Here is a 55076-nt window from a genome sequence, read left to right as displayed (position 1 = left end):
TGGCCCCCGGTGGCGGTGCCAGCGTGAAAAGCTTCGTCGAAGCGCTCAGCGCCATCGGCTACGCCGCTGCGCCGTCGCTGGCGGTTATGAAGCGGGGCTAAGCGCTCCCCAGCAGGCTCTCAAACAGCGCCAGACCATCCGTGCCGCCATGCCCAGCGTCCACGGCGCGTTCCGGGTGGGGCATCATGCCCATGACATTGCCCTGCTCATTGGTGATGCCGGCGATGTCGCGGGCCGAGCCATTGGGGTTCTTGCCATAGCGGAACACCACCTGGCCTTCGCCCTCGATCCGGTCGAGCGTTTCGGGGTCGGCGAAGTAATTGCCATCATGATGGGCGATGGGGACCAGAAGCCGGGCGCCGGCCTCATAGCGCGAGGTGAATTGCGTATTGGCGTTCTCGACCGTGAGCGGCGCTTTCTCGCAGACGAATTTCAGCCCGGCATTGCGCATCAGCGCGCCCGGCAGGAGACCGCTCTCGGTGAGGATCTGGAAGCCGTTGCACACGCCCAGGACCGGCGCGCCGGTCGCGGCATGGGCGACGATGGCCGGCATGATGGCCGAGCGCGAGGCCATCGAGCCGCAGCGCAGATAATCGCCATAGGAAAACCCGCCCGGCACCATCACGAACTGGGTGCCCTCGGGCAATTCGCTCTCCTGGTGCCAGACCATGGCCGGCTTTTGACCCGTGACATGTTCGATCGCGTCGTGGGCATCACGATCACAATTGGAGCCCGGGAAGACGATGACGGCGGATTTCATGATGCCGGCCTCTCCTACGCCAGTTCGATCGAGTAGCTCTCGATCACCGGGTTGGAGAGGAGTTTGGCGCACATCTCATCGACGCGCTTGCGGGCGGATTCGACGTCATCGCCGGTCAGGTCCAGCTCGATCAGCTTGCCCTGGCGGACGGCTTCGACCTCGTCATACCCCATATTGTGCAGGGCGCCGGCAACGGCGGCGCCCTGGGGGTCCAGAACGCCGGGTTTCAGATAGACGTGGATTTTCGCTTTCACGGGCTCGACTCGCTTGTGCTGGTCACGACATTTCGCCCCTGCATAAAGCGGAGTCGTCGCGCGCGCAATTCGTGGGGCGTACGGATTCAGCAGGGCCGGTCTGTCGACCTTCTTTCTGCCCCCGCAAAGCAGGGGAAGTGGCCCGACGCGCGAGCGGCGGGACGAAGGGGGCCGAGCGCAGCGAGGAGGGCGGTGTTGTTGTCTTGTCAGCCAGCGGGCCTCAGCCGGTTTTCGAGGTCAAGGGCGCCGCAGGCGCCGCTTCGCGGTTACACCCTTGAGCTCGAAAACCGGCTGAGGCTTAGTCCCGGCAAGACATCAATGGACGAGTTTGCGCTGGCGCGCGCTTTGCCCAATTCACCCTCACCATTTTCCCGGCCGGAGCCCTGCAAAAGCGGGGTGGAGAGCCGGGATCTACGCGACCATCCGGCAAATGATGAGTCTCCGGTTGGTCCCGGATGGCGCTGCGCGCCTCCGGGAAAAATGGATAGGTTTGCGCGGAATGTTACTTCCCCACCTCGCCTTGTCTGGGCGAGGATCTACTTCGCCGCGTCGCCCTTGCCGACATCGCCATTGGCGGCGCCTTGGCCGCTTTCCTTCATGATGCCGAGACGGCGAGCGACTTCGGCATAGGCTTCCGTGACATTGCCCATGTCGCGGCGGAAGCGGTCCTTGTCCATTTTCTCGTTGGTTTCGAGATCCCACAGGCGGCAGCTGTCCGGGCTGATCTCGTCGGCGAGGACCGTGCGCACCATGTCGCCTTCGTAATGGCGACCGAATTCCAGCTTGAAGTCGACCAGGCGGATGCCGGCGCCGGTGAACAGGCCGCACAGGAAGTCGTTGACCCGCAGGGTCATCGCCATCATGTCGTCGATCTCCTGATGGGTCGCCCAGTTGAAGGCGGTGATGTGCTCTTCCGAGATCATCGGATCGCCCAGCTCGTCCTTCTTGTAGTAGAATTCGACGATGGAGCGCGGCAATTGCTCGCCCTCGGGCACGCCGAGACGGGTGCTGATCGAACCGGCGGCGACATTGCGGCAGACCACTTCCAGCGGAATGATCTCGACTTGGCGGACCAATTGTTCGCGCATGTTCAGGCGTTTGAGGAAATGGGTCGGAATGCCGATCCGGCCGAGACCGAGCATGATGTGCTCGGAGATCCGGTTGTTGAGAACACCCTTGCCCTCGAGTGTCGCGTGCTTCTGGTTGTTGAAGGCGGTCGCGTCGTCCTTGAAATACTGGACGATGGTGCCGGGCTCGGGGCCCTCATAGAGGATCTTGGCCTTGCCTTCGTAAATCATCTTGCGACGGGACATGGTGGGCGCTCCAGAGGCGGACCCGGCAGCCCCCAGCGGACGCCCGGCCATGAAAAAGCACGACGCGGCCCGAATCGAAGACCGGACCGCGTATCGGAGGCTGAAAATATCCCTCGCGGCCCTGTGGTGCAATCTCTTGTCGCGGTGCGGCATGAAGCCTGCGCGAGCTTCAGCGCAAAGATTGATTTGGCCGGGCGGCCAAGCTACTCAACAGGCAACACAACCGTCCATCAGGACCGTCTTCAGGGAGAGACCCATGTCGGGCATCGACGATCGCGAAAAAGGCTTCGAGAACAAGTACGCCCACGATCAGGAGATCGAGTTCAAGGCGACGGCCCGCCGCAACAAGCTGTTGGGCCTGTGGGCGGCCGAGCTGCTGGGGCTCGATGGTCCGGAATCGGAAGCCTATGCCAAGGCGGTGATCGCGTCCGATTTCGAGGAAGCCGGCGATGACGATGTCTTCCGCAAGGTGCGCGGTGATTTTGACGCCAAGGGCGTTGAGGTGTCCGACCATCTGCTGCGCAAGCAGATGGACGATCTCCTGGTCACCGCCCGCGAACAGATCCGCTCGCAGGGCTGATCTTTCGCTTGAACGTGACAGGAAAAGCCCCGGTCCTGCCGGGGCTTTTTGTTTGCGCCCTCAGACCCCCTCTGTCTCCAGCCGCTCGACCACGCGCAGCCAGCGGTCCAGGGCTTCGCGGATCTGGTCGCGGCCGTAATCCATCGTGATCATTTCGAAGACCTGGCCCGTTTCGCGGTCGATCAGCAGCATGAAGCCGGTCGAGCCGGCCGCCTCGCTGTAAATGTCCGTCAGGCCCTCAGCCTCGGCGAGTTCGCGCAGGCTTTCGCGCCGACCCAGCGTGAAGTCGAACTTCACCCAGCCGATGGCGGCGTCCTCATAGTCAGCGCGCACATCCTCGACGCGCGGCTCGATGATGCGGCAGGCCGAACACCAGGAGGAGCGGAACATGACGGCGGCCAGGCGCGGCCGCTCGGCGACCGCTTCGGTCACTTCGGCCTCCGCCGTTCCGTCCCATCCGGAGCGGAAGAAATTCGGCGCCATGAAGACGGCGAGGGCGGCAATGAGGATCAGGCTGAGGCGCATGGCGAACTACTCCGCTGCATCCGGCTTGACCAGGCCGGGTAGGCCGTCGATCGAGACCGCGTTCGAAACATAGCGCCGCTCCGACCATTCCTCGTCGGACTGGTGGGCATTGGCGCGGATCAGCTGGTCGCGTTCGCCAGCATAATCGTAAAAGGGCACACCCCAGCCGCAACTGTCCTGAATGCGGTCGATCTTCGCGGTGAAAATGGTACGCGCCTTGGGGAAGTCCGGGAAGAGGGCGAGCTTGTCGGCAAAACCCGGCTCATCAAAGGAGACCGCTTCGGCCTGGCCGTAGAGTCGCAGAATGTTGGCGGCGCCGTCAAAGGCGCAGAACATGAAGGTGATGCGGCCATTCTGGCGCACATGCGCCAGTGTCTCGATCCCCGATCCGCCGAGATCGAGATAGGCGACCTCATTGGGTCCCAGAATGCGGAAACTGTCATAGCCCTTGGGCGATAGGTTCACATGCCCGCCGTCTCCGGACGGGGCCGTGGCGACGAAGAACAGCTTCTGCTTCTCGATGAAGGCGCGGATGCGATCGTCGATATGGGGGTGAGTCTTGGCCATGGGGGGAGATTAGGCGCGCGCGGGCTGCCGGGCTACCGCGGCGAGCTCGATTTCACGGAGTTTTGTGTTCGCGGACGTGACGCCCCCTTGGCGCGAACCTGTCCATAGACTGCTTGCCGAGATGTCGCCGTATCCGGTTATCCAGGTCAAGGGCGCCGCAGGCGCCGCTTCGCGGTTGCACCCTTGAGCTGGATAACCGGATACGGCCTGCTGGCTGACAAGTGATCTATGGATCGTTGCGCGCCGTTGCGCGCGTTCTCAAAACTCCCGCGGGCGGAGTAGCGAGGCCCTCAGTCCCCGAACACCCGGCTAAAAATCGTGTCGACATGCTTCATGTGATAGGCCTCGTCGAAACAGGCCTCGATCTGGGCGTCTGTCATCAGGGCAGTGACGCCCTCATCGGCTTTCAGGTGATCGACCAGCATGCCGCCCTCATCCCAGGTTTTCATGCCATTGCGCTGGACCAGGCGATAGCTGTCCTCGCGGGAGGCACCGGCCTGGGTCAGGGCCAGAAGCACGCGCTGGGAATTGTGGATGCCGCCATAGGCCTGAAGGTTTTCCAGGCAGCGATCCTCATGCACGATCAGCTTTTCGATCATGCCGGCGGTGCGGTGCAGGGCGAAGTCGAGATGGACATTGGCGTCGGGGCCGATGCCGCGCTCGACGGAGGAGTGCGAGATATCGCGCTCATGCCAGAGGGCAATATTCTCCATCGCCGGCACCACGGCCGAGCGCACCAGGCGGGCCTGGCCGGTGAGGTTTTCGGTGAGGATCGGATTGCGCTTGTGCGGCATGGCCGACGAGCCCTTCTGGCCCGGCGAGAAATATTCCTGCGCCTCGCGCACTTCCGAACGCTGCAAATGGCGCACCTCGATAGCGATATTCTCGATCGCCGAGGCAATGAGGCCCAGCACGGCGAAATAATTGGCATGGCGGTCACGCGGGATGACCTGGGTCGAGACCGGCTCGACGGTGAGCCCCATCTGCTTGGCGACATGCTCTTCCACCGCCGGATCGATATTGGCAAAAGTGCCGATGGCGCCGGAAATGGCGCAAGTGGCGATCTCGTCACGCGCCGCGACCAGGCGGGCGCGATTGCGGTCAAACTCGGCATAAAAGCGCGCCAATTTCAGACCCATCGTGGTCGGCTCGGCATGGATGCCGTGCGAGCGACCGATGCAGGCGGTGAATTTGTGTTCCATGGCCCGCGTCTTCAGCGCCACCAGCACCCGGTCCATGCCCTCCAGCAGGAGGTCGGCGGACTGTTTCATCTGCGCGGCGAGGCAAGTGTCCAGCACGTCCGAAGAGGTCAGCCCCTGATGGACGAAACGGCTCTCCTCGCCGACATGCTCGGCCAGGTGGGTCAGGAAGGCGATGACATCATGCTTCACCTCGGCCTCGATCTCATTGATCCGGTCGACATCAAACTCGACATCCTTGGCCTTCCACACCGCCTCGACCGCCGATTGCGGCACCACACCCAGCTCCGCCAGCTTCTCCGTCGCGTGCGCCTCGATCAGATACCAGATCTTGTACTTGTTCTGGTCCGACCAGATGGCAGCCATTTCAGGACGGGTATAGCGGGGGATCATGAGCGGGCTCCGCGCGGTGTGAGACAGAAGCGCGGGGGATGCGATGGAATGGCGGAGAGGTCAAGGGGAGGGTGGGCTGAACGCGCGCTACCGGCCCACCTCATAGTCGAGAACTTCTGTCGTCACGCCGGCGTTTGCGTACCAGTAGGGCGTCTCGGTCTCGTCGAGCGCGGCGTATTCGGCCTTGGTATAAGTCAGGATTGAGCGCGGACGGTGCAGGATTGAGCGCGCCAGTTGCCCGCCCGCGTAAAACAAGACCCGGAAGACCTGATAGGCCACTTCGCGCGGGCTGAACGCCGGGCCTGGATGGACCAAGCGATAGCGATTGACGTATTGGCCAAGCGTCTGCTTGCGACGTGCGATGTGCCAGCCGGTATAAATCAGCCAGGCGACGGGGCCGAGCGGCTCCACGAAGTGGCGCGGCAGGCCGAGCCAGTCCGGGTCAAACGGGTGGCCAAGCTGCATCTCGTTGAGCGTCAGCAAGAGCAACTGCGCGGGCAGGGCGATGGCCAGTTGCGCAGCGGCGTAATCGACCATGCCGGCCCGGAACCGCTGTTCGGGCAGGATAGCCTTGTGGCGTGCCGAGGTCGGCAGCGCCGGTTCGCAGAGTAGCACGATCGCCGGGCCGAGTAGCAGCGCGATCGCGTTCAGGCTCTCGCTCAAGCCATCCGGGACGGCCAGGTCCCGGCGCAGCGCCAGAATGAAGTCGCCATACTTGCCGCCGCCCTCGATCCAAGTTGCGTGCAGGATGATTTCGAGACCGACCGGCACAAGCCAGAGCGCGATCAGGGCCCAGCCCAGGACGTAACGGTTGACGTGCAATCTTCGCATGCGCCTATCTTGGCCTGCAAAACCCCGCCTTGGCGAGAGGGTTTGACCGTGCGTCTGTCCGGGCGCGCCCGAGCACCGCCTCTCCCCGACCGGGGAGAGGAATCAAAGGTGAGGGGCGCGCTGCGGCAGCTGCGCAACTAAAATTTGTCCCAATCTACATTCGACAGACCGATGATCTCCCTCGGTCGTTCGGCCACACACGGAAATGAAGCGCTCACAACGTCTGGGCGGAGCTTTCGCTGCCGCAGTTTGCGGGTGGGCTCTTTCCCGATGTGCACGATGCTTCCGGAGGTAAAATTTCGCCTCCAACAGGGGCTGACTCAATTGCATGCTGGCCGAGCCATGGCCACCACTCAAAGTGGCTACCAAGGAAGAAAAGCGACCAAATCGCTCCTTGAACAAGAAAAGTTACCGCCCACCAGTTCCACCGATCAAATTGTCTCGTTTTGTTTCGTGGCGTTGGCGGAAGTTCCAACATTCGAGAGACAGCGCCCTTCTGTTGAATTTGTTCAAAGACGACGGTTCGGGCAGCCACATCCCATTTTTTCCACGCTACAGCGTTCTCAGATTCTTCTACCCAAACTGCTCTCAAGGTGTTGAATGAACAGTAGAGCGATGCAGCGTAAAATATGAGCGCTGATGCGATTAACAGTCGTTGTGTATCGGCAGCGGTGTCGAACTGCCCGACAAGCAGAGCTATCCCACCTGCTGCACCTGCAACCAAGTATCGCCCTTGTTCTTTCTTGGCGTTAGCCGACTCTGACTCGTGCTTGTGCGACTGGGTGATCGCGTAGTCCGCAATCTCACGCTCGAACGATGATGGCTCAGTCATGCAACTAAGTTTCCATTTTTGAATCCGTCAAAATTTCGCATTTCAGACGCGTCTGTTTGTTGTCACGCAAGCATTTAAATCACATCGCCGCCCAATCCACATCCCCGTGCCGATCCAGCATCACGGCCCCGTCCGGCATCGCGTATTTCAGGCCCGAGCCGCAATTGAACAACACGCATTCGGCGTCGCGCGCCAGCAGCCCGTCGCCCATCGCCTTTTCCATGGCGGCCAGCGTCGCCGCGCCCTCGGGACAGAGCAACAGCCCGTCCTCGCGGGCGCAGCGTGTCCGCGCCGTTTCGATCGCGTCTTCCGACACAGCGAGCGCAGCCCCACCGCTCTCGCGCACGGCGTCCAGGATCAGAAAATCACCGATCGCCTTGGGGACGCGGATGCCCATGGCGGCGGTCTGGGCGTCGAGCCATTCTTCGGCGTGTCTCGCGCCGTCCTCAAAGGCCTTGACAATCGGCGCGCAGCCTTCGGCCTGGACGGCGAACATTTTCGGGCGCTCCGGGCCGATCCAGCCGAGTTCTTCCATCTCGTCGAAGGCTTTCCACATGCCGATCAGGCCGGTGCCGCCGCCGGTCGGGTAGAAGATCGCATCGGGCACCCGCCAGCCGAGTTGGGCGGCGAGTTCCAGGCCCATCGTCTTCTTGCCCTCGATCCGGAAGGGCTCCTTGAGGGTGGAGACATCAAACCAGCCCATCTTCTCCTTGCCGGCCCCGACGAGGGCGCCGCAATGATGGATGAAGCCGTTGACCTTGAAGACGCGGGCGCCCTGCAGCGCCATCTCGCGCAGATTGGCTTCCGGCGTGTCCTCCGGCGCAAAGCACCAGCTCTCCATGCCCATGCGGCTGGCATAGGCCGACAGGGCGGCGCCGGCATTGCCATTGGTCGGCATGGCGAGGCGTTTGAGGTCGTATTGATGGGCCATGGCGACGGCGAGGGCGAGGCCGCGCGCCTTGAATGAGCCGGTCGGCAGGCGGCCCTCATCCTTGACCCAGACCTTACCCGTCGCGCCGGATGCCTTGCCGGTGGCCGGCACATCGATCAGCGGCGTATCGATTTCGCCGAGGGCGCAGACATGAGCGTCGCCCGCCACCGGCAGAAGCTCGCGCCATTTCCAGAATCCGCCACCGCGCGCCCAGATCGCGCCGCGATCATTTTCCGCCTTCATTTTCTCAAGGTCATAGCGCGCCAGAAGCGGCTTGCCGGCCTTGGAGAGATTGTGCGGCTGGTCGGCCTCGTATCGCTCACCCGTCTCGGAGCATTCCAGATGGGTGAAATAGTTGGCGGGGGCTTGCATCTTGCTCCGGTCCTCTTGCGTCCGACCGGCCAGAGGCTAGGCGACAGGCGCGCCGCGTCCAGCCTGTTTTCCATCTGTGCGGCCGGGCAAAGCAGCGATAGGTTGGCCCATGAGCTCGATCTACGAACTGCCCCTGCTGGACGGCCCGCTGGATATTGTTTGCCCGCATTGTGGCGGGCGCGCAGTGTTCTCGACCTCGCATAGCAAGCCCTTGCCGGTGAGTTTGCGCACCGCAACGGGCGAAATTCTGCCCGATAATTGGGACGGGCAGGTGCGGTGCAGTGCGTGCGGGCATGCGGCCAAGCATGCGCTCGACTGGCCGTCGGACGCCTGGTTCAAGCTGGACCATCGTGGTGAAACCTTGTGGGCCAAGGACGCCGCCATGCTGGCGGAAATTCGCCGTTTCATCGCTGCCGGGGCGGAGCGTCAGGCGATCAAGAAGACCAGCAGTCATGCCCGCTATCTGGTCCGCATCCCGGCGATCTTCCTCAAAGCGAGTGATCGCGAGGCCCTGCTCCGCAAGATTGACCGGCTGTGCTAGCCCGACCAGCCCTTGCGCCCTATGCTTCGGCAACAAGCGAAGGAGAACAAGATGGCGAAAATCATTGGTGTCGGCGGCATCTTCTTTCACAGCCCCGATCCGGCGGCGCTGATGGCCTGGTATCAGGACAAGCTGGGCCTTGAGATCAATGATTATGGCGGCGCCGACTTCCTGCATGCCGACAGCGGCAAGGCCTTTCCGCAGGGCGCGCGGACGATCTTCTCCGGCTTCAAAACCGGGACGGATTATTTCAAACCGTCCGACAAGCCTTTCATGATCAATCTCATGATCGATGACATGGACGGCATGCTGGCGCGCTTGGCCGAGAAGGGCGTTGCGCTGGAAGGCGAGCCCCAGGATTTCGACTATGGTCGCTTTGCCTGGGTGATGGATCCGAACGGGACCAAGATCGAGCTCTGGCAGCCGATTGAACCGGCGGGGTAGGGTCGGCGTCTCGGGAGTTTTCCCCAACGCGCGCCGCACAATTTTCCCGGACGCGCAGAGCGCGATCCGGGATCGACGTTGGGCATATCGCTGCAGGACGGGCGCAAAGGCTGGTGTCGGGTTCGGTTAGCCCCGGATCTTCGCCCGGCTTTCGCCGGGCTGCGTCCGGGGGAAATGCACCTGTCGTGTAAGGAGGGGCAATTCCGGTGCCCCGCCTCTCCATTGTTTGCTGATAAGCAATCTTAAGGGTTATTGCGACCCGTGGCTCGCTCTTTCCGGGCCACATATGACGCCACCCGGGTTATGGCTGAGGTCCTACATCAACCCCAACGTCTTGAAGCTCGCCGTATTCTCCCGGCCGATCACCAGGTGGTCATGCACCGCGATTTCAAACGGTTTGCAAATCTCCATCAGCGTGCGGGTCATCTCGATATCGGCCTGGCTGGGCGTGGCGTCGCCGGAGGGGTGGTTGTGCACCAGGATGATGGCCGAGGCCTCGTGGGCGAGGGCGGCCTTGACCACTTCGCGGGGATAGACCGGCGCATGATCGATCGTACCTTCGCCCAGGACCTGGTCGGCGATCAGCTTGTTCTTGCGGTCGAGGAATAGAACGCGGAACTGTTCCGTCGTGGCGTGCTGCATGGCGGTGCGGCAATAGGCGACCAGGGCTGACCAGGAGGTGATGACCGGTCGCCCGATGGCCTGTTCGCGGGCCAGGCGTTCGGCCAGCGGCTGGATGAGTTTGAGGTCGGCGGCGACCCGCTCGGAGACGCCCTTGATGGCGGTCAGCTCGCGGACCTCGGCGCCAGCGACGCCGCCCAGATCACCGAAGCGGGCGATCAGGTCCTTGGCGATGGGTTTGGTGTCGCGGCGCGGGATGCAGCGGAACAGGTAGAGCTCAAGCAATTCATAATCGTGAAGCGCTAATCCACCCGCTGAGGTTAGCTTTTCACGCAGCCGGTCCCGATGACCTGTATGTGATGCCAGGTCGGTCATGGTCTAGCGGTTGGAATAGGGGGGCTTGTCGAGGCCCTTGGGCGATTTTGTGAAGATCTCGACGCCGTCGGCGGTGACGCCGCAGGAGTGCTCGAACTGGGCCGAGAGTGACTTGTCACGGGTGACGGCGGTCCAGCCATCGGACAGGACTTTCACATCCGGCCGACCGAGATTGAGCATGGGTTCGACGGTGAAGAACATGCCCTGTTTCAGCTCGGGGCCTTCGCCATGTTCGCCGAAATGCAGGACATTCGGGCTGTCATGGAAATTCTGGCCGAGGCCGTGACCGCAGAAATCACGGACGATGGAGCAGCGGCGCTCCTCGGCATAATCTTGGATGATGGCGCCGATCGTGCCCAGGGTGACGCCCGGCTTGATCGCATTGATACCGGCCATCATCGCTTCATAGGTCGTGTCGACCAGCAGCTCGGCCTTCCGGCGCGGTTCGCCGATCGTGTACATGCGACTGGTATCGCCATGCCAGCCATCGACCACGACCGTCACATCGATATTGACGATATCGCCCGCCTTGAGCGGCTTGGGTCCGGGAATGCCATGGCAGACGACATGGTTCACCGAGGTGCACAACGAGTGCCGATAGCCGCGATAGAAGAGCGTCGCCGGCACGGAGCCATGATCAAAGGCGTATTCACGCGCCAGCTTGTCGAGCCAGCCGGTGGTATTGCCGGGACGGGCGTGCTCGACCAGCATGTCGAGGATTTCAGCCGCCAGGCGACCGGCCTTGCGCATGCCTTCGAACGCCTCCGGTCCATGCAGCTTGATGCGGCCATCGCGCGGGCTGGCGCTGTCTGTATCGGTCACGGTCTCGTAGGCAGTCGTCAAGTCGGTACTCCTTCAACACCCGCTTATAAACAGAGCGCGCGCCGTTTGGAACGGCGCGCGCCTGCATTTCTCAGCGTTTGGCTTGGAGTCTATTCGGCGTCGTCGCCGAACAGATTGCCGAAGAAGCTGTCATCATTCCAGGCCGGACGCTCGTCGCTGTCAGCGATTTCGCGGGCGATCATGTAGTTGATATTGGCAAATTTGGCGCCTTGCTCGAACAGGACTTCCAGCTCGCCATCCAACTGGTCGGTCTGGCGGTGGTAGTGGGTGTTGAGAAAGCCCATGAAGCCTTCACCCTCATCCCAACGCGGATCCGGCGAGGAGAAGCCGGTCATCAGGAACAGCGCCGGCACGCCTTCGCGCACGAAATTATAGTGGTCCGAGCGCACGAAGAGCGATTGTTCCGGCAGCGGGTCTTCGCTCACTTCAATACCCATGCGGGCAGCGGCGCGGGTGGCGATCGGTCCGAGATTGGAGTGGTTCGAGCCGAAGGCGATCACGTCGGCGAAGTCGTAGACGATGACCGGCATGTCGAGATTGACATTGGCGACGATCTGTTCGGCCGGAACCGTCGGGTTGCGGGCAAAATGCTCGGAACCCAGAAGGCCTTTTTCTTCCGCCGTCAGGGCAACAAACAGCACTGACCGGCGCGGCGCCCCCTCTTCGAGGAAGGTCCGGGCCGTCTCCAGCATGATCGACACGCCCGAAGCATTGTCGACCGCACCATTGCAGATCTGGTCGCTATCATCGGTGGTGTTGCAGGCACCGCCCGAGCGCATGTGATCGGTGACTGAACCGATATGGTCCAGGTGGGCAGTGAGTACCAGGAACTCATCTGCCAGCTCCGGGTCGGAGCCACGGATCATGCCGACGACATTCGGGGCATCGAAAGGCTCGGACAGGGTGCGTTGCTGGATGGTGACCGAATGCGGCAGGGCGAAACGCGGATAGCTCGGCTCTTCCGCCGACATGGCGGTGCGAACATCTTCCAGGCTCATTTCCGCGCCCTCAAACAGGCGGGCGCCGAGTTCGGCCGTGACATTGGCTGTGGCGGCCACACTGTCATAGCCGGACGGGCCGGTGGCGGTGGTCAGGCGGACCGCCGGACCATTGCCGAAACGCTCAGCGTAACCGGCCAGTTGTTCCGGTGTCCAGCTGGTCAGCGAGATCATGCCGATCGCACCGTGCGCGGCGGCGACATTGCGCTTGGTGGTCCCGGAATTGTGGTGGGCACGCTCTTCGGACAGGCCTTCGAACACGCCTTCCGGCACGCCGCCCATGACGACGACGATCTTGCCGTCAACATCCAGGCCCGCATAATCGTCATGACCGCGATTGGCCGCCGAAACGCCATGGCCGACAAAGACCAGCTCGCCAGTGACGGTCGCTTCCAGCACGCTGGGGTTTGACGAGATGAAGACGTCGGTGCCGTGGGCAAAGGTCTCGTCGCCCAGCGTCAGCCGGTTGAATTCCGGATCCGGGCGGACTTCGTGCATGGGGACTTCGGCAAAATAGCCGCCATTGTCGCCAGCGGCTTCGAGGCCGAGCAGCCGCATCTGGGCGGCGACATAGTTGGCGGCGATTTCATAGCCGTCGGTGCCTGGATCGCGGCCTGCCAGATAGTCAGAGGCGAGGAAGCGGATATGGGCTTCGATATTGACGGCACTGACATTCGGCGCGAAGGCGGCGTCCGCCACATCCGTTGTCGTGTCAGTGTCGTTTGCGGCCGTACAGGCGGCCAGCGCCAGACCGGCAAGGGCCGGAATGAGATACTTCATATAAGCCTCCCCCAAAGAGGTGTTGGTGTCCCGCGGGACTATAGGGGGGTAGGGGGCGCGTACAATGTCGGCGCTTTGTTAATTTTCAGTCACAAGCGCCGCTGCGACCGAGGGTAACACGGTATAGTGGTTTGAAAAGATTGGCGTCATGCGGGCCGGGCGACCGGTCGAAAGCTGGAAGCACACGACTTTGGTGAGGGCACGAAACACAGTTGCCCCGTCACTGACGCGGCGGAACTGGTAGCGGCGCTCGGCGCGAAGCCGACGATCAGACTGGCTGATCCAGACCGCGCAGTCGATCTCGTCGCCCTTGCGGACATGGCCCAGATAATCGGCCTCGGTGCGGATGATGGCGATGCCGCGATCATCCTTGGCACAAGCCTCCATCGAATAGTCCTCGCCCCTGGAAAACCAGTGGGTCCAGGCGGCCTCATCGGCCCATTCCAGATAGCGGGCATTATTGGCGTGGCCGAAGCTGTCGATATCCCTGTCCCCCACCGTGATACGGTGGACATAGGCATCCGGCAGGTCCCAGCCATTCCAGTTATCGCTCATTGTCGCAGCTCCACGCGCATCGGACGGGTGATCGTCACCGCCGTCGGCGAGACGTCGCAAGCATAGGCCAGGACTTCAACCCCGGCGGCGGCGCTGGTGCGCAAAGTCTCGGCATAGACCGGATCAATGTCCTCGGCCGGTCGAAGCACCTCGCAGTCCGAGCGCTGGACGATGAAAAGCTGCACGGCGCGCTCGCCGGCGGCGACCTGATTAGCCAGTTCGACCAGATGCTTGGCGCCGCGCGAAGTCACCCCGTCGGGAAACTCGGCAATCCCGGGCCCGCGTTGCCAGTGGACATTCTTGACCTCGACCCAGCAGGGCGGTTTGCCGCCGTCTTCCAGCAGCAGGTCGATGCGTGAGTTTTCACCGTATTTCACTTCGCGGCGCAGGCTGTCATAGCCGGTCAGTTCGCCGATGACCCCGGCATTTACAGCCTCTTCGGCCAGCGCATTGGCAAGATTGGGCAGGGCGCCGATGATCGTGCCTTCGGCCTCGACCAGCTCCCAAGTGTATTTCAGCTTGCGCTTGGGATTGTCTGAGCGTGACAGCCACACCCTGAGGCCCGGATCCTTGATGCCGGTCATCGCGCCGGTATTGGCGCAATGCGCTGTCACGATCTCGCCGCCGTCCAGTTCGACATCGGCAAAGAAGCGCTTATAGCGTTTGACCAGCGTGCCGGGGATCAGCGCGGTTGCGAATTTCATGGCTTGGACTTCCCTGCAGCGGGCTCATATACCCTCACACGGGCGATACTTAAGGACGATTCTCATGACGGCGAGCAAACGGGTGACGGCGGCGGTGCTCCTGATCGGTGACGAGGTCCTGTCCGGCCGGACCCAGGACAAAAATCTCATCCAGATCGCCCGCTTTCTCGCCCCGCTCGGCATCAATGTCATGGAATGCCGCGTCGTGCCGGACGAGACCGACACCATCGTCAACGCCCTCAATGCCTTGCGCGGCAGCCATGACTACGTCTTCACCACCGGCGGCATCGGCCCGACCCATGACGATATTACGGCTGACGCTGTCGCAGCGGCCTTCGGCGTTGGTATTGATGTCCGTGACGATGCCCTGGCGATCATCGAGGACTGGTACGCCAAGACCCAGACCCCGGTCACCGAGAGTCGCAAGCGCATGGCCCGCATCCCCGATGGCGCCAGTCTGATCCTCAACCCGGTCACCGGCGCGCCGGGCTTTCAGACCGGTAATGTCTTCACCCTGGCCGGTGTCCCCTCGATCGTGGCCGGCATGCTCAATGATATCGATCACCGGCTTGAGGGCGGGGCGGTGACAAAGTCGCGCTCGGTCAAGGGCGACAATCTCCGCGAAGGCGATGTCGCCGAGGCGCTGGGCGCGCTGGCGACCGAATTCCCCGATGTCTCTATCGGCTCTTACCCTTATTTCCTTGAGGTCAAGGCCGGTGAGATCAAGCGCGGCACGCATTTGGTCGCCCGCGCGACGGATGAGGGGCAGCTCGACCAGGTCATCGCGCGGATCGCGGCGATGGTGGAAGCGGTGGGGATCACCCCGCGGATTGACCCCGTGGATTGAGGGGATGAAATATGGCTGCATTTCTCGGGTGTGGCACACTGGTGTCTATATTGGTCATATCGGTTATTGGCAGCATCTGGACGAAACGAAAGACACCGGCGATCACCCACACGTCGACCGACCATGATCTGATGATCAGAAACTTCTGGATTGTCGCGTGTTGTGTTTGTGTGTCCTTTGCCGTTCTGAGTGGCTTTTTGATTGCGCTGGTCGTGTATGTCGAGGTGACGTGAGGCCAATAGGGCGCCTTGTTCGCGTTCTCGCATTTCCCCTGATCAAGACTCTCGCCACCCCATTCATTCAACTGTGCTTTCAATCGTCATCCCGGGCGAAACCCTGACTTGATCTGGGCGGATATCCCGGACCCATATGCCCGGTGCGGCCGATATCGGCGCGTATAGGTCCCGGCTCTCCAACCTGCTTTCGCAGGCTTCCGGCCCGGATGACAAATACGCATGAACTCGGCTTATCCCCGCCGTGCGCCCCTTCCTTCTCCCTTGGGAGAAGGTGCCCCGGAGGGGCGGATGAGGGGGATTCCTCCTGCTCTCTCCGGGATTTACCCCTCACCCTGACCCTCTCCCCAGGGAGAGGGAAAGCGTTCCCCGCGAACAAAAATCATAAAACTTATCCCCGCCCGTCAAACCTGGCGGATAATCCCCGTTGTCCCGCGCTACTCGAGGCCCGGATTGGTGATCCGGGGGCGTTGGGAGTACGGAGCTCGTCCGGTTGCCTGGAAACACCGCCAGACCAACCCGGCGTGGCCACCGGCAGGACGGCGGCACAAAGCTCGACCGTTTGTTCCTGTCGGTTTCGAGACGGGACCCGCAAGGGACCTGACCAAATCTCCGTGTGCGGGGTGCCCGAGGTGCCCATCCACACAAGACAATAGCCAAACCGGCATCGGCCGGGCCCCCGCACCCCTCATCCCGCCAGGTGGAAACACCGTGGCGCGGGCAGACCTGTCGATCACCTCAAACATCAGGAAAGGAGCTGCTTCGGTGCGCCTTCCCGCCCGTCATCCGGCAATACCAGCCTGGCGCTCCGGCGCCGCCGGGACGGGCGGGAAGGCGGCTGAGCGGGGGACATACCTGTCCCCACCTGGCGCTGAATGCGCCGCTTGCCTTTCAATCGCCCCGATTTCGACTTGTCGTTGTCCCCGATGCCGCCCAGTCTGACGGGTGAGGGATTTTGGGACCGGAAGGGGATTCCATGAAACGCGTTCTTTTGATCAGTGCGGCCGGGCTGGCCATGCTCGCTGCGTGTACGGCGACTGTCGCACCGCCGACCGCACCGCCGCCGCCCCCGCCACCTGCGCCGCCGCCCCCTCCGCCGCCACCGGCACCGGTGGCGTACCCGGCTGACATGATCACGGTGACGGGCTCGCGCCTTGCCAGCCGGTCATCTGTGATCGCCGAGGAGGCCGGAAGCCGTCCATCGTCGCAGCCGCTTGACCGGGAACGCTATGAAGACGTCGACCCGAACCCCGTCGTCGCAACAGCCGAAGAGCCGGTGTCCACCTTCTCCATCGATGTCGACACGGCGAGCTATTCCCTCGTCCGCAATTCGCTTGAATATGGCCAGCTACCCCCGACCGACGCTGTTCGGATCGAGGAGATGGTCAATTATTTCGACTATGATTATGCCCTGCCGCCGGGACCCGACGAGCCGTTTGCGACGCATGTCACGGTCACGCCGACGCCGTGGAATGCCGACACCCAGCTGATGCATATCGGCATCCAGGGCTATGAGATCATTCCCGACGAGCGGCCACGCGCCAATCTTGTCTTCCTGATTGATGTGTCGGGGTCGATGAATGCGCGGGACAAGCTGCCGCTCGCGGTGGAGGCGATGCACATGCTGGTCGATGAGCTGGAGCCTGACGATACTGTCGCCCTCGTTGTCTATGCCGGCGCGGCAGGTGCGGTCCTTGAACCCACCGAGGCCCGCAATGCCCGCGCCATTCACCGCGCGCTCGATAGTCTGAGCGCTGGCGGCTCGACGGCTGGCGGAGCTGGTCTGGCGCTGGCCTATGACCTCGCGGAACAGAATTTTGACGAGGATGCGGTCAATCGGGTGATGTTGCTCACCGATGGCGATTTCAATGTCGGCGTCACCCAGGACGAGCGTCTGGAAGACTTTGTCGCCCGCAAGCGCGACAGCGGCATCTACCTGTCGGTGATGGGCTTTGGTCGCGGCAATTACAATGACCAGATGATGCAGACCATCGCCCAGGCGGGGAACGGGACGGCCGCCTATATCGACAGCCGCCAGGAAGCCCGGCGCATGCTGGTGGAGGAAAGCTTTTCCTCGCTGTTTCCGATCGCCAATGACGTCAAGATCCAGATCGAGTTCAACCCGGCCCGCGTCGCCGAATACCGCCTGATCGGGTATGAGACGCGGTTGCTGGACCGGGCCGATTTCAACAATGATGAAGTCGATGCCGGCGAGATCGGGTCAGGTCACTCGGTGACCGCGATCTATGAGATCGCCGCGCCGGGCTCGGAAGGCGTGTTGATGGAGCCGCTTCGCTATGGCGGGGCAACATCGGTTGAACCGGATCTTGACGGTGAGTTCGGCTTCCTGCGCCTGCGCTACAAGCGTCCGGGCGAGGATGACAGCCGGCTGATCGAACGCCCGGTGACGCAAGCTGACGTCGCGGACCGGTTCGAGATGGCGTCGCAGGAGGCCCGTTTCTCGATTGCGGTGGCCGGTTTTGCCCAGCGTCTGCGCGGCGATGCCTGGTTGGCGGACGGTTATGACTGGGCCGCGATCCGCGAGACGGCGGCCGCTGCCATCGGCGAGGATCAATTCGGCTATCGCGCTGAATTTCTCGACCTGGTCGATCTAGCGCAAGCGGCGGACGAGGCCCGCGACAAGCCCTGATCGGAACGCGTCGTGACATGAAAAGAGCCGCACCCGGAGACAGGTGCGGCTCTTCTTGTTTCAGGCGTCAGCCGGGTTCGGGATCAATCGCCGAACTGGTAGTAGAAACGCACACCAATGGTCCGCGGCGGGGCCACATTGGCGTAGTGGCTGCGAACCGGATGTCCTTCGACGGCCTGGTTTGACAGCGGCGTGCTACGGATGCCGGTCTCGATGTATTCATTGCCGATATTGTTGATGAAGAGCGTCGCGCCCCAGTCACCGGCGTCATAATTGATCGAGCCATTGGCCACGAAATAGCTGTCCAGGGTCACACTGCTACCACGGCCACCGGTTCGGGTCAGGATATCACCCGTGTAGGAGATGCCGAGATTGTAGTTGAGTTGGGCACCGCTCGCGAGATCGGTGGTGTAGCGGCCAAAAGCCGACGCCTGGGTTTCCGGCGAGCCAGGCAGACGGTCGCCCGCCTGTCCATCTTCGAAGGCCGAGCCAAAGCCCGGCGTGGTGATGGTCCGCACCAGGAAAGGTACATCGGCGGTCAATTCCGATTGCGTGAAGGAATAGGTGCCGCGCAGTTCGAAATTATGCGCGACCTGCCAGGAGCCTTGCAGCTCGAAGCCCTTCGACTCGGCGCCGGCCGCATTGACCGTGATCGGGATATTGGCGTTGACCGTCGCCGAGGAGACCTGCGGATCGGTCCACTCCACCAGGAAGATGGCACCGTTCAGCGTCACCGCGCCATCGGCCCAGGTCGTCTTGGCGCCAAGCTCGTAATTGGTCGTCTGGTCCGGGCCGAACTGACGCTCGTCGAACTGGGCGATATCGCCGGCATTGGGGCCGTATTGCTGGCCCGGTGCGAGGGCGCAGGCGCCCTGGGTCGCGTTCGGATCATAGGCCGGGCAAGGGCCCAGACCGTTCGAGGCGCCGATCCGGTAGCCTTCCGACACCGTGAAATAGGCCAGGATGTCGTCGGTCAGATCATAGGCGATGTTGAACTTGTAGAGGAAGCCGTCATCGGATTGCGCCAGCGCCGGATCAAAGGCGAGATCGCGGATCTCGTCGAGGGTCATGGGCGTATAGGTCGGTGCTTCGAACAGTGGGAAGTCGACGGTGGAGACCGATTCCAACTCGTACTCGTAATAGCGCCCGCCCACCGTGACCGAGAGCCGGTCGGTGATGTCCCAGCCGAGTTCGCCGAAGAAGGCACTTTCCGTGAGCTGGGTATTGGCCGTCGAGAAATACTCCAGATCGGTCGGGTTCTCGGTCAGGCCGAAGCCGAAATTGTCGTTCACATACTCGGCGTAATTCGGCGTGTACTCCTCGGAGGAACCGACGAATTCGGCCTTGTTGTAGTAATAGCCGACGATCCAGTTGAACTGGCTCTCATAGGTCGAGACCAGGCGGATTTCCTGATTGAAGAATTCGTCTTCTTCCAGCTCGTGCGTGAAGGACGTGAAGTTCGGGAAGGCCTCGTAGGAATATTCCAGCGAGATCAAGAGGTCTGTCTGGTCACGCTGACCGTCTTCGTCGTAGCGGCCAAAACCGGTTGCCGAGGTCAGTTCGGCAAAGCCCAGATCCGCCGTTACTTCGAGCGCAAACAGCTCGTTATTGCGCTCGATCGGTTCAAGCACGCGCAGGGCCGACTCATAGCCGCCAGCCGTGATGGGTGAGCGACGCGAGGAAATCTGACGCCCCTCAATGTCCTGGTGCTGGAAATAATAGGTGGCGGTGGCGTCGAGCCAGTCGGTCGGCGCCCAGCGGGCGGCGATGCGACCGGACACGGCTTCTTCGCCGTCGGCATCCTGGGTCGGGACAAGATTGGCAGCGACGTCGGCCGGGTCGTTGAAGTCCGGGTTCGGATTGGAGACGCCCGGTTCGCGCACGCGATAATTGTAGTCGATGAACCCACTGTCCTGCAGCACATCGACCGAGCCGCGAATTGCGAACGTGTCGGAGACGGCGTGGTTGAAAGTGAAGCCGATGTCGGACGACAGCGATTCCGCCTCGGAATACTGGTAGAAGGAGGAGCGAACTTGCAGCATGTTGCTGTCGAAATCCGGGCGGTTCGGCAGATAGCGGATCGCGCCGCCCAGCGTGCCAGCGCCGTAAAGCGTGCCCTGCGGCCCGAGCAGGACTTCGACGCGCTCGAGGTCATTCAGCTTGAGATCGATGAAGAGCGGGATTTCGCCGAGATAGGTGGCCACGGTGCCGCCGCCATCATTATTGCCGTCACCGGAATTGATCGGGTCGGCATTGAGGCCGCGCACGATGATCGGATTGCCCTGGCGGCCGCCGCGATCAACGATGTTGATACCCGGCACATAGGCGAGGGCGTCGGCGAGGTCCTCGAAGCCCTGTTCCTCGATCTGGGCGCCGCCAATGGCGGCAATATTGAGCGGGATGTCCTGGACGCCTTCGGCGCGGCGGGTCGCGGTCACGACAATAACGTCTTGCGAAGACGAGTTATTGTCCTGCGCTTGTGCCGTTCCGATTGCCGACATGCCGGCGAGTGGCAGGGCAAGTGCACTGATTGAACAGGCCAAGCGTGAGCGTAGTGATGCTTTGGTTTTCGCGGGCATGACTGGAATCTCCGAATGAAATTGTGCGTTAATCATGGTCTGGTGCGTCAAACGAAAGCAATTGCCGGGCGTTAAACTTATGTCACATTATCGTTTTCTTCTGATACCTGTTGCGCGAGGGACACGCTGCATGTGCGAAGGGCGCTCGCAGGTGCAGCATGCGGTTGTGCCGGAGCGTCTTGCGTCCGGTCGTCCGGGGTTTTCGGTATGATCGTAACGCTTTCCGTCGAATCACATCTCGCCGAGGCGGCCAAGGCGCTGGGCGCCAATCGCTACCAGGATGCGCATGCTCATTGCATGTCTGTGCTGCGGACCGAGGGACCGAATGCCGAAGCGTTTTTCCTGCTCGGCCTGCTGACGGCGGCCCATGACAACCACGCCAAGGCGGTCGAAATTTTCGACCGTGCGATTGCTGTGAAGGCCCGCGATGCCCGTTTCCATGCCCATCGCGCCAAGTCCTTGCTGGCCCTCAACCAGCGCGACGCGGCGGCGGGAGCGGCCCGCGAGGCGGCAAAGATCGGGCCGCCCGATGCGCTCACCTTCGACACGGTCGGCGTCGTTTTTACGCGACTTGGCGACCATGCGGCCGCCATCGGTCTCTTCGAAGCCGCCGTTGCAAAGGATCCGCAACGCGCCGACTATCACTACAATCTCGCGGCCTCGCGCCAGTTTGCCGGCGATTTTCCGGGCGCCGAGGCGGCCTATGCCCGCACGCTGGACCTAGCCCCGGATCATGCCCGCGCCCTGTCGGCGATTGTCGGACTCAAGCGCCAAGATGAAGCCGACAACCGGCTCGCCGACCTGGTCGCAGCCTTTGAGGCGCGTGCGGACGGTGACGAGGAAACACAGCTGCATCTCGGTCATGCGATCGCAAAGACGCTGGAAGATCTCGGCCGGCATGGCGAAGCCTTGGACTGGCTTGGCCGCGCCAAGGCAGGCGCCAGTGCGCGGCGCGGCTATGAACCGGCCGACGACGCGGGTTTATTTGAGGCGGCGAGAGCGACGGCGGGCGCTGGCGGACCAGCGCCTGACCGGTCGGGCTGGCCCAGCGAGCGGCCGATCTTCATCGCCGGCTTGCCGCGTACCGGAACGACTCTGGTCGACCGTATCCTCAGCGCCCACAGCGCCGTTCGCCCGGTCGGTGAATTGTCGAATTTTGCCCTGCTCGGCAAACGATTGGCCGCAACGCCGGGGCCTTATGTGATGGACGCATCCACCTTGGCGGCGGCGGGCGATATCGACGCGGCTCGCTGGGGCGAAGCCTATGAGGCCAGCGTCGCGGACCTTGCCGGCGATGCGCCGCGATTTACCGATAAAATGCCGCTTAACATCGTCTGGGCCGGGCATATCAACCATGCCCTGCCGAACGCGCGCATTATCTGCCTGCGCCGCCACCCGATCGATGCCTGTCTCAGCAATTACCGACAGCTCTTTGCCACCAGTTTTTCCTATTACAACTACGCCTATACGCTGGAGGATTGCGCTCGCTACTATCTCGGATTCAACCGGCTGCGCGCGCACTGGTCGGCAACCCTGCCTGCCGACCGCTACGCCGAGGTCGCCTATGAGGATGTTGTCGCTGATCTGGACGGCGAGGCACGCCGCCTGATCGCTCATTGCGGCCTCGATTGGGAACCGGCCTGCCTCGATTTTCACAACCAGGCGGGCAGTGTCGCCACCGCCAGCTCGGTCCAGGTTCGTCAGCCGCTCTATTCCAGCTCGATCGGGCGCTGGAAACGTCATGCCGAGGCGCTCGCCCCGATGCGCACCATCCTGGAGGCCGGCGGGGTCATCGACGGCGACGGCAATTGGCTGCGTGGAGCCTGACCCGGCCTCTGGCCAGCGCATCGAACGCGTGTAGGATTGCGCCGCTGTCCAACCCCGCGGGCGTGGCGGAATCGGTAGACGCAGCAGACTTAAAATCTGCCGGCCGCAAGGCCGTGCCGGTTCAAGTCCGGCCGCCCGCACCATTCTTTCTTCGCTTCCGTTGCGCTCGAACCCGTGCGCAGCCCCACCCTTGTTACCGGGGTTCGTGCTCACATGAAGCGCGCTCAAGGCTGGGGTGTTCGAGACTAGTCGATCAGCCCGCACCAGTTTTTCATTGCTTCTGTTGCGCTCGAACCCGTGCCTGGCTTCGCCTTGTGTGTCGGAATGGATGTTCCTGACCTGATCAGCGACCGCTTGGGCGTCGGTTCCGGCCCATCAACCACAGCCGGAATACGGTGAGGTAGACACCTGCCAGACCGAACAGGAGGGCGATGACGGAGGTCGCCTTGATCCACCAGGAATTGAAGTTCTCGCGACTGGACCAATCCATGATGTGGAGACCCCAGAAGAAGTCATAGACCCGCCACGCCGTCGTCCTGACCGCTCTGAGTTCGCCGGTCTGGCTGTTGATGTAGAAAGTGGTCGGCGGGGTGGTGTCGCCCGCGGCAAAGTCGATCCGCCAGGCGGGTATGGCAAGGCCGGCCTCGCGCGGGGGCTCGGTCAACCAACTCACCGTGCTGATCTCGCCCAAGCCGACTTGGCGGGCTTGGGCAATTTCAACCGCGAGTGCCTCATCGATTGGCGACAGCGTGTCGCCGGAGATGGCGTCAACCATCACCGGTCCCCCGGCGGTTTCCAGCCGCCACACAGGGCGTCCGGCGAGTAGTCCGGTGCGGGCCGATGTCACGACGCCGTCCTGCTCGGCGATGATGTCGCCGAGCGGCCGGGCTGTCTCGCTCCAGTCGATTGCGGCCTGGGGTTCGGCACTGCGCAGATGTTCACCGCGAATGGTTTCGATCGGGATGATAACCATCACCAGGCCGGAGATCAGCCACAGCATCACCTGGACGCCGAAGGCGGCGCCGAGCCAAAGATGGATCTGACTCATCAGTCGGAATGTTTTCATCTCGGAATCCTGTTTGCGAGCCGATCATTTCGCGTTTTCTAGCGCCTTGTCGGGCTTCTGGCGAGCCAGCGGTTCGGCGCTGATGCGCAAGCAAATGTCATCGACCTTCCACCGACGCAGCGCTAGCCTGCGTGTCATGCCACATCACGCCGTCCACACTCATCTGATTGCCGTCGCGGAACCACTGTTCCCGGATCTCGTTGCAGCAATCCGTCACCAAGGTCCGCTGGAGCTGCCGCTGCGCAATGATTTGCCGTTTCCGACCTATCTCTGTCGGGCCATCTCGGGGCAACAGATATCGGTGAAGGCCGCCCAGAGTATCTGGGCGCGCGTCGAGGCGAGTGCCGAGGCAACGCCCTTGCTTGACCATTTTCACGCCGACAATGCCGAGACCTTGCGGGCCTGCGGTCTGTCGGGCGCCAAGACACGGACGATCATCACCATCGCCGAGACCCACCGCACGGTCGGGCTGGATACCGATCTTCTCAAAAGCCTGCCGGTCGCGGAGCGGACGGCGCGTCTGACCGAGATATGGGGTGTCGGGCAATGGACCGCCGACATGATGAACATATTTTATTTCGGCGAGCAGGATGTCTGGCCCGACGGCGATGTTGCCGCCCGCAAAACACTCGAGCGGCTGACATCCAAACGCCGCAAAACGGTGCGCACAGCCGCGATGTTCAAGCCCTACCGGTCCTGGCTGGCCTATTATATGTGGGCGCATGTCGATGCGCCGCCGGATGGCGCGCCGGGCTGATACCTGGCGGCCGAACGGGATGTGGCGACGCGCGGCCGATCCTGCCCACAAACCGCCTTATCTTGGCCGGGATCGGATGATGTCATGACCCTATGACACGACGTATTCTCATCGATGCCGGACTTTTTGTCGGCGGCTGGTCCCTGGGCTGGATGCTGACCGACAATCTGTTGATCGGTCTTCTCTTCGCTTTGATCTTCTCCGGGGCTGGTGAGGGTGTGCAGGCGGCTGCCAGTCATGATGACTGAGCCGCTTCACCGCGCGCTCGACATCCCATACCGCTCTCTCTAACCTTTGACCTGAACGCTGTTCATTTTGCGGATCGCCACAGAAGCGGTCGCGATCATGGTCGATATCAAGAGGGAATTTTCATGGCCGAACCCGATAGCCTCAAGGGAAAGCTGCGCCTGCCCGTCATTGGCGCGCCGCTTTTCATTATTTCCAATCCGGACCTCGTCCTGGCCCAGTGCAAGGCTGGCATTGTCGGCTCCTTTCCGTCGCTGAATGCGCGCCCGGTCAGCCAGCTCGACGAGTGGCTGGACCAGATCACCTCGGAGCTTGAAAGCTATAATCGCGCCAATCCGGACAATCCGGCGGCTCCGTTCGCGGTCAACCAGATCGTCCACCGGTCGAACAATCGCCTCCAGGAAGACCTGGCCCTGTGCGAGAAATACAAGGTGCCGATGGTGATCACTTCGCTCGGTGCGCAAGCTGAGGTGAACCAGGCTGTCCAGGGCTGGGGTGGCATCACGCTGCACGACGTCATCAATCAGCGCTTTGCCCACAAGGCGATCGAGAAGGGCGCGACCGGTCTGATCTGTGTGTCGGCTGGTGCCGGCGGTCATGCCGGGGCGCTGTCGCCCTTCAGCTTCGTCGCCGAAACCCGCGCCTGGTTCGACGGTCCCATCCTGTGTTCCGGCGCGATCTCGACCGGCGGCGGCGTGCTCGCGGCCCAGGCCATGGGCGCCGACTATGCCTATATCGGCTCGGCCTTCATTGCGACGGCTGAAGCGCGTGCCGACGAGGCCTACAAGCAGGGCATCGTCGACGGCTCGGCCGAGGACATCGTCTACACCAACCTGTTTACCGGCGTGCACGGCAATTATCTCAAGAAGTCGATCATCGATGCCGGCCTCGATCCTGACGTCTTGCCGGAGAGCGATCCTTCGGCGATGAATTTCGGCTCCGGCGGTGGTTCCAAAGCCAAGGCCTGGAAGGACATATGGGGCTCTGGCCAGGGCATTGGTTCGGTCAAATCCGTGCGACCGGCGGCTGAGTATATCGACCAGCTGAAGGCCGAGTATGACGCGGCGAAAGCGCGCCTTCTGGGGTAGGTCCGGTCGGGTTGAACGGGATTAGCGCCGGCCAATCGGGTCGGCGCGTTTCGTTCTGGCGCGGGGCGGGTCAGCCCGTCGGGCGGTGCCGGTGTTCATCAACCAGGCTGCGGGAAATGTCGGCCGGCCGGTTGAAGATGAAGTCGGGTGCATGGGCGTCGAGTATGCCCGGCGTCGCAAAGCCCCAATCGACGGCGCCGGCGATGCAGCCGATTTCGCGGGCCGCCTCGATATCGCGGATTTCATCGCCGACACAAAGTGTGCGTTGCGGCGTCGTACCGGCTTTGCGGATCACCTTGCGAAACACCGAGGCCTTGCCGAACAGGGCGGCGCCGCACGCAAACTGGCTGAACCTACTGGCAAGCTGATCGCCGAGTACGGCCCGGACGGCGGTTTCCCCATTCGAAGACACAACCGCCAGATCAACTTTGCGAGCCGACAGGTCTTCAACAAGGTCGCGTATGCCGTCGAAGAGATGGATCTTGTCGACATTCTCGGCGGCGCGGGCGCGGACATCGGCGGCGAGGAAAGGTATTTTCCAGGCGGGAATGTCGAGCTCGTCCATGATTGCCTTCGGCGTCAGGCCACGCAGGGCCTCCACACGTTCGGGACAGATCGGTGACAGGCCATGCTTGTCGGCCAGATCGCCGAGTTCGCCGCGAAACCAGGTCAGGCTGTCAGCAAGCGTGCCGTCGAAATCGAAAATAACCAGATCATAGCGTGCCAAACCGTACGTCCCGCTCCCGATTGCCAGCTGCGCCCCTGCAGGCGGTTTGCCAGCGTCCCCCGGGCATTCATCCCGATTCTTGTGACAGTCCGATGTGGTAGCGCAGAATCGGGGTCACGCAAACGGGCGGAGCCAACAAGCTCCGCCCGCCGCGAATGGACATGTCGTGCCGGCTTTAGCCGGCGAGGGAGGCGCAGGATGCCAACTCGGTCAGCAGGAGCGGAGACATCGGCATCAATCGCAGGTCTTCGGTTCCGACGGCGACACCGAGGCGCTCCGAACCCGCAAGGTCGGCCAAGGCAGGGGCCAGGGACGGGACCCGCATCTCGTGGATGCCCTCACTGCGCTCGGAGGGAGTGAAAGCGCCGGTTGCGACACCGCTGGCAGTGATCACGCTGCCGGTTATGGCGTCGGAGGTTGGCGCGTCGTCACTGGACGCAATGCGCGGGGCGTGGACCGTGATCACGAGGTCGTCGCCCGTTGCATCACAGCGAAAACTGGCGGTCGGGGCGAAGCCGCTGCGGCCATAGCTGATGCCAAGGGCGCCGCGTTCGGACCATTCACCGTCTGTGAGGGCACCGTCCAAGCGAAGTGTTTCGCCAGGCTCGGCCCTGATCTCCGGCTCATAGCTGTCGTCCGATGCCATGCTGACGCGCTCAAGCAGGGCGAATAATCCTTGCGGATCGCGACCCTCCGTCCGCGCGGTTTCATTTTCGGTGGTTTCTGTTTGGCCGGCGGGCGCCGTGGCTGCTTCATCATTGTCCGCCGGATCCGGTGATTGACCGCTTCCGCCGCACGCTGCCAGCGAAAGGGCCGTAAGGACTGCCAAGAGTGAAGTGTGATGTTTCATCATGACACCACAACGTCGGCGGGTCGGATTGGTTCCGGGGATCCGGTCAAGAAAAAAAGCCGCCCGGTTCCGGGCGGCTCTTCTCATTTTGCAAGTGAGGCGTGGGTCAGGCGTTGAGCCAGGCCGGCTTCACGCAGGGCAGGCCGAGATCGTCGGCGACCAGCTGGTGGCAGACTTCGCCATCCGCCGTCGTCAGGCCTTCGCGCAGGTGCGGGTTCTCGTTGATCGCCCGCTTGGTACCCTTGTTGGCGATCTCCAGGCCGAGCGGCAGGGTCGCATTGTTGAGGGCCAGCGTTGAAGTGCGGGCATAGGCGCCCGGCATGTTGGCGACGCAGTAATGGACGACACCGTCGATGATGTAGGTCGGGTCGTCGTGCGTGGTGGCTTTTGATGTCTCGAAGCAGCCACCCTGGTCGATGGCGATATCGACGAGGACAGCCCCGTCCTTCATCTCTTTCAGCATCGCACGCGTGACGAGCTTGGGGGCAGCAGCACCCGGGATCAGCACGGCGCCGATAACGACATCCGCTTCGCGCACCGCGTCTTCCAGGGCGGCCTGGGTTGAGTAAGCCGTCTTCACGGCGCCGGAGAACTGCTCGTCCAACTCCGCGAGGCGGCGGTTGGAGCGATCAAACACGGTGACGTCGGCACGGGCACCGATCGCCATTTCAGCAGCATGGGTACCGGCGACACCGCCGCCGATGATGACCACCTTGGCCGGCAACACGCCCGGCACGCCGCCCAGCATGGTGCCGCGACCGCCCTGCGCCTTCATCAGGCAATGGGCCGCGACCGATACGGACATGCGTCCGGCAACCTGGCTCATCGGGGTCAAAAGCGGCAGGCGGCCATCGCGATCGGTGACCGTCTCATAGGCGATCGACAGGCAGCCGGCCTTGCGCAGACCTTCGGCCTGGACCGGATCGGCAGCCAGGTGGAGATAGGTGTAGAGCGTGTGGTGAGGCTTCAGCATTGCCGTTTCGGACGGCTGCGGCTCCTTCACCTTGACGATCATCTCGGCCGCGTCGAACACGGCGGCCGCATCCGGCAGGATGGAGGCGCCGGCGGAGATGTAGTCGTCATTGGTAAATCCAATGCCTTCACCGGCAGCGGTCTCGACGAAAACCTCGTGGCCATGGCGCACGAATTCAGCAACGCTATTGGGTGTCAGGCCGACCCGATATTCGCGAACTTTGATTTCCTTGGGTACCCCGATACGCATGATCATCCCTCAAGGGCTGGGCAGTGCGGCGCTTCCTTCGATATTCTTTCGCCGAAAGCGGTCTGCGTGATTGAATTTGACAACTCGAACCGTTTGTTGTGAATTATCGTGCAACATTCAGTGTTGATGGCGACGTATATACCAAGCCTTCGCGATAATCCAGAATGATCTGCGGAATTGACCGCCATGTCCGGGAGAGTGTGCCTTGCGTCTTGATAGCGTTGATATCTCCATCCTCAACCAATTGCAGGATCATGGTCGCCTGACCAATGCCGAATTGGCGGAGCGTGTCGGTCTGTCGGCATCGGCCTGCCATCGCCGGGTCAAGGCCTTGGAAGGCGCGGGCATTATTGATCGTTATGTCGCCATCCTGTCGGAACGGGCGCTGGGACGCGGCATCACGGTTTATGTTCAAGTGACGCTGGACAATCAGAAGCGTGACACGTTGGTGGCTTTCGAAAAAGCCGTCGAGCACGTGCCTGAAGTGATGGAATGCTACCTGATGAGTGGCGATGCTGACTATCTGGTTCGGGTGCTGGTGCGCGACGCCAATGATTATGAGCGCGTGCACCGGGAAGTCCTGTCGGGCCTGCCCGGCGTGACCCGTCTGGTGTCCAGCTTCACCATCCGCCGCGTCTTCTCGCGCACCGCCATGCCGGTACCGGATGAGGTGCAGGTCCATTGAGAGGCTTGCCTGTCGGCGAGGCCGGGACTAAGTCCCGGCCATGACTGATGATCGCTACGACCAACTCGGCCAGCTCGGCACCACGACCGCTCTGCCTGACAATCCTGAAACCGCTCAGCTCGAGCGTGTCGCCAATCCGTGTGACGCGCCCTACATGACGCGTTTCGTGTGCCCGGAATTTACTTCGCTCTGCCCGGTGACCGGCGCCCCGGATTTCGCCCATCTGGTGATCGACTACGTGCCCCGCGAGTGGATCGTCGAGAGTAAGTCGCTGAAACTCTACCTGGGCAGTTTCCGCAATCATGGCGCTTTTCACGAGGCCTGCACCACCGGGATCGGCCAGCGCCTCGTCAAGGAGCTGGACCCGGTCTGGCTGCGCATTGGTGGCTATTGGTATCCGCGTGGCGGGATCCCGATTGACGTCTTCTATGCTACCGGTGAGCCGCCCGCGGGAGTATGGATTCCCGACCAGGATGTGCCGGGTTATCGCGGGCGCGGCTAGGTGGTCCAGTGATCGACCCGGGCCTGTGGGCGCGGGCGTTCCACCGGTTCTTCGGTGACGGTTCCGACATAGACGAAACCTGCAATACGTTCCCCGGAACCCAGGCCGAGTGTCGCTTTGATCTGCGGGTCGAAGGCATACCATTCAGTCAACCATTGCGCGCCATAGCCCATCGCGGACGCGGCGATCAGCAGATTCTGGCAAACCGCGCCGGCCGACAGGATTTGTTCCCATTCCGGGACTTTGTGGCGTTCCAGCACTGTGGAAATGACGGCAATCACCAGCGGCGCCCGCGTGAACCGACCCGTTTCGAAGGCGATCTGTGCCTCGGTCGCATCCGGCGTGGCAGCGGCAAATACCTCACCGAGGGTCCGCCCGAATGAGTCGCGTGCGTCGCCTTGGAACACGATGAAGCGCCAGGGCGCCAGCTTGCCGTGGTCCGGCACGCGGGCCGCGATGCCCAGCAGGTGGTCAAGCTGATCCTGCGACGGTCCCGGTTCAGCCATCGTGATGGCAGTGGCTGATCGTCGGCGGGTCAGCAGGGCCAGCGTGTCCGGGCTCGGATGGCACGGCGCGAGACGGTCACCGGGCGCCGGAAACTGCGTGAAATCACGATCATTCATTATGATGGCCACCTTGTGAGCTGCGAGACTATCTTTGACCTGAACGGTCCGTGGTCGGTATACCTGTCGTCGGGGACTGCACGCATATCGAGTTTGTGGGGATACGTATCAAGAATGAACGCTGAAATCGCCATCGAAGATGACACGCCGGCCGATCGTCGTCGCCGCAAGGTGCGCGAAGCCATTATCGACGCCGCCGAGACCATCTTCACCTCCGAAGGTGAGGAGGGGATTTCCATGCGTCGGCTTGCCGAGGCGATCGATTACTCGCCCGCGGCGATCTACAAGTATTTTGCCTCCAAGGACGAGTTGTTCACGGCTATCCGCGAGATGTTCTTTGAACGCCTCCTGGCGCGAATTCATGCCGCGATGGAGGAGGGGGGCGAGACCGCTGCCCTGTGTTCGCGCTGCATGCGGGCCTATATCGAGACCGGTATGGAAGAACCCAATCACTATATGATGGCGTTCTCACCCTCGGTGACGGTCAAACCGCACGTCCATGACGAAAAGGAAGTCGCCTTCGAGGCCGAAGAGAAATTGGTCCACATGATCGAGGCCGGTCAGGCCGAAGGCTCATTCTGCAAGGTTGATCCGCGCGTTGCGTCAAAAAGCGTATGGGCCAGCCTGCATGGCCTGACCATGTTGATTGTCTGCCTGGACGATTTTCCCAATGGCATGCCACGGTCCGAACATGTCACGCTTGATGCGGTGATCGACCTCCATACCGAGATGATCATGCGGGGGCTTCTCAAAACCGAATAGTTGATATTCGAAAAAATGTGAACGACGTTCACTTTTCAAACGTCATTCAATACCCTATATCCTCGACCGTGACAGGACGAGGGTGTTCACATGTCTCTTTACAAGCGGCGCTTGGGTGCCGGATCTGCAGTCGCCCTGGCCGCCGTAATCGTTGCGGTGCTGGTATTTGGTGTGACCGCCTTGCGCGCGGAAGCCAATTTCATTGCCAGTACGCCGCCGCCACTGAGCGTATCGACTATCACGGCTCACTATGATGATGACGCCAGCATCGCCGAATTCTTTCCCGGCCTGATTGCCGCCCGTCGCCAGAGCGCCCTGGGTTTCGAGCGGTCGGGACGCATTGAAAGCATCCTCGTTGATGTTGGTGACCGGGTCGTGGAAGGCGAGATGTTGGCCCGTCTCGATGTTCGCGCCCTTCAGGCCCAGATCGCCGCCGCCGATGCCCAGACCGCTGAAGCGGCCGCCCAGACTGCGCTGGCCAGCGGGACCGAGACCCGCCAGGCGCAATTGCTGGAACGCGGCCATATCTCGCAACAACGTTTTGACGAAGTGCGCACCTCGACCCGCGCCGCGTTGGCGCGCCAAAATGCGGCGGCTGCGGCTGCGGACGCCCTGCGCATCCAACTGGATCTTTCTGTGATGACGGCGCCCTTCGACGGTGTCGTGACGGCGCGCCGTTCGGATGAGGGCGCGATTGCCTCACCCGGCCAACCCTTGCTGGAATTGGTCGAACTGGATTCGCTGGAAGTCCGGGTCGGCTTGCCGCAGATCGTCGCCGCGCGATATCAGCCCGGCGACACTGCCAGTTTCGAAGTCGACAGCCAGGCGCAGCCGGTACGGGCGCATTTTCGGGCCTCGTCCAGCGTGGTCGACCGGCAGACGCGTACCGTGACGGCGGTGTTTGATCTGGATCCGGCACAATCGGTTGCAGCCGGTCAGATTGTCCGTCTTGCCGTTGAAACCCCAATCGGCACAGAAGGTTTCTGGGTGCCGACGGCGGCGCTCGCCGAGGGCCGCCGCGGTTTGTGGTCGGTCTATGTGCTGGCTCCGGACGAGACAGGCGATTACCGGCTTGAGCCGCGGGTAGTGGAAACCGTTCGTATCGAGGCCGAACGGGTCTATGTGCGTGGTGCGGTTGCTGATGGCGAACTGCTGCTGGCGTCCGGCCTTCAACGCATCACGCCCGGCCAGCACGTCGTCCCGGCCACGCTTGAGGCGCGGGCGCGATGAGCACGCTCTTCTATCGCTATTCCCGCCTGACCGCGCTGGCGGTCATCCTGCTCGCCGCGGCCGGTTTCGGCGCCTTGTTGTCATTGGGCCGTCAGGAAGACCCGTCCCTGACCGAGCGCTTCGGGATCGTCGTCACGGCCTTTCCGGGCGCCTCTGCCGAGCGCGTTGAAGCGCTGGTCACCGAGCCGCTCGAAAACGCCATTCACGAACTCGCCGAGATCAACACCACTTCATCGAGTTCGCGCTCGGGCGTGTCGATCATCCATTTGCAGATCCGCGAGGATCTCAATGCCACCGAGGTTGACCAGGCCTGGACCCAGATCCGCGAGCAGGTCGAGAGCGTCCGGCCATCTTTGCCCCAGGGCGCGATCGCCCCGGATGTGCGCCGGCAATATCTCGGCGCGGCGACCATGATTGTCTCGCTCAGCTGGGGCGAGAGCGGGGGCGAAAACCTCGCCATCCTGTCGCGACTCTCTGCGGACCTGGAATCCCGGTTGCGCAATATGAGCGGCACCGAGGAGACCGCTGTTTTTGGCGAGGTCGAGGAAGAAATCCGCATTGTCGCCGATCCCGACACACTCGCAGCGCTGGGTTTGACGATGGCGGACCTCGCCCGTTTGACCGCCAGCGCCGACGCCAAGTCGCCGGCCGGGGAACTGCGGGCCGGCGGGGTTGACCTCAATGTCGAGATTGCCGGCGAGTTCGACGGGCTGGATCGTATCCGCGCAATTGCGCTGGGTGAGGGGCCTGATGGCGGTTTCATTCGCGTCGGTGATGTCGCCGACGTTGAAAAGGGTGCACGGACGCCCGCCGATGCCATCGCGACCACGCAGGATCGTCGGGCGATTTTTGTCGCGGCCTATCTGCAGCCGGAATTGCGCGTCGACACCTGGTCCGCTGCGGCGGATGCGGTGGTCGCCGATTTCGCCGCCTCGGTCCCCGGCGTCCGGGTCGAGACAATCTTCCGACAGGCTGACTATGTCGACAGCCGGCTGAGCGGGCTGGCGCGGGATCTGGGGTATTCGGCGCTGATCGTATTTGCCGTCCTGTTCGTGATGATGGGTTGGCGCGCGGCGCTGATCGTCGGTTCAGCCCTGCCGCTGACCGTTCTCGCTGTCCTGCTTTTGACCCGGGTTTACGACGAGCCGCTGCATCAGATGTCGGTGACCGGTCTGGTCGTCGCGCTCGGCCTACTGATCGATAATGCCATCGTGGTCGTCGACGAATACCGTTTGATGCGGGCCCGCGGAGCGGCGCCGGTCGATGCGCTCGACAAGGCCTTGCGCCACCTGTTCGCACCTCTGTTGGCCTCGACGCTGACCACTGTTTTCGCCTTTGCGCCGATTGCCCTGATGCCGGGTGCAGCCGGGGAATTTATTTCGATGATCGGGATCTCGGTCATCTTCGCGGTGGTCTCTTCCTTCCTTTTGGCAATGACCGTGGTCGGCGCGTTCGCGGCCTGGTTTGACGATCCGGCGATTGCCGGCGGTCCCCGTCGCTTCTGGCGACAGGGGATCAGTGCGGGACCGCTGGCCGGCCTGTACAGGGGCGTGCTTGACGCGGTGACACAACGCCCCTGGACCGGTCTGGTCGGCGGACTCCTGTTGCCGATTGCCGGCTTCGTGGCGGCTTCGACCTTGCCGATGCAATTCTTTCCGCCGACCGATCGCGACATGTTCCAACTGTCGCTGGAACTGCCATCGTCGACCTCGATCGCCGAAACCCGTCGCCAGACCGAGCGCGCCACGGCGCTGATCGAGTCCTACGAGGGTGTCGAGCGGGTCTCCTGGGTGATCGGCGAAAGTGCGCCGCGAACCTATTACAATGTGGTCGGAAACCAGTCCGGCGTGTCGAGCTATGCCGCCGGTTTCGTGCATACGGCTTCTCCGGAAGCAACGGCGCGTATTCTGCCCGACCTGCAGCGTCGCGTGATGTCGGAATTCCCGGATGCGCGCCTGTTGACCCTGCCCTTCGAGCAAGGCCCGCCCATCCCGGCACCGATCGAATTGGTGCTTGTCGGGCCGGAACTGTCCGAACTCAATCGCCTGGGTAATGAGATCCGCGCTGTCCTCGCACAGACGCCGACCATCACCCATACGCTGGGCCTGTTGGAAATGGGCGAACCCGTCGCCCGGATCATGGCCGATGAGGCCTCTGCGGAACTTGCCGGAATTCGTCTCGATGACCTCGCCAACCGGTTGCGGGGCGAATTGGACGGCGTTGTAGGCGGAAGCGTGCTGGAAGGTGTCGAGGAATTGCCGGTTCGGGTCATTGCCCGTGACTCGCGGCGTTCCAGCCTGTCAGCCGTTTCCGCCTCTCCTCTTGCGGCGCCGGGGCAGGACATCCTGTCTTCGCCCATGGCTGCACTGGGAGACGTGGTTCTGGCACCGCAAGTCGCGCTGATCCCGCATGAGGACGGACGCCGGGTCAATACGATCTATGGCTATCTCGATCCCTACACTCTGCCAGCGCCGGCGCTTGAGCATTTCTTTGCGGCGCTCGACGAGGCCGGCATCATCCTGCCGCCGGGCTATGAGCTGCAGGTCGCCGGCGAGGCGGCTGAACGCGGCAGCGCCATGGCCGGCCTGTTCGGTACGGCTTTGCCCTTGCTGGTGCTGATGATCGGGTCGGTTGTGCTGGCCTTCAATTCCTTCCGCTATGCCGGGGTGATCTTTGTCGTCGCCTTCCTGTCGGTTGGACTGGCCATGTTCGGGGTCTGGGCTTTTGGCACGCCGCTCGGCTTCAACGCGATTGTCGGGTCGATGGGACTGATGGGCCTGTCGATCAATGGAGCCATCGTCGTGCTCTCGGCGCTGCGCGCCAATCCGGCGGCTGTGGCGCTGGAAGCGGGTGCCGTGCAGTCAACGGTGATGGATGCGACCCGGCACATCGTGTCGACGACGCTGACCACGATTGGCGGTTTTATACCGCTGATCCTGTCCGGCGACAGTTTCTGGCTGCCCTTCGCGGCGGCCATGGTCGGCGGTGTCGCGGGATCGGCGCTTCTGGCGCTGGTCTTTGCGCCGGCAGCCTTCACGCTCCTGGCCCGCCTGACGGAAAAGAAACGCCGTGTGGTCGAGGCCATGCGCCGCCATAGCGAGCGGGTCGAAAGCTTGCCGACCGGACCCGAACACGCCTAGCCCTGACAGGGTCCAAGGCAATGATGAAGGTGCATCATGAGCAAGAGACGCGGGCCGTGGCAGGTGAACGCCAGCAGCGAGGTCTACCGCAATGACTGGGTCAGCCTGACCGAGCATGCGGTGACGCGGCCTGACGGCAAGCCGGGCGTGTATGGTGTCGTTAACTTTGCCAATACCGCCCTGGCGATCTTGCCGGTCCTGGCGGATGGTCATCTCATTCTTGTCGGCCAGCATCGTTTCCCCCAGGATCGCTATAGCTGGGAAATTCCCGAAGGTGGCGGGCCGCTCGGCGAGGAACCCCGGGTCGGCGCGGCGCGTGAGCTGCGTGAGGAGACGGGCTATACCGCCGAGACCTGGCAGGAAATCCTGCGGATGGACCTGTCGAACTCGGTGACCGATGAAGCGGCAATCGGCTATCTGGCGACCGGGCTGACCGCCGGCGAGGCCGAGCCGGAGGGGACAGAAGACCTCGCCATCCGCTTCGTGCATTTTCGTGATGCGCTTGATGAAGTGAGTTCGGGCAGGATAACCGATGCCTTGACGGTAGCGATGCTGCTGCGGGCATACTACATGGCGCAGGAAGGTGAGTTGGATGCAGATCTGGCCGCCGCCATGCTGGATCAAGGCGCGAGGAGAGCGTGATGTCACTCAGCCAAGTGGAAACCACCGTCGAGGCACGCACGGGCGTTGACAGTATATGGGCGCGTCTTCGCGTCGAGGCCGCCTCGGCGGCTGCCGAGGAACCAATCCTCGCCAGTTTCCTCAATGCTGCCATTTTGCGGCACAACCGGTTTGCCGACGCGCTGGCCTACCGCATCGCCGCCAAACTCGCCGACGCCCAGCTCGATGCCATGCTGGCCCGCGACGTGGCCGAGGAAGCGCTGGCCGGCGATCCCGATATTGTACAGCAAGCCGCTGCCGACATGATCGCTATTGATGAGCGGGATCCGGCCTGCCTCAGCCTGTTGCAGCCTTTTCTCTACTTCAAGGGCTATCATGCCCTGCAGGCGCATCGCGTGGCGCACTGGTTGTGGAATGAGGGGCGCCAGACCCTGGCCTTTCACCTGCAGAGCCGTGTCGGCGAGCGTTTTGGCCTCGACATCCACCCGGCAGCCCGCATCGGGCGCGGCGTGATGCTTGATCACGCGACCTCGGTGGTGATCGGTGAGACCGCCGTTGTCGGCGATAATTGTTCCATTCTGCATGAAGTGACGCTGGGTGGCACCGGGGCGGCCCACGAAGACCGCCATCCCAAGATCGGCAAGGGCGTCCTGATTGGTGCTGGTGCACGGGTGCTCGGCAATATCACCGTTGGCGACGGCGCCCGGATCGCTGCCGGTTCGGTGGTCCTGCATCCGGTCCCGGCGGGCTGTACGGTCGCCGGTGTGCCGGCCAAAGTTGTCGGCAATTGCTGTGACGAACCGGCCAAGAGCATGGATCAAAGCCTGCCCCAAGGCTCCGGTTGATCTGCCCGGATCACGCCTGAGTGCAGGAATACGGACAGCAGCGCACTGGACGTGGCCCCCTGTCATGGGCTTAGTTGGCGCCGACTTCGAATCCCGCGACCGGAGAGATATCCCGTGAACAAGAACATGACCCAGCTGGAGGCCGCCAAGCTCCAGATGTTCCTGCAGGCCAAGCTCAACCCGGAGCTGGTCGTGCAGTGCCGCAACCGCCCGGACGAGTGCGCCGAGATCCATATTGGCGATGAGTGCCTGGGCGTGGTGTCCAAGATCATCGATGAGGGCGAAATGTCCTACTCGTTCGAAATCACCATCCTGGATATCGACCTGGAAGATCTTTGAGCGAAGACACGCCAGCCGTTCTTGATGTCCGCGACGTCCGAAAGACGTATGCTGGCGGTGTCGAGGCGGTCAGGGGCGTGTCTTTCTCGGTTGCCCGTGGGCGGCTTCTGGTCCTCGCCGGCGCGTCCGGATGTGGCAAGACCAGCCTGCTGAAAATGATCAACCGTCTGGAGAACTCTTCAGGCGGTTCGATTCTGTTTGGGGGTGAGGACATTGCCGGTCTGGATCCGGTTGCGCTGCGCCGCCGGATCGGCTGGGTGATGCAGGGCGACGGCCTTTTCCCGCATATGAGTGTTCGTCGCAATGTCGGTCTCATCCCGCAACTGGCCGGCCAGGACGCAGCGCGGGTCGAATTGCGGGTTCGCGAAATGCTTGATCTGGTCCGCCTTGATCCTGGCGAATTCGGTGAGCGGATGCCGGACGAACTTTCCGGTGGGCAGCGCCAACGGGTCGGTTTCGCCCGTGCCCTGGCGGGCGAGCCGGAATTGGTGTTGATGGATGAACCCTTCAGCGCGCTCGACCCGATCACGCGCGACGGCTTGCAACAGGATTTCCGTCAATTGCAGGCCGATCTCGGCTTTGCGGCGGTGATGGTCACCCATGACATGGCCGAAGCCCTGATCATGGCGCATGACGTGGCCGTGATGCGGGCTGGCCGGATCGTTCAGCAGGGCACGCCGCGCGAGCTGATGGCGCGGCCGGCGGATGACTATGTCTCCGGTCTGCTGGAAACACCCCGGCGCCAGGTTCGGGCGATCGCGGAGTTGACGCAATGAACGCCAATCTCGCTGAACGCTGGGCGGAATTGCCGGACTTGCTGGCTGGTCATGTCTTGCTGTCGCTGGCCGCGATCCTGGTCGGGCTGGTCATCAGCCTGCCGGTTGGCATACACGCCGCGTCGCGGCCGCGCCTCGCCGGGACCGTTCTCAATCTCGCCAGTATCATCCAGACCATACCCGGTCTGGCCCTGCTGGCTTTGATGGTGCCGCTCCTTGGCGGGACGATCGGCTATGCGCCAGCCTTTCTGGCGCTGATGCTGTATTCCATCCTGCCTATCCTGCGAAACACGATTGTCGGCCTGCAGGGCATCGACCCGGTGGTGCGTGATGCCGCGCGCGGCATCGGCATGACGCCGCGCGAACAGTTGTGGCGCGTTGAACTTCCGCTGGCGCTGCCGGTGATTGTCGCCGGCCTGCGAACTGCCGTGGTCTGGGTGGTCGGTGCGGCAACCTTGGCGACCCCGGTCGGCGCATCCAGCCTGGGCAATTATATTTTCGCCGGTTTGCAGACCCGCAATTGGCTGTCGGTGCTGTTCGGCTGCCTGTTTGCGGCCGGCCTCGCCATCGCGCTCGACCAGATGATCCGCCTGCTCGAAGTCGCCGCCAGGGAGCGCCGCCGAGGCTTGGCCGGCGCGGTCGGGATTGCGCTCGTTGTTTTGCTGACAGCGTCGGTGGCGCCGCGCTTTGTCAGTTTCGACCGGATTATGGCGGGCGGCAGTGGCGACCCGGTCCGGGTTGGCACTGACCGGCTTGATGATGAAACCATTGTCGTCGGGGCGAAAGCGTTCACCGAGCAATACATTCTTGCTGCCCTTCTCGATGAGCGGCTGTCGGCAGCGGGTGCCCGTGTCGATCGCCGCGACAATCTGGGTTCGACAATCGCTTTCGACGCCCTGCGGACCGGCGAGATTGATGTTTATATCGACTATAGCGGCACGATCTGGGCGACCGTGATGAACCGTCCCGAACCGGTCAACCGGCACGCCATGCTGGCAGAGATGACAGGTTGGCTGTGGGCGGAACACGGCATCCTGGCACTTGGCAGTCTGGGGTTTGAGAATGCCTATGGTTTCGCAATGGCGCGTGACCGGGCTGAGGCGCTGGGTGTGGGCAGTCTCGCCGATCTTGGACCGGTGTCGAACGGGTTGACGGTCGGTGGTGACGCAGAAGTCTTTTCCCGCCCGGAGTGGGTGATGACGCGCGACACCTACGGTCTCGGCGGCATGCAGACCCGGGCGATGGATGCCGCCTTCATGTATGGCGCGGTGCGGGACGGGCAGGTCGACATGATTTCGGCCTATACGACCGACGGGCGGATCGCCGCGTTTGACCTGATCGTCCTTGATGATCCCCGCTCGGTATTGCCGCCCTATGACGCCGTGATCCTGTTGTCGCCGGAGGCGGCCGCGAATCCGGCGCTGGTCGGGACACTGGCCTCGCTGATCGGATCGATTGACGATGACGCGATGCGTGAGGCCAATCGGCGGGTTGATCTTGATCGTCAGACCCCGGCCCAGGCGGCCAGTTGGCTGGCGGATCGGATCGCGGCGGGAGAAACAACACAATGACGGGATTTGCCGGCGCCGGACGCCTGCAGGACGGCGAGTGGTTGATGCGCGCCTGCCTATACCTCAATCGCGAGCTGCCGGCTGGCGCCGAACCCTATACCGAAATGACCCATCTCAATCGGGTCTGGGCAACGCAGTCAGCGGAGGTCGAGCGGCTTCTGGCGATTATCGATCCGGAAGGCGATATTGATCGCTCGATTTTCCCGGTCCTGGCCTTTTTTGACCCGTCTGAGAACTGGCCGCTCGACATCATCCTAGCCGCGATCGCAGCCTTGTGTGTATGGCTTTTCCTGCCGGATTGGTACGGCGTCGCAGAATACCTCGCCTACCTGTTGATTGGTGGTTTTGTCGCGATCCAGTATCTGCGTGCCAGGCGGCTTCGCGAACGGGCCCGGGCGGAAATGATCAAGCTCGGGCTCGACCCGGAAGCACGGCACCCGCTGACCTTGCGGATATTGGTGCGCTACCGCAAGCAACCCGATCATGTCCGCGCCGTGACGCTGCACTGAAGCGTTGCGTGAGGCTATTGCCCGGCTGAGCCGGTCTCATGCGAGCGAGCCTGAATGGCGTGCAGCACGGCGAGATTCCATTCCGCGCCGGACAGGCCGGTATGGTCCAGCGGATTACTGGTTTCCGCTTCCAAGCCCAGTTCAGCAGCAACGTCGCCATTCATCATGTCCGGGATGCCCGCTCCCCAAGCCAGTGACGGTATGTCGAGCAGGAAGTAGGTGAAATGCTCGCGAAAGCTCGAGCCATGCTGGCGCAGGAGTGCGTCGAGAAAATTGCGGTCGAAATAGGCGTTGTAGGCGGTAAAGAGCATGGTCCGATCTCCGCGCGTGCTGTCATGGAAATCGAGGAAGGCCGCAACCGCGTCGGCTTCGCTCAGGGCGCCCAACTCGGTCCAGCGGGTTTCGTCGAAACCGTTCATGCCACGGACAAGGGCCGAGGCCCGTTCGGGGTGGTCAGGATGAATGCGGACAAAGAAGCGGCCGAGTTCCCGGCCATCAAGATCGGTGTAGATCGCGCCGATATCGATCATCTCATGCGTGCCGGGTTCCAGCCCGGTCGTCTCGACATCAACAATGGCCAAACCCCATTCGTCAGGATGGGCGTGCGGCGGGTAGAGGCCTTGGGCTGTGGTGGCTGGGACAATCGTGAAGAGCACAAGGAGCGCGGCGAGCGTGATGCGAAACATGAGAAAACACCTCGATTGATCTGGGCCCTGTGTAGACGTGCTGTGCGACGCCGACATGTCGGGCGCACGAGAAACGGCGCGACCCATGGGCCGCGCCGCTTTCGTTTCCGGGCCGTGCCGGGCTAGAGCACGGTCAACATCGTCGCCACCAGTGGATGGCGGACAATATCCTCGGCAGCCAGTCGGCAGACGGCGATGTCTTCGAGTTCTTCCATTTTGTCGGCGATCTGGGCGAGGCCGGACATTTCCGGCAGAAGATCGGTCTGGGCCGGGTCGCCGGTGACGACCATGGTGGAATTCCAGCCCAAGCGGGTCAGCAGCATTTTGAGCTGGCCGTAGGTACAGTTCTGGGCTTCGTCGACAACCACGAAGGCATTGTTCAGCGTCCGGCCGCGCATGTATCCGATCGGGGCGATCTCGATCAGGCCTTCGGCCATCATCGCCTTGAGTTTTTTCGGGCTGAGACGGTCCGCGAGGGCGTCGTAGAGCGGTCGCAGATAAGGCGCGAGTTTTTCTTCCATGGCGCCGGGCAGGAAGCCGATGGATTCGCCGGCTTCGACCGCGGGACGGGACAAGACGATGCGGCTGACCGACCCGGCTTCTAGGGCTTCGACGCCCTTGGCGACGGCGAGAAAGGTCTTGCCGGTACCGGCGGGTCCGAGGGCGAGGACGAGATTGTGATCGTCGATTGATTTCATCAGCGTCGCCTGCCCGTCCGAGCGGGGTTTGACATTCTTGATGAAGCGCTGGTCCCGCATCGGATCCTTGGCGTCCGGAGACCAATTGGTGCCGGGGAAGAGGGCGCGGACCTTCGTCTCCTCGGTTTCGTAATGCGATGTATTGAACTCGGCGCGTTGGCGACGCTTGACGATACGCTTACCCATGGCTGGAACCTCCACACATGAAAAACCCCTCGGCCGGAAGGCGAGGGGCGAAGACACTTTGCAACGGAAATGATTCGAAGGACTCGAAGGGCAGGGATCCGGATGATCCGGACGATCCTGGCGGGCTGGGTCGCAGACTGGTCATACCGTCTACCCGGTGCCTCCCTTGGAGTTGCCGACAACGATGCAGGACCGAATGGGCTGGTCTCGAATCGCGGTTACAGTGTCAGTGTAACCCGGTGAAGAAGTTCTGAACGAGCGTGTCGCGAATATTTCACGCAAAAGAAATTGGGAGACGGAAATGGCGATCTATGCATTGGGCGATTCGAGCCCGACCTTGCCGGATGTGGACAGTTACTGGGTCGCCGAAAGCGCACAGGTGATGGGGCGGGTGGTCCTCAAGCCGGGCGCGAGTGTCTGGTATGGCGCCGTTATCCGCGGCGACAATGATCCGATCACGCTCGGTGAGAATTCCAATGTCCAGGACGGCGCAGTCTTGCATACCGATGAGGGCATACCGCTGACCATCGGCAAGGGAGTCACGATCGGTCACCAGGCCATGCTGCATGGTTGCACCATTGGTGATGGCTGTCTGATCGGGATTGGCTCGACCATCCTCAACGGTGCAAAGGTCGGGAAGAATTGCATTATCGGCGCCCACGCGCTGATCACCGAGGGCAAGGAAATTCCGGACAATTCACTGGTAGTCGGTTCGCCCGGCCGTGTCATGAAGACGCTGGGGCCGGAAATGGCCGAACTGCTTGCAGCCTCGGCCGACCACTACGTCGCCAACTGGAAAAAGCACAAAACGCAACTGCGCCGGATTGATTGATCTCTCGCGAAGTGGATTGGCGCCCTAGTGGGCGCGGCTCCACAGTTCGCGGATATTCTGGTCGGCATCGCGTCCCAGATTGAACCAGGCGGCGCGATCATGCGAAGCGTCGATCACCAGAAGCTTGTCTTCGCGTCCCAAAATGTGACTCAGCTCATTGCGCAGCACCGCTGACGTCGTCGGGCCGCGCAGCAGCCAGACATTGCCGGTGATCGATTCGATATCGCCATAGGCTTTCAGCGCGTTGCGGAACTCAGCGCCATTCTCGGACTGGATTTCGGCAATGACGACGAAATTGGCGGGCCGGGCGCCCGGTGTCACGCGTTTCTCCGGTTCCGGAGACGTCTTTGATTCGCCGAGCCATTCGCGGAAATCATCGATATCTGACGCCTGTTGCCACAGGCCGTCACGTTCGGGGCAGACCTGGGAATGCGCCGCAATCCGCCCTTCACCGACGAAGGCGCGCATTTGCTGGGGGGTATAGGGGCCGTAGACACGACCCTCGACTTTCACAAACCAGGACATTGCGATTCCGTCATCGCGAGGCATTTCGGATCTCTTTTGCACTTTGTTACGTACCGCCTATCACCCGGATACGGCAAGAATCGGGCCGCATTTGAGGAAATCCCCGGAAAGGCGAAGAAAATATCGATCTGCGACTCGTTTAAGCTGCTTCGTGGCCCGATGCTGCGGCCTCAGGCGGATCGAACACGACCGCGAACCCATTGTCCAGAATGCGGGCCACACGTCCTGACATCTCACCGACACGCAGGGTTTCGCCAACGCGCGGACGCTCAAGGCACTCGAACGCTGCGCCGGTGACCGAGACGTCGACCACATTGGCCTGGATGATCACCCCGTCCGCCAACAAGATCTTGGCGCGACCACGTCCGGGCTTGCGCGGTGCGGTACGGTCTTCGTCCAGGCCCAGGCGGTCCTTGTTGAAACGCCAGGTGATGGCGTCGGCGAGCTTGTCGCGCTTGCGCAGCGGGGCGTTGAATCGGATTGAAATTTCTTCGCCGTCCTGGCGAACGATCTCGCCTTCGATGCGACCGATCGAGGCGATCATCAGGACGATCCGTGTTTCTGGGGGCATGCGCAGGCGGGCAACGATGCGCGCGCCGCCGGGCGAGATGTCGATCAGGCGGCAGGCGTGTTCGCCATTGGCTTCTGACCAGAAACGGCCATGCAGCTGCAGCGGGACCCGGGCGTGACGACGACGCTCCTGGGCACCGCGAGCGGCGATCTTGATTTTGCGTCGGTCGAGCCGGCCGGGTTCGTCATGCATCGCAATGACCTCCTGCGAGCCGTCACCCTAGGCGCAAAGGCGTTAAAAAGGTTTTGCGATCACTGATCGTTTGCGACCTTTTGCATCCGTGCCCCGTTGTCGACAGCCAGTCCGGGAAAAATATGCCCCGGAATGGCCGGCGGGTGGATTTCCCGCAGGCTGGTCCGGACCACCGGGCGCCCCTTGAAGGCGTCGGTCGTATCGAGCGGCTGGAACAGGCCGAGTGTGCGGTCGATCGTGCCAGACGGGCCACGTAGCGGCAGGAAGGATATCTCCACCGGCAGCTGGTGCATGTCGAGACTGGAGGCACGGGCGATCAGTGAGGCCGGCGCGCAGCCGGTGATCGAGGCTTCCAGCACCGCCTGGACATGGGTGCGGTCATGACCGCGCCACAGTGACAGAAAGTTCTGGTCGCGGAATTCACGCTGATAGAGGTCGCACAAATGGGTGCCGGCAAGGCGGAAAATATGGTGTTGCGGATCGGCACGCCACAGAATGAAGACATGACCGAGCAGCCGCGCGATGTCCTGCGGTTCGATATCGGCACGATGCGGCGCGGCGCCGCCCTGGCGTCGGGTCTGCCAATAGGCATGCAGGGCTTTCGATTGCGCATGGCGCATGGACGTCTCCACTCGTTTCATTTCGGCTGACCGCGGCACACTGGCCGTTGTTCACGCCTGTCCCGCTTCAAGAACGGGGCCATACGCCTCACGCGGGAATGGTCGTGCGCGGCACTCATCAACCGGGCGAAACCGGTGTTGCCGGGCGGGACGTCAACATGGCCCTGCCCTTGCAAGGACAGGGGCAATACGTAAGGAGCACAACCATGCGCGTTTCAGCCCGGCACGCTTTTCTGATCCCAGCGACCGCTGCGTTCGCCCTGTTTGCCGCCCCGGCTTCGGCTGGTGGAGGTGGCGGCGGCGGAGGAGGTGGTGGCGGCCCATGCTGTACGCCGCCGCCCCCACCGCCATCCTGCTGCACGCATGGCGGTGGCCACACGGTCAATGTCCCGAACATCAATATCCATGGCGGCAATATCAATGTCGGCGTGAATGTCTCGACCCGGGTCAATGTGAACACCAATGTCAATGTCAACGCCTCGGCCAACGCCAATGCCGGCGCGAGCGCCGGGGCCGGCGCCGGTGCGGTGACCTTCATCGGTGGTGGCTCCTACACGCCGATGACGACCGCGCCCGCGGCGACCGCGATCACCGGCCTCAATGTGGTAGGCGTCGAGGAAGAGTCCGAGTACGAGTATTACGAGGAAGAGCGGACCCGCTGGGTCGAGGAATGGCGCGTCGTGCGCGCTGTCTGCGTCGACGATAACGGCACGCCGCATCCCGCATCCCGCGTCGATGCCGAGGATCGTGTCGGCACCACTTTCGACGGTGAAATCTTCCGCTGCATGGCCGGCACGGCGATGCAGACCACGATCGGCTGGGTCATCGACGGTGTCTATGACTGGGACGAGGCCCCGACCATCATGTGCCGCAAGGGCGAGGCCCTGCGCCATTCGGCCGGCGGCAATCTGCGTTGCGAGACCCAGATCCCGCGCCGTAACTGCAATGAGCGTTCGCTTCTTCGCATGCATGGCCCCGGCGTGAAAATGATCTTCATGCGCCGTGAGGAACACTATACCGAGCGCGTCCGCCGCGAGGTTGAACGCGAACGTCGCCAGACCGTCTCCATGACCCTCATGCTGGACGGTGGCGTCGGCGGCTATCGCTGAGCCCGACGCGTTGAAATCATCATCCACTGACTGCCCCGGCCTATTTCAGGTCGGGGCATTTTTTCATCCCACAAGCGCCAGGATCGCCACAGCGGGATCGCCTGGCGTTTTGGATGGGAGGGAACGGGATGTCGGCCAATGCCGATAACCGGTTGATTTTATAACGTGACATCGCCGACATCCCGTTCGCGGAGTTTTCCCGGGTGTCTCCACCCCGATTCCAATGCGTCAGGTAGATGGGGTCGGTCGTTTAGTGCCCCGCGACCTGGTCGCACGCCCTGCCGGAGCTTCGGACTGTCACATCCAACGCGCGGACAGGCTCCGCACGTTTCCGGGCACAAGTGACTGAGCTCGCGCCTCCCGTCTCGAAAACCAAGGGCATTATCGCCTGCTGTGGAGGGGGAGGATAAGTATGCTGTATTTTTTGCGGGGGGCGCTTTCCCTCTCCCTTGGGAGAGGGGCAGGGTGAGGGGTAAATCCCGGTGATCGCGGGAGGACTCCCCCTCATCCGCGCTACGCGCACCTTCTCCCCAAGGAGAAGGAAAGTGGTGCAGGGCGCGGATAAACTGTGTCTTTCTGCCCCCGCTTTCGGGGGAAGTGGGCTCAGCTTCGCGCAGCGAAGCAGAGGTCGAAGGGGGCGCGAGCGGAGCGAGGGAATGCCGCCTCGTTCGGCCTTGGCCTATCTCAGAACGCGAAGGTCGCTTGGGCGTAGCCGAATAATGTCCGGTCGGGGGCGGGGCTTCCCGGTGCGTTGTCGGCGAACTCGCCGGGCAGGAGGAGGGAGGCGCCGACTTCCAGTTCCAGACCTTCGGCGAGGCCGTGATAGCGGACGCGACCGTCCAGCGTGTGGCCGACAAAGCTGCCGGATTGGCCAGTTTCGTCGCGCAGATTGGCAATGACCCAGCGGTCGGTATTGCTGTCGAGTGAGGCGGCCGACCAGGCGAGACGTCCGTCCCAGTCCGGGGCCGGTGCGACTTCGAGGCGGATACCCGGCGCGTTGAGATTGGCCGGGGTGAGGGGGCCATGCAGGCTTGTATTGTTGAGATCGGTGCGGCGGGAACCGAACAGGCGTTCATACTGATCGAAGCGCCCGTCATTCGGGTCCTCATCGCCGCTGGCCCAATAATATTCCAGCGCCATGCGCGGCTTCCAAGCATGCTCGAATGTGTAGCCAAGCGCCGCGAAAAGCATGCCGGCACTGACATCCAGATTGGTGGTGTCGGTGGCAGCGCTGCTGGCGCGACGACGCCCGAACCGCCAGGCTGCTTCAAGATCGAGATCGAGCCGGCCGGTCGCCGGAGCGCGATGCAGGCGAAAGCCCGGCGTGACGTAATGGCGGTTCGGTGTCGGCCTGGCGTCGGTGTCACGCTCCTCCAAACCGTAGACGAACAGGTCGCCGGACAGGCCGGGCCAGAAATCCGGAATCAGGTCGGGGCGCTGGTAGTGGACGGCCCAGATGGTGCGGTTCCATTCTTCTTCATCGCCGGACATCTGATTGTCACCGATCGCGACGCGGTCGCCCGGGTGCCGCGCCACCGGGGCGAGCATCAGCGCGTGGAAACGGTCGCCGCGCGCGCTGGTCGCCGTATAATAGGCGCCGGTGTGGCTCTTGATGACATTGGCATAGCTGATCCGCTCGATCTGGCGTTTCGAACCGATGCTGACGGTCTGCCGACCCAGGGTGAGGTGGGCGTCGGACCCGTCACCAAAGACGGACGGTGTCTCGACGCGGACATAGGCCTGCAAGATGTCGAGCGGATTGACGGTCCCGGTGCTGAGGGGTGTGCCGCTATCGTCGAAATAGGCACGACTGTCCTGCAGCTCGATGCCGAAGCGCGCGACCGGGGTCGTCAGGCGGGCGTGCAGGAGTGTGCGCAGGAAGAGGGCTTGGTCGGAACCGGCGCGACCGGCGCGAAATTGCCCGTCGAGGCTCTCATAACGGGCACGGGTTTCGCCGGAAAGGTCAAACTGGAAATCGGTTGATGCGTCGTTCTGGGCTCGTGCACCGGCGGTACCCGCCATGAAAACCGCAATGATCGCCAGCAGCCGGGCAGGGCGGGTGAACCGGCCGGTTTGCAGCTTGGATACGCAGAAACGCTTCATGACTCTTCCCGATTTTCACGCAAGATTGGATGATTGCACCACAGGCGCTCGCCGCTTAGCGTGCCCGGTTCAATGATTCAAGAATAATTGAAGTGACAATATGATGAATGACCACGACGCGGCGACACGGCTTTCGACCCTCGCGCATGATGTCCGTTTGCGCGTGTTCCGGACGGTGATGTCGGCGGGACCTGCGGGCATGCCGGCCAGCAAGATCGCTGATGCCGTCGAGATATCGCGCAACAACCTGTCCGCCCACCTCAATATCTTCCTCCAGGCCGGGCTGATGGATGTCGAACCCTCGGGACGGCAACGCATCTACCGGATCAATCTGACCGCCGTGTCGGACACGATCGGCTATCTGGTCGCTGATTGTTGCCAGGGGCATCCCGAGGTCTGTGATGCGCTGGGCAAGCATTTGCGGACTCCCTGTTGATTCAATTATACATGAATCATTGAATCTAATTCCTGGCATCGGCATACTCATTCCCGCCATCACCAATGGGAGGAATGAATGGTAATTTCGGGAATTATCGCAGCTCTGGCGGCCCTGCAGGCTGGTGCGAGCGTCGAGCCTGCCGGGGCCGATATCAATATCCGGATCATCGGACGTGGCACCATGGAATGCGCAATCACGACGACTGATGGCAACGCCAACCGCCGCGCCCGGGCGCGAGCCTCGGCGTATGACTCCATCCGTATGGACGACGCGCTCAGTGCTGCGTGTACCTATGACGTGCCGGATGGTGGCGAGCTGATTATCCGTTTCATCGAAACAGACGGGTTTGCCTGTCCGTTCGATGCTGGCATCGATGAGGAGAGTTGCAACACGACCATCGACGGCCCCGCCGAAGGGGCGTTCGAACTCATCGCCAACTGATCACCGGACAGGGTCACTGGACTGGATCGCCGAACTGGATCATCGGCGGGCCGCCCTTCAAGCCAGAAAAAAGCCCCGGTCGCACAACACGCGACCGGGGCCAGGTTTTCCCAAGGCTATGGGATTTCTTCAGTTGCCCGTGTACGGGTTCACTGTCTGATAGGTGGCGGAATTGCCGATCGCGGTGGCCGCGCCGGAGAGGACGCCGCCGGTATTCATGCGGCCTGTTACGACCGAACTGACCGCGGCATTATTAGTCTGATTGGTATTGCCCCAGGCCGTGACCGGGCATTCCGAACAGACATAGGTCGTCGCAGCATTGCCGAAGACGGTCGCCGAGACCAGGGCCGAACCGCCGGCATCACCGTCCAGATTGGCGCGCGCGCTGACGGCGCCATTATTGGTCTGGTCGAGGCCCATGAAGGCGTCAGCGCCGATATTGGAGAGGATGGCGGAATTGCCGACACCCTCGGCCGACACGCTCAGCACGTCGGCGTCGAAATTGCCGACCAGGATTTCCGACTCGGCCGTGACCGCGCCGTCATTGTCCTGCTCGCCCTGGATATGGGCATAGCCGTTTTCATTCTGCATCCACACCGAATTGCCGTTCGCTGAAGAGACCACGGTTTGCGTGCGCGCCGTTCCACCGGCATCGGTGCGGGCGCGGGCCGTGACAGCGCCGCGATTGTCCTGGTCGACATCAACGACTTGCGACGGGCCATTGTGATAGCCCTCCAGCTGCGCCGAATTGCCATTCGCCGCGCCGAGCACGGTGGCCGCATAGCCCAGCCCGCCATCAGGGGCGAGCACATAGCCGTCGGCGCTCACATCGGCACCGCTATCCTGGCGCAGGGCAAGCGACGTGTCGCTGCCATAGGTCGTGCCTTGGAAGGCATTGGCCGACGCCGTCGCCGAGGTGACCGAGGAGATCGCATAGCTGCCGACTTCCAGGCGCGCGGTCGCATTGACGCTCGAGCCGTCCAGCGCCGTCTGGTTGATCGCCGCGTCCATGCCATTGTCATTGATCACGCTGGCCGAATTGCCCATCGCCGAAGCGGTGGTGATGGCAGCGCCGTCAATAATCGTGGCACGCGTTTCCGCGCGGGCATCGACCGAGCCGGAGAAGGTCTGGTCGGACTGGATGTCATGTCGCTCGACAACGTCTACGGTCAGCGCATTGGCGGCGCCGATGGCAGACATGGAGGCGGCATCGGCCTGTTCGGTCTCACCTTCCGTCACGACCGAGATCGCGGCGTCCAGATTGACCTGGCCGTTGAGGATCTCAGTCGTATCGTCCGCGAAGATAGGTGCGCACGTGATCGTCGCGGCGCTCATGCCCGCGATCAACATTGCTGCGCGCTTGGACATTGGAGGTCTCCCGTTGACCGTAGGTGTTGGCGGCGTTGACGCCGCCGGTGACATTGGTGTGGCCGCCCGTGCTGCCGCCGATCGGATCGGCATAGTGGCAGGCGGCGGCCGGATCGACGCCGTACATTTGTGCCGAGATTTCCAGGACGGCGCGCTCGATCACCGAGCGCACGGCCAGCTGGACCGGCTCGAGCGAACGTCCGCCACCGGAAATGTCGATCACCGCATCATCCCAGAAGGCAAAGACGCCGGCCGAGATTTCGCGGCCGATGATCTGCTTCTGGTAGGAGATGACGTCGACGGTCTCCATCGTGCGCGTCTCGTTGAGGCGCAGGTCGAGGCCGATATTCATTACCCACATGCGGCGGTTGAAGACGCCGGTCGGATCACTGTCGATGCGATCACCGCCCAGCACGTCGATGCCGGAGGAGCGGATATTGTAGTTGAGCTCGGTAATGCCGCCGACCAGGTGATAGTCGGAGCCCGGTAGCGAGGCCGCGAGGATCTGGCGCTGGCTGCCATTATCGCCGATCAGCGAATTGTTGGCATAGCGCAGTTCCAGCTCGGACACCGATGTATCAAAACGCTCCACCAGGCGCACACCGGCCTTGGCAAAGGCTGAGATCGCCATCAGGGACGCGCCCTGGGTGACGGCAGCGCCGCCTTCCAGTGAGGCGCGGCCGGTATAGTCGGCCAAGCGCCCGACCGCGATGCGCGGCGATTGCAGATTATGCTCGCGGGCGTAATTGGCCAGGCAGACCAACGCCTCGGAATAGGGCGTCGGGTTGGCCGTGACAGGGGCGCCGCCAATCGGCGTCGCATAATTGCCGTCGGCGCCGCCAGTGCGGGCCGTGGTGGCGCAACCGGTCAGCGCCAGCGCGCTGACGAGTGTCGCCATCAAAAGCTTAGTCTTGGTCATTGTCCGTACTCTCATCGCCTTGGGCCGTTGCGCTGGCGTTGATGTCGCCATTATTGATTTGGGTGGAATTCACGATGACCGTGTTCCATTGGCCGCTCACATTGACATTGAGCTGGTTGCCGATAGCGGAGGCGTTTGCGCCGACGCCGCCACTGCCAAACAGGCCGGTCCGGGTGGAAACCCCGACACCGGTCTGGATGATTCCGTCAATGATCACGCGATTGCCGGCGCTTGAGCGGGCCGCCGCTCCGGCGCTGGCGCTGGCACCCGACCAGGGCTGGCTCGCCTGGGCCGATGTACCGCCATAGGGCTGCTCCCAACCGGCCGTCGTCTCTGCCGTTTGTGCCTGGGCCGCAGCAGAGAGGGCTGCGAGGGCAAAAGCGGCACCGGCGAGGGTGGTGAAGCTGCGCGTGTTCATTGTGTCATGTCCTTTTAGACGCGAATTCTGTGTCACGGGTTGCAACGGGCATGCCAAAGGGGGTGTTGCCCTAAATACGTTCCCCTACAGGGGGAATCGTGTCGCCCTGACCGCATGATTGCCTGAATGGGCCACTTGGATACGGGAGTCGGGACGATGAGTGTGCCGCAGCGGGACGAGTCCGGGGGGGCGTGGAATGCGGCGCCTCCGCCGAAGGCGCCGGTCTTCAATGCCATGCCGCCAGCGGTGCTGGTGATCGCGCTCAGCATTGTCGGCGTCTCGCTCGCCGGTCAGGTTTTGCCAGAATTTCAGCGCTGGATGTTCGAGGCCGGTGTCTTCATCGCGGCCGAGCGCGGTGCCCGCTTGCCGGCGCAACCCTTGGGCCCCGTCGCACCGCTCCTGCTGCACGCCTATATCCATTTCGGCCTGGCCCACATTGCCATCAACCTGGCCGTTCTGGTCGGAGCCGGACGGGCGGTCGGTGAACGGCTGGGCTCGGGGCTGCTCGGGTCTGCCGGTTTCGTCTTTCTGTTTTTCGCCTGCGCTGTGACCGGCGCTGCAGCGGCAGCCTTTTTTCACCAGGGCCCACCTGTGCAGATGGGCGGTGCGTCAACGGCCGTGTCAGGCCTGATCGCGGCGGCCGGCTGGGTCCGGGGCGGCTGGCGCGGCATGGCGCAGCTCGCCTTGCCGTGGATCGCGATCAATATCGTGATCGGGCTGGTTGGCGATCTGATGCCGATCCCGATCAGCTGGCTTGGCCATATTGGCGGCACGCTGGGCGGCATGATCCTGACGCCCCTGGTGATCGCCGTCTTTGCCGAGGCCGAAGACTGATCACCAGACCCGGTCGATCCGCCGTTCCCCGTCGATCTCGAAACCCTTGATCAGCAAATGTCCGGATGCGGGCACGGCGAGGATGACGCGCACTTGGCTGTTCCCCGGCTCATTTTCCGGCCCGTTTTCCGGCTCGCCATCAGTTCTGACACCGCGCAACCGGTCTTCAAGCGCCAGCGCTTCGCGGCGTCCGGCATAATAGCGCTCGATGTTGAACTGCGCGCGCACGCGGTCGCCGGCATGGCGAACATACCCCGTCGCCACCAGGCCGGTGCCGGGATGGTCCCGGTGGAGCGATACCGGACTGGCCAGCCCATCCTCGCCGATCTCGAGCGTCACGAAAATCGGCTCGCCCGCTTCAAACGCGTTGTCACCATCGAGCCTGTCGGGGTCGAGCGCGTGAAGCGGTGTGCGCAGCTGCGCGTAGTGGCCCAACAGCATGTCCCGCGGGTCATAACCCTCGACCGCCATCACCAGTTCCGGACTGTTGGCGCGGGCCTGTTCGTGGCGCACCAGCATGATGACCAGAAAAACCGTCATGGCGATCGCCATCAGGACGACATGGGTGAGGGGGCCGATGCGGGGTGGATTTGGACGGGGCCGGCTCATGCGTCACCGCCTGTCGCGTCGGCCTTGCCCCGTCGCAGCCGCCACAGCGCGAAACTGGCTGCAAACAGGATCAGCCCACCGACAAAGAAGAAGAGCGCGGTATCGAGAAGCCCCTCGAAGGTCTGCGCATAGATGTAGAGCGTCTGCAGCACAAAGCCTGACACACCGCAAACCCGCGCCATCAGGCTGTTATGGCGTTCGCCGATCAGGATCAGGGCGGTGAAGGCGGCATAGAGCAGCGCGCCGACGCCCATGCGCAGCAGGATGGAGCCGTCCGCAGCCTCGGCAATCAGGGGCAGGGCGGCGATGGCGAGGCCGACCGCAACCAGGCTGGCCGCGTCCCAATTGCGCAAGGCCCCGGTCAGGCGTCGCCACAGGATCAGCAGGGCAATAGCGATCATGGCCGGGGCGGCGATCATCGCGTAGGCGCCGGTCACAAGCTCGCGGTCAGCCGCATGCCCGCCCAGCGGGATCTGGACCAGGAAGGCGGCCAGCAGGGTCACCACCGTCATCCAGCCGGCGATGACACCAGCGCCGGCCAGCTTGCGGTCGCGCAGGCTGGCGGCGGCAAGGGCGACAGTCCCGAAGACCAGCGTGGCGGCGGATTGCAGGGCCAGGTGTCCGGTTGGATGGGCCGCCTGCCAAAGATACAAGGCGTGGGCAATCAACAACACCAAAGCTAGGGCAACCAGGTGCATCGACGCCGTTGAGCGCAGCCGGGTGGCGAGCACGGCGCTGGCGGTGGCTACCGGCAAATAGAGCCAGATGGCCCCGTCGACGAAGGGATTGGCCGCTTCCAGCCCGGCCCACAGGGCGCCCAGCCCGGTCGCCAGTATGAGGACGGGACGCGACCCGAGCTGCCAGGCCAGCCCGCCGCCCGCCACCGCCCAGATCAGCACGGCGGTATTGCGGAAGGCGGTCATGTTGAAGGTCTGCGCGGTCAACAGGATCGCCGCGCCGAACAGGGCCAGGCCGAGTACGGCAAGGGCATGTCCAAGCCGGGGCGCCTGGCGTTGGAAGGCTAGGCCGCTGCCCAGCAGGCTGGCCCACAGCGCCGCCAGCAAAACGCCGAAACGCGCCAGGCGCGGGATGGCCTCCCAATTGGCGCCGACAAAACTCAAGGCTGACAGGCCGAGCAGGACCGCGCCGAGCACGGTCAACGCGCCCAGCGCCGTTGCACCTCCGATCCGGGGCCCGACCGTGTCGAGAATGGCGTCGCGATTGTCCGTCTCGATCAGGCCGGCCGCGATCCAGCGGTCGAGATCCCGTGTCAGGCGGTGCCTGTAACCCATCACTTGCGCTCCCGACTGTCCCGGCTCTTCCTCAAGCCGGTTCCTCCCTACGAAGGTGTCGGAGGCCGGACCGCCTGTCCACGAAAGCTTGATTCACATCAGCGCATCGTTGGTCCGGCGCGATCGTTTGCGGGCGCGCTTGCCAGCCGGTTTTGTGGTATCGTGCAACTTCATCCTGATGGGAGGGCGAAAAATGATTGTTGAGGCGATACTGAGAGGCAAGGGCCGTGACGTGATCACGATCGGTGAAATGGCGACCCTTGAGGAAGCGGCGCGATTGCTGGACGCGCACGCGATCGGGGCCTTGCTGGTGGAAGACGGGCAGGGGCGGCCGGTCGCGGTCCTGTCCGAGCGTGACATTGTCCGCGAGATGGCGCTCAACGGCGCGGCCTGCCTGCACCGGCCGGTTGCCCACGCATTGACCCAGGCCTTTGTCACCGCCGGGCGCAATGCCGGACTCAACGAGTTGATGGTGTTGATGACCGAGCGCCGGGTCCGGCATGTTCCCATCTTTGATGGCGATGCGCTGCTGGGCATTATCTCGATCGGCGATGTCGTGAAGGCCAAGATTGCCGACATGGAGGCCGAGACCGCAGCCCTGCAGGCCTATATCCGTTCCTGACACGCGGCGCCGGTCTGTGGAATCAGGCAAGGCGCCTGCCCGGGTAGGGCCGCTCGCGCGGTCATCAGGCCAGCCAGCCGGCCTTGATCGGGCCCGGGCATGACCTTGGCGATGGCGAAAAATAAATTCTGCACACGGCGGAATGTCTTGCCAGACAGGGGGATGGCGGGACGCTCCGCGGCGCACTGCAGGAATATCCGCATCAGGGGGTTGCGTCCTGCGCGGCGTCCTGTAGAACCCCGCTCACACCGGCGCTGCCGCAGCGGTTTTCCTCTTGCGGTTCAGCGTCGTTTGCTTATTATACGAGGTCTTGTCGTTTTTCTAAGTCAGGTCGGCGCGTCAAACACACGCTCCGGGCAGAGAATTTTTCGCCGGTTTTCGGACTACTGAAAAGCTTCTGCAAGACCCTGAAGAACGTGATTGACTTCAAACTTGGGGCGGCTTAAACACCGCCCTCCTTGGCCGGGGCGGCGATTTGATTGTCCTTCGGTTATCGGGT

59 protein-coding genes and 1 tRNA gene (1 of these 60 running past the window's edge) are annotated in these 55076 nt (G+C 62.8%); 29 read left to right on the top strand and 31 right to left on the bottom strand.

All coding sequences use genetic code 11. The annotated features are described in order from the left end of the window. On the top strand, positions 1 to 101 hold the final stretch of the coding sequence (locus tag C7435_RS06260; protein ID WP_121210460.1) for a type II toxin-antitoxin system HicB family antitoxin. 358 nt of this gene lie to the left of the window's left edge; 101 of the gene's 459 nt are visible here — the last part of the coding sequence; its start codon lies beyond the left edge, outside the window; it ends in the stop codon at positions 99 to 101. Here the strand turns inward: C7435_RS06260 and purQ are convergent. The 3 genes from purQ to purC form a co-directional block, all read right to left on the bottom strand. Next, positions 98 to 760 (bottom strand): phosphoribosylformylglycinamidine synthase subunit PurQ, encoded by a 663-nt coding sequence (gene purQ / locus C7435_RS06255; RefSeq protein ID WP_121210459.1) that lies wholly within the window; start codon positions 758 to 760, stop codon positions 98 to 100. The genes C7435_RS06260 and purQ overlap by 4 nt on opposite strands. A 14-nt stretch (positions 761 to 774) precedes the next feature. Beyond that, positions 775 to 1014, bottom strand: coding sequence for a phosphoribosylformylglycinamidine synthase subunit PurS (purS, locus tag C7435_RS06250; RefSeq protein ID WP_121210458.1), 240 nt, complete (start codon positions 1012 to 1014; stop codon positions 775 to 777). A gap of 536 nt (positions 1015 to 1550) precedes the next feature. Continuing rightward, positions 1551 to 2327: a phosphoribosylaminoimidazolesuccinocarboxamide synthase gene (gene purC / locus C7435_RS06245; protein ID WP_075190606.1), complete on the bottom strand. Its 777-nt coding sequence runs from the start codon at positions 2325 to 2327 to the stop codon at positions 1551 to 1553. Positions 2328 to 2583: 256 nt separating this feature from the next. Here purC and C7435_RS06240 point away from each other — a divergent pair, with 256 nt between their 5' ends. Beyond that, positions 2584 to 2907, top strand: a complete 324-nt coding sequence (locus C7435_RS06240; RefSeq protein ID WP_121210457.1) for a DUF1476 domain-containing protein — start codon at positions 2584 to 2586, stop codon at positions 2905 to 2907. A 60-nt stretch (positions 2908 to 2967) separates the two neighbouring features. Here the strand turns inward: C7435_RS06240 and C7435_RS06235 are convergent, their stop codons facing one another. The 6 genes from C7435_RS06235 to C7435_RS06215 all read right to left on the bottom strand — a co-directional run bounded on the left by C7435_RS06235 (position 2968) and on the right by C7435_RS06215 (position 8557). Further along, entirely contained in the window at positions 2968 to 3432 is a 465-nt protein-coding gene (locus C7435_RS06235) for a thioredoxin domain-containing protein (protein ID WP_121210456.1), read from the bottom strand. Positions 3433 to 3438: 6 nt separating this feature from the next. Further along, positions 3439 to 3999 (bottom strand): pyridoxamine 5'-phosphate oxidase family protein, encoded by a 561-nt coding sequence (locus C7435_RS06230; protein ID WP_121210455.1) that lies wholly within the window; start codon positions 3997 to 3999, stop codon positions 3439 to 3441. A gap of 290 nt (positions 4000 to 4289) precedes the next feature. Then, complete coding sequence (gene purB / locus C7435_RS06225; RefSeq protein WP_121210454.1) at positions 4290 to 5591, bottom strand: adenylosuccinate lyase; 1302 nt, start codon at positions 5589 to 5591, stop codon at positions 4290 to 4292. Positions 5592 to 5678: 87 nt separating this feature from the next. Then, positions 5679 to 6422, bottom strand: a complete 744-nt coding sequence (locus tag C7435_RS06220) for a hypothetical protein (RefSeq protein WP_147422640.1) — start codon at positions 6420 to 6422, stop codon at positions 5679 to 5681. 214 nt (positions 6423 to 6636) lie between these two features. Further along, a complete protein-coding gene (locus C7435_RS16945; protein WP_143742917.1) occupies positions 6637 to 7254 on the bottom strand; it encodes a hypothetical protein in 618 nt (205 codons plus the stop codon). Positions 7255 to 7333: 79 nt separating this feature from the next. Beyond that, positions 7334 to 8557, bottom strand: a complete 1224-nt coding sequence (locus tag C7435_RS06215) for a threonine synthase (protein WP_121210452.1) — start codon at positions 8555 to 8557, stop codon at positions 7334 to 7336. 109 nt (positions 8558 to 8666) lie between these two features. On the opposite strand from C7435_RS06215, the gene C7435_RS06210 reads away from it, so the two are divergent. Then, positions 8667 to 9098 carry a hypothetical protein gene (locus tag C7435_RS06210; protein WP_121210451.1) on the top strand — a complete coding sequence of 144 codons (432 nt, stop codon included), beginning with the start codon at positions 8667 to 8669 and terminating at the stop codon, positions 9096 to 9098. Between the two features lie 51 nt (positions 9099 to 9149). Further along, a complete protein-coding gene (locus C7435_RS06205; protein WP_170150357.1) occupies positions 9150 to 9542 on the top strand; it encodes a VOC family protein in 393 nt (130 codons plus the stop codon). Between the two features lie 315 nt (positions 9543 to 9857). On the opposite strand, the gene radC is transcribed toward C7435_RS06205, so the two are convergent. The 5 genes from radC to sfsA form a co-directional block, all read right to left on the bottom strand. Further along, positions 9858 to 10538, bottom strand: coding sequence for a RadC family protein (gene radC, locus C7435_RS06200; RefSeq protein ID WP_121210449.1), 681 nt, complete (start codon positions 10536 to 10538; stop codon positions 9858 to 9860). Between the two features lie 3 nt (positions 10539 to 10541). Next, positions 10542 to 11381, bottom strand: a complete 840-nt coding sequence (gene map, locus C7435_RS06195) for a type I methionyl aminopeptidase (protein WP_121210448.1) — start codon at positions 11379 to 11381, stop codon at positions 10542 to 10544. An 89-nt stretch (positions 11382 to 11470) separates the two neighbouring features. Beyond that, complete coding sequence (locus C7435_RS06190) at positions 11471 to 13159, bottom strand: M28 family metallopeptidase (RefSeq protein WP_121210447.1); 1689 nt, start codon at positions 13157 to 13159, stop codon at positions 11471 to 11473. Positions 13160 to 13237: 78 nt separating this feature from the next. Further along, positions 13238 to 13714 (bottom strand): acyl-CoA thioesterase, encoded by a 477-nt coding sequence (locus C7435_RS06185; RefSeq protein ID WP_121210446.1) that lies wholly within the window; start codon positions 13712 to 13714, stop codon positions 13238 to 13240. Then, positions 13711 to 14418, bottom strand: coding sequence for a DNA/RNA nuclease SfsA (gene sfsA / locus C7435_RS06180; RefSeq protein ID WP_121210445.1), 708 nt, complete (start codon positions 14416 to 14418; stop codon positions 13711 to 13713). The genes C7435_RS06185 and sfsA overlap by 4 nt, the downstream gene beginning before the upstream one ends. A 64-nt stretch (positions 14419 to 14482) precedes the next feature. Between sfsA and C7435_RS06175 the strand changes: the two genes are divergently transcribed. The 3 genes from C7435_RS06175 to C7435_RS06165 all read left to right on the top strand — a co-directional run bounded on the left by C7435_RS06175 (position 14483) and on the right by C7435_RS06165 (position 18148). Next, the gene (locus C7435_RS06175) at positions 14483 to 15265 is read left to right on the top strand and encodes a competence/damage-inducible protein A (protein ID WP_121210444.1); all 783 of its coding nucleotides are present in this window, start codon (positions 14483 to 14485) and stop codon (positions 15263 to 15265) included. Between the two features lie 11 nt (positions 15266 to 15276). Next, positions 15277 to 15498, top strand: coding sequence for a hypothetical protein (locus tag C7435_RS06170; RefSeq protein ID WP_143742918.1), 222 nt, complete (start codon positions 15277 to 15279; stop codon positions 15496 to 15498). Positions 15499 to 16474: 976 nt separating this feature from the next. Next, on the top strand, positions 16475 to 18148 hold the full coding sequence (locus C7435_RS06165) for a vWA domain-containing protein (protein WP_121210443.1): 1674 nt from the start codon (positions 16475 to 16477) through the stop codon (positions 18146 to 18148). A gap of 83 nt (positions 18149 to 18231) precedes the next feature. On the opposite strand, the gene C7435_RS06160 is transcribed toward C7435_RS06165, so the two are convergent. Beyond that, entirely contained in the window at positions 18232 to 20727 is a 2496-nt protein-coding gene (locus tag C7435_RS06160; RefSeq protein WP_121210442.1) for a TonB-dependent receptor, read from the bottom strand. A gap of 207 nt (positions 20728 to 20934) precedes the next feature. On the opposite strand from C7435_RS06160, the gene C7435_RS06155 reads away from it, so the two are divergent. Continuing rightward, the gene (locus C7435_RS06155; protein ID WP_121210441.1) at positions 20935 to 22554 is read left to right on the top strand and encodes a tetratricopeptide repeat-containing sulfotransferase family protein; all 1620 of its coding nucleotides are present in this window, start codon (positions 20935 to 20937) and stop codon (positions 22552 to 22554) included. Positions 22555 to 22610: 56 nt separating this feature from the next. Further along, positions 22611 to 22697, top strand: a tRNA-Leu gene (locus C7435_RS06150). Between the two features lie 200 nt (positions 22698 to 22897). Here C7435_RS06150 and C7435_RS06145 read toward each other — a convergent pair. Continuing rightward, positions 22898 to 23620, bottom strand: a complete 723-nt coding sequence (locus C7435_RS06145) for a PepSY domain-containing protein (protein ID WP_121210440.1) — start codon at positions 23618 to 23620, stop codon at positions 22898 to 22900. Between the two features lie 82 nt (positions 23621 to 23702). Here C7435_RS06145 and C7435_RS06140 point away from each other — a divergent pair, with 82 nt between their 5' ends. The 3 genes from C7435_RS06140 to C7435_RS06135 all read left to right on the top strand — a co-directional run bounded on the left by C7435_RS06140 (position 23703) and on the right by C7435_RS06135 (position 25711). Continuing rightward, the gene (locus C7435_RS06140) at positions 23703 to 24377 is read left to right on the top strand and encodes a DNA-3-methyladenine glycosylase family protein (protein ID WP_233350694.1); all 675 of its coding nucleotides are present in this window, start codon (positions 23703 to 23705) and stop codon (positions 24375 to 24377) included. A 92-nt stretch (positions 24378 to 24469) separates the two neighbouring features. After that, entirely contained in the window at positions 24470 to 24625 is a 156-nt protein-coding gene (locus C7435_RS17085) for a hypothetical protein (RefSeq protein ID WP_158025558.1), read from the top strand. 123 nt (positions 24626 to 24748) lie between these two features. After that, the gene (locus C7435_RS06135; protein ID WP_121210438.1) at positions 24749 to 25711 is read left to right on the top strand and encodes an NAD(P)H-dependent flavin oxidoreductase; all 963 of its coding nucleotides are present in this window, start codon (positions 24749 to 24751) and stop codon (positions 25709 to 25711) included. Positions 25712 to 25781: 70 nt separating this feature from the next. On the opposite strand, the gene C7435_RS06130 is transcribed toward C7435_RS06135, so the two are convergent. The 3 genes from C7435_RS06130 to ald all read right to left on the bottom strand — a co-directional run bounded on the left by C7435_RS06130 (position 25782) and on the right by ald (position 28510). Next, positions 25782 to 26438: an HAD hydrolase-like protein gene (locus tag C7435_RS06130; RefSeq protein ID WP_170150356.1), complete on the bottom strand. Its 657-nt coding sequence runs from the start codon at positions 26436 to 26438 to the stop codon at positions 25782 to 25784. 175 nt (positions 26439 to 26613) lie between these two features. Continuing rightward, positions 26614 to 27084 carry a hypothetical protein gene (locus C7435_RS06125; protein ID WP_147422639.1) on the bottom strand — a complete coding sequence of 157 codons (471 nt, stop codon included), beginning with the start codon at positions 27082 to 27084 and terminating at the stop codon, positions 26614 to 26616. Between the two features lie 310 nt (positions 27085 to 27394). Then, entirely contained in the window at positions 27395 to 28510 is a 1116-nt protein-coding gene (gene ald / locus C7435_RS06120; RefSeq protein WP_121210876.1) for an alanine dehydrogenase, read from the bottom strand. Positions 28511 to 28715: 205 nt separating this feature from the next. Between ald and C7435_RS06115 the strand changes: the two genes are divergently transcribed. Together C7435_RS06115 and queF are read left to right on the top strand one after the other, a co-directional pair. After that, entirely contained in the window at positions 28716 to 29195 is a 480-nt protein-coding gene (locus tag C7435_RS06115; protein WP_075189289.1) for an Lrp/AsnC family transcriptional regulator, read from the top strand. 40 nt (positions 29196 to 29235) lie between these two features. Next, complete coding sequence (gene queF, locus C7435_RS06110) at positions 29236 to 29697, top strand: preQ(1) synthase (RefSeq protein WP_121210435.1); 462 nt, start codon at positions 29236 to 29238, stop codon at positions 29695 to 29697. Here queF and C7435_RS06105 read toward each other — a convergent pair. Further along, the gene (locus C7435_RS06105) at positions 29694 to 30320 is read right to left on the bottom strand and encodes a nitroreductase family protein (protein ID WP_121210434.1); all 627 of its coding nucleotides are present in this window, start codon (positions 30318 to 30320) and stop codon (positions 29694 to 29696) included. The two genes, queF and C7435_RS06105, sit on opposite strands and share 4 nt — an antisense overlap. Before the next feature lie 114 nt (positions 30321 to 30434). Here C7435_RS06105 and C7435_RS06100 point away from each other — a divergent pair, with 114 nt between their 5' ends. From C7435_RS06100 to C7435_RS06060, 9 genes are all read left to right on the top strand, one after another. After that, positions 30435 to 31082, top strand: coding sequence for a TetR/AcrR family transcriptional regulator (locus C7435_RS06100; RefSeq protein ID WP_158025560.1), 648 nt, complete (start codon positions 30435 to 30437; stop codon positions 31080 to 31082). A gap of 90 nt (positions 31083 to 31172) precedes the next feature. Next, entirely contained in the window at positions 31173 to 32312 is a 1140-nt protein-coding gene (locus tag C7435_RS06095; RefSeq protein WP_121210433.1) for an efflux RND transporter periplasmic adaptor subunit, read from the top strand. Continuing rightward, positions 32309 to 35452, top strand: coding sequence for an efflux RND transporter permease subunit (locus tag C7435_RS06090; protein ID WP_121210432.1), 3144 nt, complete (start codon positions 32309 to 32311; stop codon positions 35450 to 35452). The genes C7435_RS06095 and C7435_RS06090 overlap by 4 nt, the downstream gene beginning before the upstream one ends. 36 nt (positions 35453 to 35488) lie before the next feature. Then, a complete protein-coding gene (locus C7435_RS06085) occupies positions 35489 to 36094 on the top strand; it encodes an NUDIX domain-containing protein (RefSeq protein WP_121210431.1) in 606 nt (201 codons plus the stop codon). Further along, positions 36094 to 36918 carry a serine O-acetyltransferase gene (cysE, locus tag C7435_RS06080; protein WP_121210430.1) on the top strand — a complete coding sequence of 275 codons (825 nt, stop codon included), beginning with the start codon at positions 36094 to 36096 and terminating at the stop codon, positions 36916 to 36918. Before C7435_RS06085 ends, cysE begins: the two co-directional genes overlap by 1 nt. Positions 36919 to 37032: 114 nt before the next feature. Further along, a complete protein-coding gene (locus C7435_RS06075) occupies positions 37033 to 37257 on the top strand; it encodes a DUF3126 family protein (RefSeq protein ID WP_121210429.1) in 225 nt (74 codons plus the stop codon). Beyond that, positions 37254 to 38033, top strand: a complete 780-nt coding sequence (locus tag C7435_RS06070; protein WP_121210428.1) for an ATP-binding cassette domain-containing protein — start codon at positions 37254 to 37256, stop codon at positions 38031 to 38033. Before C7435_RS06075 ends, C7435_RS06070 begins: the two co-directional genes overlap by 4 nt. Beyond that, complete coding sequence (locus tag C7435_RS06065) at positions 38030 to 39604, top strand: ABC transporter permease/substrate-binding protein (RefSeq protein ID WP_121210427.1); 1575 nt, start codon at positions 38030 to 38032, stop codon at positions 39602 to 39604. The genes C7435_RS06070 and C7435_RS06065 overlap by 4 nt, the downstream gene beginning before the upstream one ends. Next, positions 39601 to 40113 (top strand): hypothetical protein, encoded by a 513-nt coding sequence (locus C7435_RS06060; RefSeq protein ID WP_121210426.1) that lies wholly within the window; start codon positions 39601 to 39603, stop codon positions 40111 to 40113. Before C7435_RS06065 ends, C7435_RS06060 begins: the two co-directional genes overlap by 4 nt. Positions 40114 to 40127: 14 nt before the next feature. On the opposite strand, the gene C7435_RS06055 is transcribed toward C7435_RS06060, so the two are convergent. Both C7435_RS06055 and C7435_RS06050 read right to left on the bottom strand, forming a co-directional pair. Continuing rightward, complete coding sequence (locus C7435_RS06055) at positions 40128 to 40799, bottom strand: exonuclease domain-containing protein (protein WP_170150355.1); 672 nt, start codon at positions 40797 to 40799, stop codon at positions 40128 to 40130. A gap of 122 nt (positions 40800 to 40921) precedes the next feature. Beyond that, positions 40922 to 41683 (bottom strand): PhoH family protein, encoded by a 762-nt coding sequence (locus C7435_RS06050; RefSeq protein ID WP_075189299.1) that lies wholly within the window; start codon positions 41681 to 41683, stop codon positions 40922 to 40924. Between the two features lie 301 nt (positions 41684 to 41984). On the opposite strand from C7435_RS06050, the gene C7435_RS06045 reads away from it, so the two are divergent. Further along, complete coding sequence (locus C7435_RS06045; RefSeq protein WP_121210424.1) at positions 41985 to 42515, top strand: gamma carbonic anhydrase family protein; 531 nt, start codon at positions 41985 to 41987, stop codon at positions 42513 to 42515. Positions 42516 to 42539: 24 nt separating this feature from the next. On the opposite strand, the gene C7435_RS06040 is transcribed toward C7435_RS06045, so the two are convergent. From C7435_RS06040 to C7435_RS06030, 3 genes are all read right to left on the bottom strand, one after another. After that, positions 42540 to 43064, bottom strand: coding sequence for a DUF4339 domain-containing protein (locus C7435_RS06040; protein WP_075189301.1), 525 nt, complete (start codon positions 43062 to 43064; stop codon positions 42540 to 42542). A gap of 115 nt (positions 43065 to 43179) precedes the next feature. After that, the gene (locus C7435_RS06035; protein ID WP_083635004.1) at positions 43180 to 43803 is read right to left on the bottom strand and encodes a PilZ domain-containing protein; all 624 of its coding nucleotides are present in this window, start codon (positions 43801 to 43803) and stop codon (positions 43180 to 43182) included. 59 nt (positions 43804 to 43862) lie between these two features. Next, the gene (locus C7435_RS06030; protein ID WP_075189302.1) at positions 43863 to 44423 is read right to left on the bottom strand and encodes a PAS domain-containing protein; all 561 of its coding nucleotides are present in this window, start codon (positions 44421 to 44423) and stop codon (positions 43863 to 43865) included. Between the two features lie 206 nt (positions 44424 to 44629). Between C7435_RS06030 and C7435_RS06025 the strand changes: the two genes are divergently transcribed. Further along, positions 44630 to 45532: a hypothetical protein gene (locus C7435_RS06025; protein ID WP_121210423.1), complete on the top strand. Its 903-nt coding sequence runs from the start codon at positions 44630 to 44632 to the stop codon at positions 45530 to 45532. A 684-nt stretch (positions 45533 to 46216) separates the two neighbouring features. On the opposite strand, the gene C7435_RS06020 is transcribed toward C7435_RS06025, so the two are convergent. Beyond that, positions 46217 to 47635: an alginate export family protein gene (locus tag C7435_RS06020; protein ID WP_121210422.1), complete on the bottom strand. Its 1419-nt coding sequence runs from the start codon at positions 47633 to 47635 to the stop codon at positions 46217 to 46219. Positions 47636 to 47735: 100 nt separating this feature from the next. On the opposite strand from C7435_RS06020, the gene C7435_RS06015 reads away from it, so the two are divergent. Then, positions 47736 to 48071, top strand: coding sequence for an ArsR/SmtB family transcription factor (locus C7435_RS06015; RefSeq protein ID WP_233350693.1), 336 nt, complete (start codon positions 47736 to 47738; stop codon positions 48069 to 48071). 78 nt (positions 48072 to 48149) lie between these two features. Next, positions 48150 to 48515, top strand: a complete 366-nt coding sequence (locus tag C7435_RS06010) for a hypothetical protein (protein WP_121210421.1) — start codon at positions 48150 to 48152, stop codon at positions 48513 to 48515. Between the two features lie 129 nt (positions 48516 to 48644). Here C7435_RS06010 and hfaD read toward each other — a convergent pair whose 3' ends face one another. The 3 genes from hfaD to hfaA are packed head-to-tail and all read right to left on the bottom strand — an operon-like array spanning position 48645 to position 51220. After that, on the bottom strand, positions 48645 to 49883 hold the full coding sequence (gene hfaD / locus C7435_RS06005; protein WP_147422638.1) for a holdfast anchor protein HfaD: 1239 nt from the start codon (positions 49881 to 49883) through the stop codon (positions 48645 to 48647). After that, on the bottom strand, positions 49798 to 50802 hold the full coding sequence (gene hfaB, locus C7435_RS06000; RefSeq protein WP_075189307.1) for a holdfast anchoring protein HfaB: 1005 nt from the start codon (positions 50800 to 50802) through the stop codon (positions 49798 to 49800). Before hfaB ends, hfaD begins: the two co-directional genes overlap by 86 nt. After that, positions 50789 to 51220: a holdfast anchoring protein HfaA gene (hfaA, locus tag C7435_RS05995; RefSeq protein ID WP_121210419.1), complete on the bottom strand. Its 432-nt coding sequence runs from the start codon at positions 51218 to 51220 to the stop codon at positions 50789 to 50791. Before hfaA ends, hfaB begins: the two co-directional genes overlap by 14 nt. A gap of 156 nt (positions 51221 to 51376) precedes the next feature. On the opposite strand from hfaA, the gene C7435_RS05990 reads away from it, so the two are divergent. After that, a complete protein-coding gene (locus tag C7435_RS05990) occupies positions 51377 to 52054 on the top strand; it encodes a rhomboid family intramembrane serine protease (protein WP_170150354.1) in 678 nt (225 codons plus the stop codon). Here C7435_RS05990 and C7435_RS05985 read toward each other — a convergent pair whose 3' ends face one another. Together C7435_RS05985 and C7435_RS05980 are read right to left on the bottom strand one after the other, a co-directional pair. Then, on the bottom strand, positions 52055 to 52663 hold the full coding sequence (locus tag C7435_RS05985; RefSeq protein ID WP_121210417.1) for a GDYXXLXY domain-containing protein: 609 nt from the start codon (positions 52661 to 52663) through the stop codon (positions 52055 to 52057). Continuing rightward, positions 52660 to 53955 (bottom strand): DUF2157 domain-containing protein, encoded by a 1296-nt coding sequence (locus C7435_RS05980; protein WP_121210416.1) that lies wholly within the window; start codon positions 53953 to 53955, stop codon positions 52660 to 52662. Before C7435_RS05980 ends, C7435_RS05985 begins: the two co-directional genes overlap by 4 nt. Before the next feature lie 193 nt (positions 53956 to 54148). Between C7435_RS05980 and C7435_RS05975 the strand changes: the two genes are divergently transcribed. Next, complete coding sequence (locus tag C7435_RS05975; protein ID WP_075189312.1) at positions 54149 to 54577, top strand: CBS domain-containing protein; 429 nt, start codon at positions 54149 to 54151, stop codon at positions 54575 to 54577. The last annotated feature ends 499 nt before the right edge of the window (positions 54578 to 55076 follow it).

Source organism: Maricaulis maris (assembly GCF_003634045.1).
In the GTDB taxonomy this organism is placed as follows: domain Bacteria; phylum Pseudomonadota; class Alphaproteobacteria; order Caulobacterales; family Maricaulaceae; genus Maricaulis; species Maricaulis maris.
Note: the sequence above shows the minus strand (reverse complement) of the source record. Positions and strands in the feature narration are given on the sequence as shown.

Bases quoted from the DNA above. Each gene is read 5' to 3' on its own strand.
- C7435_RS06035 (WP_083635004.1), bottom strand. From the start codon at position 43,803: ATGCATGACGAACCCGGCCGGCTCGACCGACGCAAAATCAAGATCGCC.
- C7435_RS06020 (WP_121210422.1), bottom strand. From the start codon at position 47,635: ATGAAGCGTTTCTGCGTATCCAAGCTGCAAACCGGCCGGTTCACCCGC.
- C7435_RS06175 (WP_121210444.1), top strand. From the start codon at position 14,483: ATGACGGCGAGCAAACGGGTGACGGCGGCGGTGCTCCTGATCGGTGAC.
- C7435_RS06140 (WP_233350694.1), top strand. From the start codon at position 23,703: ATGCGCAAGCAAATGTCATCGACCTTCCACCGACGCAGCGCTAGCCTG.
- C7435_RS06160 (WP_121210442.1), bottom strand. From the start codon at position 20,727: ATGCCCGCGAAAACCAAAGCATCACTACGCTCACGCTTGGCCTGTTCA.
- radC (WP_121210449.1), bottom strand. From the start codon at position 10,538: ATGACCGACCTGGCATCACATACAGGTCATCGGGACCGGCTGCGTGAA.
- C7435_RS16945 (WP_143742917.1), bottom strand. From the start codon at position 7,254: ATGACTGAGCCATCATCGTTCGAGCGTGAGATTGCGGACTACGCGATC.
- hfaD (WP_147422638.1), bottom strand. From the start codon at position 49,883: ATGTCCAAGCGCGCAGCAATGTTGATCGCGGGCATGAGCGCCGCGACG.
- C7435_RS06205 (WP_170150357.1), top strand. From the start codon at position 9,150: ATGGCGAAAATCATTGGTGTCGGCGGCATCTTCTTTCACAGCCCCGAT.
- C7435_RS06210 (WP_121210451.1), top strand. From the start codon at position 8,667: ATGAGCTCGATCTACGAACTGCCCCTGCTGGACGGCCCGCTGGATATT.
- C7435_RS06240 (WP_121210457.1), top strand. From the start codon at position 2,584: ATGTCGGGCATCGACGATCGCGAAAAAGGCTTCGAGAACAAGTACGCC.
- purB (WP_121210454.1), bottom strand. From the start codon at position 5,591: ATGATCCCCCGCTATACCCGTCCTGAAATGGCTGCCATCTGGTCGGAC.
- hfaB (WP_075189307.1), bottom strand. From the start codon at position 50,802: ATGACCAAGACTAAGCTTTTGATGGCGACACTCGTCAGCGCGCTGGCG.
- C7435_RS06170 (WP_143742918.1), top strand. From the start codon at position 15,277: ATGGCTGCATTTCTCGGGTGTGGCACACTGGTGTCTATATTGGTCATA.
- C7435_RS06165 (WP_121210443.1), top strand. From the start codon at position 16,475: ATGAAACGCGTTCTTTTGATCAGTGCGGCCGGGCTGGCCATGCTCGCT.
- C7435_RS06045 (WP_121210424.1), top strand. From the start codon at position 41,985: ATGGCGATCTATGCATTGGGCGATTCGAGCCCGACCTTGCCGGATGTG.
- hfaA (WP_121210419.1), bottom strand. From the start codon at position 51,220: ATGAACACGCGCAGCTTCACCACCCTCGCCGGTGCCGCTTTTGCCCTC.
- C7435_RS06090 (WP_121210432.1), top strand. From the start codon at position 32,309: ATGAGCACGCTCTTCTATCGCTATTCCCGCCTGACCGCGCTGGCGGTC.
- C7435_RS06010 (WP_121210421.1), top strand. From the start codon at position 48,150: ATGGTAATTTCGGGAATTATCGCAGCTCTGGCGGCCCTGCAGGCTGGT.
- C7435_RS06185 (WP_121210446.1), bottom strand. From the start codon at position 13,714: ATGAGCGATAACTGGAATGGCTGGGACCTGCCGGATGCCTATGTCCAC.
- C7435_RS06155 (WP_121210441.1), top strand. From the start codon at position 20,935: ATGATCGTAACGCTTTCCGTCGAATCACATCTCGCCGAGGCGGCCAAG.
- C7435_RS06135 (WP_121210438.1), top strand. From the start codon at position 24,749: ATGGCCGAACCCGATAGCCTCAAGGGAAAGCTGCGCCTGCCCGTCATT.
- C7435_RS06085 (WP_121210431.1), top strand. From the start codon at position 35,489: ATGAGCAAGAGACGCGGGCCGTGGCAGGTGAACGCCAGCAGCGAGGTC.
- C7435_RS06190 (WP_121210447.1), bottom strand. From the start codon at position 13,159: ATGAAGTATCTCATTCCGGCCCTTGCCGGTCTGGCGCTGGCCGCCTGT.
- cysE (WP_121210430.1), top strand. From the start codon at position 36,094: ATGTCACTCAGCCAAGTGGAAACCACCGTCGAGGCACGCACGGGCGTT.
- C7435_RS06220 (WP_147422640.1), bottom strand. From the start codon at position 6,422: ATGCGAAGATTGCACGTCAACCGTTACGTCCTGGGCTGGGCCCTGATC.
- C7435_RS06055 (WP_170150355.1), bottom strand. From the start codon at position 40,799: ATGTTTCGCATCACGCTCGCCGCGCTCCTTGTGCTCTTCACGATTGTC.
- C7435_RS06015 (WP_233350693.1), top strand. From the start codon at position 47,736: ATGATGAATGACCACGACGCGGCGACACGGCTTTCGACCCTCGCGCAT.
- C7435_RS06145 (WP_121210440.1), bottom strand. From the start codon at position 23,620: ATGAAAACATTCCGACTGATGAGTCAGATCCATCTTTGGCTCGGCGCC.
- C7435_RS05975 (WP_075189312.1), top strand. From the start codon at position 54,149: ATGATTGTTGAGGCGATACTGAGAGGCAAGGGCCGTGACGTGATCACG.
- sfsA (WP_121210445.1), bottom strand. From the start codon at position 14,418: ATGAAATTCGCAACCGCGCTGATCCCCGGCACGCTGGTCAAACGCTAT.
- C7435_RS17085 (WP_158025558.1), top strand. From the start codon at position 24,470: ATGACACGACGTATTCTCATCGATGCCGGACTTTTTGTCGGCGGCTGG.
- C7435_RS06125 (WP_147422639.1), bottom strand. From the start codon at position 27,084: ATGGCATCGGACGACAGCTATGAGCCGGAGATCAGGGCCGAGCCTGGC.
- ald (WP_121210876.1), bottom strand. From the start codon at position 28,510: ATGCGTATCGGGGTACCCAAGGAAATCAAAGTTCGCGAATATCGGGTC.
- C7435_RS06095 (WP_121210433.1), top strand. From the start codon at position 31,173: ATGTCTCTTTACAAGCGGCGCTTGGGTGCCGGATCTGCAGTCGCCCTG.
- C7435_RS05985 (WP_121210417.1), bottom strand. From the start codon at position 52,663: ATGAGCCGGCCCCGTCCAAATCCACCCCGCATCGGCCCCCTCACCCAT.
- C7435_RS06105 (WP_121210434.1), bottom strand. From the start codon at position 30,320: ATGAATGATCGTGATTTCACGCAGTTTCCGGCGCCCGGTGACCGTCTC.
- purQ (WP_121210459.1), bottom strand. From the start codon at position 760: ATGAAATCCGCCGTCATCGTCTTCCCGGGCTCCAATTGTGATCGTGAT.
- C7435_RS06215 (WP_121210452.1), bottom strand. From the start codon at position 8,557: ATGCAAGCCCCCGCCAACTATTTCACCCATCTGGAATGCTCCGAGACG.
- C7435_RS06040 (WP_075189301.1), bottom strand. From the start codon at position 43,064: ATGCCTCGCGATGACGGAATCGCAATGTCCTGGTTTGTGAAAGTCGAG.
- C7435_RS06050 (WP_075189299.1), bottom strand. From the start codon at position 41,683: ATGGGTAAGCGTATCGTCAAGCGTCGCCAACGCGCCGAGTTCAATACA.
- purC (WP_075190606.1), bottom strand. From the start codon at position 2,327: ATGTCCCGTCGCAAGATGATTTACGAAGGCAAGGCCAAGATCCTCTAT.
- C7435_RS06100 (WP_158025560.1), top strand. From the start codon at position 30,435: ATGAACGCTGAAATCGCCATCGAAGATGACACGCCGGCCGATCGTCGT.
- C7435_RS06065 (WP_121210427.1), top strand. From the start codon at position 38,030: ATGAACGCCAATCTCGCTGAACGCTGGGCGGAATTGCCGGACTTGCTG.
- queF (WP_121210435.1), top strand. From the start codon at position 29,236: ATGACTGATGATCGCTACGACCAACTCGGCCAGCTCGGCACCACGACC.
- C7435_RS06060 (WP_121210426.1), top strand. From the start codon at position 39,601: ATGACGGGATTTGCCGGCGCCGGACGCCTGCAGGACGGCGAGTGGTTG.
- C7435_RS06230 (WP_121210455.1), bottom strand. From the start codon at position 3,999: ATGGCCAAGACTCACCCCCATATCGACGATCGCATCCGCGCCTTCATC.
- C7435_RS05990 (WP_170150354.1), top strand. From the start codon at position 51,377: ATGAGTGTGCCGCAGCGGGACGAGTCCGGGGGGGCGTGGAATGCGGCG.
- C7435_RS06030 (WP_075189302.1), bottom strand. From the start codon at position 44,423: ATGCGCCATGCGCAATCGAAAGCCCTGCATGCCTATTGGCAGACCCGA.
- C7435_RS06025 (WP_121210423.1), top strand. From the start codon at position 44,630: ATGCGCGTTTCAGCCCGGCACGCTTTTCTGATCCCAGCGACCGCTGCG.
- C7435_RS06235 (WP_121210456.1), bottom strand. From the start codon at position 3,432: ATGCGCCTCAGCCTGATCCTCATTGCCGCCCTCGCCGTCTTCATGGCG.
- C7435_RS05980 (WP_121210416.1), bottom strand. From the start codon at position 53,955: ATGGGTTACAGGCACCGCCTGACACGGGATCTCGACCGCTGGATCGCG.